The organism is Methanoculleus sediminis, from assembly GCF_001017125.1.
Lineage (GTDB): Archaea > Halobacteriota > Methanomicrobia > Methanomicrobiales > Methanoculleaceae > Methanoculleus > Methanoculleus sediminis.
The window spans coordinates 1-56,416 of sequence record NZ_JXOJ01000001.1 but is presented as its reverse complement, the minus strand read 5'-3'; the positions used below and the strand labels follow the sequence as shown (position 1 = coordinate 56,416).

The 56,416-nt window shown below is 59.3% G+C and carries 58 protein-coding genes and 1 tRNA gene (1 of these 59 cut by a window edge); 34 read left to right on the top strand and 25 right to left on the bottom strand.

All coding sequences use genetic code 11. The features are described 5' to 3' along the window. Positions 1-312, bottom strand: partial view of an ATP-binding protein gene (locus SZ63_RS00280; protein ID WP_241481200.1) — the 5' end (the start) only. It extends 1,386 nt beyond the left edge of the window; the window shows 312 of its 1,698 coding nt (coding positions 1-312); the start codon lies at positions 310-312; the stop codon falls past the left edge of the window. Positions 313-318: 6 nt separating this feature from the next. Further along, the gene (locus SZ63_RS00275; RefSeq protein WP_048179348.1) at positions 319-1,695 is read right to left on the bottom strand and encodes an MFS transporter; all 1,377 of its coding nucleotides are present in this window, start codon (positions 1,693-1,695) and stop codon (positions 319-321) included. Positions 1,696-1,828: 133 nt separating this feature from the next. Between SZ63_RS00275 and SZ63_RS00270 the strand changes: the two genes are divergently transcribed. After that, entirely contained in the window at positions 1,829-3,043 is a 1,215-nt protein-coding gene (locus SZ63_RS00270) for an MFS transporter (protein WP_048179345.1), read from the top strand. Here SZ63_RS00270 and SZ63_RS00265 read toward each other — a convergent pair. The 5 genes from SZ63_RS00265 to SZ63_RS12860 all read right to left on the bottom strand — a co-directional run bounded on the left by SZ63_RS00265 (position 3,033) and on the right by SZ63_RS12860 (position 6,283). Continuing rightward, on the bottom strand, positions 3,033-3,407 hold the full coding sequence (locus tag SZ63_RS00265; protein ID WP_156168315.1) for a DUF5518 domain-containing protein: 375 nt from the start codon (positions 3,405-3,407) through the stop codon (positions 3,033-3,035). The two genes, SZ63_RS00270 and SZ63_RS00265, sit on opposite strands and share 11 nt — an antisense overlap. Before the next feature lie 57 nt (positions 3,408-3,464). Then, the gene (locus SZ63_RS00260) at positions 3,465-3,803 is read right to left on the bottom strand and encodes a DUF5518 domain-containing protein (protein ID WP_048179336.1); all 339 of its coding nucleotides are present in this window, start codon (positions 3,801-3,803) and stop codon (positions 3,465-3,467) included. 62 nt (positions 3,804-3,865) lie between these two features. Beyond that, positions 3,866-4,810 carry a carbamate kinase gene (gene arcC, locus SZ63_RS00255; protein ID WP_048179332.1) on the bottom strand — a complete coding sequence of 315 codons (945 nt, stop codon included), beginning with the start codon at positions 4,808-4,810 and terminating at the stop codon, positions 3,866-3,868. A 4-nt stretch (positions 4,811-4,814) separates the two neighbouring features. Continuing rightward, the gene (locus tag SZ63_RS00250; RefSeq protein WP_241481199.1) at positions 4,815-6,122 is read right to left on the bottom strand and encodes an arginine deiminase family protein; all 1,308 of its coding nucleotides are present in this window, start codon (positions 6,120-6,122) and stop codon (positions 4,815-4,817) included. Then, entirely contained in the window at positions 6,119-6,283 is a 165-nt protein-coding gene (locus SZ63_RS12860; RefSeq protein ID WP_156168314.1) for a hypothetical protein, read from the bottom strand. The genes SZ63_RS00250 and SZ63_RS12860 overlap by 4 nt, the downstream gene beginning before the upstream one ends. A 195-nt stretch (positions 6,284-6,478) precedes the next feature. Here SZ63_RS12860 and SZ63_RS12855 point away from each other — a divergent pair, with 195 nt between their 5' ends. Next, positions 6,479-6,679, top strand: coding sequence for a hypothetical protein (locus SZ63_RS12855; RefSeq protein ID WP_156168313.1), 201 nt, complete (start codon positions 6,479-6,481; stop codon positions 6,677-6,679). A gap of 37 nt (positions 6,680-6,716) precedes the next feature. On the opposite strand, the gene SZ63_RS00245 is transcribed toward SZ63_RS12855, so the two are convergent. After that, entirely contained in the window at positions 6,717-7,211 is a 495-nt protein-coding gene (locus tag SZ63_RS00245) for a hypothetical protein (protein ID WP_048179326.1), read from the bottom strand. Next, positions 7,208-7,372: a hypothetical protein gene (locus SZ63_RS00240; RefSeq protein WP_162199188.1), complete on the bottom strand. Its 165-nt coding sequence runs from the start codon at positions 7,370-7,372 to the stop codon at positions 7,208-7,210. Before SZ63_RS00240 ends, SZ63_RS00245 begins: the two co-directional genes overlap by 4 nt. Positions 7,373-7,557: 185 nt before the next feature. Here SZ63_RS00240 and SZ63_RS00235 point away from each other — a divergent pair, with 185 nt between their 5' ends. The 9 genes from SZ63_RS00235 to SZ63_RS00195 all read left to right on the top strand — a co-directional run bounded on the left by SZ63_RS00235 (position 7,558) and on the right by SZ63_RS00195 (position 19,564). Further along, entirely contained in the window at positions 7,558-8,508 is a 951-nt protein-coding gene (locus SZ63_RS00235; RefSeq protein WP_048179316.1) for an ATP-binding cassette domain-containing protein, read from the top strand. 4 nt (positions 8,509-8,512) lie between these two features. Then, positions 8,513-9,349: an ABC transporter permease gene (locus tag SZ63_RS00230; protein ID WP_048179310.1), complete on the top strand. Its 837-nt coding sequence runs from the start codon at positions 8,513-8,515 to the stop codon at positions 9,347-9,349. A 237-nt stretch (positions 9,350-9,586) separates the two neighbouring features. Next, complete coding sequence (locus SZ63_RS00225) at positions 9,587-10,447, top strand: DUF4097 family beta strand repeat-containing protein (RefSeq protein ID WP_048180683.1); 861 nt, start codon at positions 9,587-9,589, stop codon at positions 10,445-10,447. 64 nt (positions 10,448-10,511) lie between these two features. Next, entirely contained in the window at positions 10,512-11,483 is a 972-nt protein-coding gene (locus SZ63_RS00220) for a chemotaxis protein CheW (protein ID WP_052959011.1), read from the top strand. A gap of 150 nt (positions 11,484-11,633) precedes the next feature. Next, a complete protein-coding gene (locus SZ63_RS00215; protein ID WP_241481198.1) occupies positions 11,634-13,994 on the top strand; it encodes a methyl-accepting chemotaxis protein in 2,361 nt (786 codons plus the stop codon). An 11-nt stretch (positions 13,995-14,005) separates the two neighbouring features. After that, positions 14,006-16,315, top strand: coding sequence for a hybrid sensor histidine kinase/response regulator (locus SZ63_RS00210; RefSeq protein ID WP_048179304.1), 2,310 nt, complete (start codon positions 14,006-14,008; stop codon positions 16,313-16,315). 1 nt (position 16,316) lies between these two features. Next, positions 16,317-17,639 carry a response regulator gene (locus SZ63_RS00205; protein ID WP_048179301.1) on the top strand — a complete coding sequence of 441 codons (1,323 nt, stop codon included), beginning with the start codon at positions 16,317-16,319 and terminating at the stop codon, positions 17,637-17,639. Between the two features lie 28 nt (positions 17,640-17,667). Further along, positions 17,668-19,074, top strand: a complete 1,407-nt coding sequence (locus SZ63_RS00200) for a PAS domain S-box protein (protein ID WP_048179299.1) — start codon at positions 17,668-17,670, stop codon at positions 19,072-19,074. A 10-nt stretch (positions 19,075-19,084) separates the two neighbouring features. Continuing rightward, a complete protein-coding gene (locus tag SZ63_RS00195) occupies positions 19,085-19,564 on the top strand; it encodes a GNAT family N-acetyltransferase (RefSeq protein ID WP_048180677.1) in 480 nt (159 codons plus the stop codon). Positions 19,565-20,055: 491 nt separating this feature from the next. Here SZ63_RS00195 and SZ63_RS00190 read toward each other — a convergent pair whose 3' ends face one another. The 4 genes from SZ63_RS00190 to SZ63_RS00175 all read right to left on the bottom strand — a co-directional run bounded on the left by SZ63_RS00190 (position 20,056) and on the right by SZ63_RS00175 (position 21,824). Next, entirely contained in the window at positions 20,056-20,292 is a 237-nt protein-coding gene (locus SZ63_RS00190) for a hypothetical protein (protein ID WP_048179296.1), read from the bottom strand. Between the two features lie 79 nt (positions 20,293-20,371). Then, entirely contained in the window at positions 20,372-20,899 is a 528-nt protein-coding gene (locus SZ63_RS00185) for a ZPR1 zinc finger domain-containing protein (RefSeq protein ID WP_048179294.1), read from the bottom strand. Next, complete coding sequence (locus SZ63_RS00180) at positions 20,899-21,276, bottom strand: cell division protein SepF (RefSeq protein WP_048179293.1); 378 nt, start codon at positions 21,274-21,276, stop codon at positions 20,899-20,901. The genes SZ63_RS00185 and SZ63_RS00180 overlap by 1 nt, the downstream gene beginning before the upstream one ends. A gap of 50 nt (positions 21,277-21,326) precedes the next feature. Beyond that, the gene (locus SZ63_RS00175) at positions 21,327-21,824 is read right to left on the bottom strand and encodes an RNA-binding protein (RefSeq protein ID WP_048179291.1); all 498 of its coding nucleotides are present in this window, start codon (positions 21,822-21,824) and stop codon (positions 21,327-21,329) included. Between the two features lie 109 nt (positions 21,825-21,933). On the opposite strand from SZ63_RS00175, the gene SZ63_RS00170 reads away from it, so the two are divergent. The 3 genes from SZ63_RS00170 to purF are packed head-to-tail and all read left to right on the top strand — an operon-like array spanning position 21,934 to position 23,806. Beyond that, on the top strand, positions 21,934-22,161 hold the full coding sequence (locus tag SZ63_RS00170) for an LSM domain-containing protein (RefSeq protein WP_011843085.1): 228 nt from the start codon (positions 21,934-21,936) through the stop codon (positions 22,159-22,161). Positions 22,162-22,177: 16 nt separating this feature from the next. Then, the gene (locus SZ63_RS12550) at positions 22,178-22,360 is read left to right on the top strand and encodes a 50S ribosomal protein L37e (protein ID WP_082122590.1); all 183 of its coding nucleotides are present in this window, start codon (positions 22,178-22,180) and stop codon (positions 22,358-22,360) included. 9 nt (positions 22,361-22,369) lie between these two features. Beyond that, positions 22,370-23,806, top strand: a complete 1,437-nt coding sequence (purF, locus tag SZ63_RS00165) for an amidophosphoribosyltransferase (protein ID WP_048179282.1) — start codon at positions 22,370-22,372, stop codon at positions 23,804-23,806. Between the two features lie 217 nt (positions 23,807-24,023). On the opposite strand, the gene SZ63_RS00160 is transcribed toward purF, so the two are convergent. Further along, positions 24,024-24,098: transfer RNA gene (locus tag SZ63_RS00160), tRNA-Met, on the bottom strand. Positions 24,099-24,234: 136 nt separating this feature from the next. Here SZ63_RS00160 and trxA point away from each other — a divergent pair. Continuing rightward, positions 24,235-24,651 carry a thioredoxin gene (gene trxA / locus SZ63_RS00155; RefSeq protein ID WP_048179279.1) on the top strand — a complete coding sequence of 139 codons (417 nt, stop codon included), beginning with the start codon at positions 24,235-24,237 and terminating at the stop codon, positions 24,649-24,651. Here the strand turns inward: trxA and SZ63_RS00150 are convergent. From SZ63_RS00150 to SZ63_RS00130, 5 genes are all read right to left on the bottom strand, one after another. Beyond that, complete coding sequence (locus SZ63_RS00150) at positions 24,648-24,995, bottom strand: 4a-hydroxytetrahydrobiopterin dehydratase (RefSeq protein ID WP_048179276.1); 348 nt, start codon at positions 24,993-24,995, stop codon at positions 24,648-24,650. The genes trxA and SZ63_RS00150 overlap by 4 nt on opposite strands. Before the next feature lie 334 nt (positions 24,996-25,329). Next, the gene (locus tag SZ63_RS00145; protein WP_048179271.1) at positions 25,330-25,899 is read right to left on the bottom strand and encodes a flavodoxin family protein; all 570 of its coding nucleotides are present in this window, start codon (positions 25,897-25,899) and stop codon (positions 25,330-25,332) included. A 1-nt stretch (position 25,900) separates the two neighbouring features. Then, positions 25,901-27,004, bottom strand: coding sequence for a DUF362 domain-containing protein (locus SZ63_RS00140; RefSeq protein ID WP_048179265.1), 1,104 nt, complete (start codon positions 27,002-27,004; stop codon positions 25,901-25,903). Positions 27,005-27,109: 105 nt separating this feature from the next. Next, complete coding sequence (purM, locus tag SZ63_RS00135; protein WP_082122589.1) at positions 27,110-28,108, bottom strand: phosphoribosylformylglycinamidine cyclo-ligase; 999 nt, start codon at positions 28,106-28,108, stop codon at positions 27,110-27,112. After that, complete coding sequence (locus SZ63_RS00130; RefSeq protein WP_048179254.1) at positions 28,098-29,489, bottom strand: aspartate kinase; 1,392 nt, start codon at positions 29,487-29,489, stop codon at positions 28,098-28,100. Before SZ63_RS00130 ends, purM begins: the two co-directional genes overlap by 11 nt. A gap of 72 nt (positions 29,490-29,561) precedes the next feature. On the opposite strand from SZ63_RS00130, the gene tfrA reads away from it, so the two are divergent. From tfrA to SZ63_RS00110, 4 genes are all read left to right on the top strand, one after another. Next, complete coding sequence (gene tfrA / locus SZ63_RS00125) at positions 29,562-31,193, top strand: fumarate reductase (CoM/CoB) subunit TfrA (RefSeq protein WP_048179249.1); 1,632 nt, start codon at positions 29,562-29,564, stop codon at positions 31,191-31,193. Continuing rightward, positions 31,190-32,653, top strand: a complete 1,464-nt coding sequence (gene tfrB, locus SZ63_RS00120) for a fumarate reductase (CoM/CoB) subunit TfrB (RefSeq protein ID WP_048179242.1) — start codon at positions 31,190-31,192, stop codon at positions 32,651-32,653. The genes tfrA and tfrB overlap by 4 nt, the downstream gene beginning before the upstream one ends. 269 nt (positions 32,654-32,922) lie before the next feature. Next, the gene (locus SZ63_RS00115) at positions 32,923-33,525 is read left to right on the top strand and encodes a hypothetical protein (RefSeq protein WP_048179239.1); all 603 of its coding nucleotides are present in this window, start codon (positions 32,923-32,925) and stop codon (positions 33,523-33,525) included. After that, positions 33,509-33,739, top strand: a complete 231-nt coding sequence (locus SZ63_RS00110) for a hypothetical protein (RefSeq protein ID WP_048179236.1) — start codon at positions 33,509-33,511, stop codon at positions 33,737-33,739. The genes SZ63_RS00115 and SZ63_RS00110 overlap by 17 nt, the downstream gene beginning before the upstream one ends. 282 nt (positions 33,740-34,021) lie before the next feature. On the opposite strand, the gene ablB is transcribed toward SZ63_RS00110, so the two are convergent. The 3 genes from ablB to SZ63_RS00095 all read right to left on the bottom strand — a co-directional run bounded on the left by ablB (position 34,022) and on the right by SZ63_RS00095 (position 37,434). Then, positions 34,022-34,861 carry a putative beta-lysine N-acetyltransferase gene (gene ablB / locus SZ63_RS00105; RefSeq protein WP_048179233.1) on the bottom strand — a complete coding sequence of 280 codons (840 nt, stop codon included), beginning with the start codon at positions 34,859-34,861 and terminating at the stop codon, positions 34,022-34,024. Continuing rightward, on the bottom strand, positions 34,851-36,164 hold the full coding sequence (gene kamA, locus SZ63_RS00100) for a lysine 2,3-aminomutase (protein WP_048179229.1): 1,314 nt from the start codon (positions 36,162-36,164) through the stop codon (positions 34,851-34,853). Before kamA ends, ablB begins: the two co-directional genes overlap by 11 nt. A 133-nt stretch (positions 36,165-36,297) precedes the next feature. Continuing rightward, positions 36,298-37,434: a glycosyltransferase family 2 protein gene (locus SZ63_RS00095; protein ID WP_048179226.1), complete on the bottom strand. Its 1,137-nt coding sequence runs from the start codon at positions 37,432-37,434 to the stop codon at positions 36,298-36,300. A gap of 275 nt (positions 37,435-37,709) precedes the next feature. On the opposite strand from SZ63_RS00095, the gene SZ63_RS00090 reads away from it, so the two are divergent. After that, positions 37,710-37,919: a hypothetical protein gene (locus SZ63_RS00090; RefSeq protein ID WP_082122588.1), complete on the top strand. Its 210-nt coding sequence runs from the start codon at positions 37,710-37,712 to the stop codon at positions 37,917-37,919. Between the two features lie 717 nt (positions 37,920-38,636). On the opposite strand, the gene hepT is transcribed toward SZ63_RS00090, so the two are convergent. Genes hepT through SZ63_RS00075 form a run of 3 tightly spaced genes read right to left on the bottom strand, consistent with a single transcriptional unit; the run spans position 38,637 to position 39,798 of the window. Next, the gene (gene hepT / locus SZ63_RS00085) at positions 38,637-39,065 is read right to left on the bottom strand and encodes a type VII toxin-antitoxin system HepT family RNase toxin (protein WP_241481196.1); all 429 of its coding nucleotides are present in this window, start codon (positions 39,063-39,065) and stop codon (positions 38,637-38,639) included. An 8-nt stretch (positions 39,066-39,073) separates the two neighbouring features. After that, positions 39,074-39,502 carry a nucleotidyltransferase domain-containing protein gene (locus SZ63_RS00080; RefSeq protein ID WP_011843064.1) on the bottom strand — a complete coding sequence of 143 codons (429 nt, stop codon included), beginning with the start codon at positions 39,500-39,502 and terminating at the stop codon, positions 39,074-39,076. Then, complete coding sequence (locus SZ63_RS00075) at positions 39,499-39,798, bottom strand: nucleotidyltransferase family protein (RefSeq protein ID WP_206539405.1); 300 nt, start codon at positions 39,796-39,798, stop codon at positions 39,499-39,501. The genes SZ63_RS00080 and SZ63_RS00075 overlap by 4 nt, the downstream gene beginning before the upstream one ends. A 215-nt stretch (positions 39,799-40,013) precedes the next feature. Between SZ63_RS00075 and SZ63_RS00070 the strand changes: the two genes are divergently transcribed. From SZ63_RS00070 to SZ63_RS00005, 14 genes are all read left to right on the top strand, one after another. Then, positions 40,014-41,279, top strand: a complete 1,266-nt coding sequence (locus SZ63_RS00070) for a UDP-glucose dehydrogenase family protein (protein ID WP_048179221.1) — start codon at positions 40,014-40,016, stop codon at positions 41,277-41,279. Between the two features lie 316 nt (positions 41,280-41,595). After that, positions 41,596-42,156, top strand: coding sequence for an acylphosphatase (locus tag SZ63_RS00065; protein ID WP_048179218.1), 561 nt, complete (start codon positions 41,596-41,598; stop codon positions 42,154-42,156). Between the two features lie 460 nt (positions 42,157-42,616). Beyond that, complete coding sequence (locus tag SZ63_RS12850) at positions 42,617-42,766, top strand: hypothetical protein (RefSeq protein ID WP_156168312.1); 150 nt, start codon at positions 42,617-42,619, stop codon at positions 42,764-42,766. A 4-nt stretch (positions 42,767-42,770) separates the two neighbouring features. After that, entirely contained in the window at positions 42,771-43,646 is an 876-nt protein-coding gene (gene galU, locus SZ63_RS00060; RefSeq protein WP_048179215.1) for a UTP--glucose-1-phosphate uridylyltransferase GalU, read from the top strand. Next, positions 43,646-44,668: a UDP-glucuronic acid decarboxylase family protein gene (locus tag SZ63_RS00055; RefSeq protein WP_174435770.1), complete on the top strand. Its 1,023-nt coding sequence runs from the start codon at positions 43,646-43,648 to the stop codon at positions 44,666-44,668. The genes galU and SZ63_RS00055 overlap by 1 nt, the downstream gene beginning before the upstream one ends. Positions 44,669-44,918: 250 nt before the next feature. Then, positions 44,919-46,028: an NAD-dependent epimerase/dehydratase family protein gene (locus SZ63_RS00050; protein ID WP_048179213.1), complete on the top strand. Its 1,110-nt coding sequence runs from the start codon at positions 44,919-44,921 to the stop codon at positions 46,026-46,028. Continuing rightward, positions 46,025-47,083 carry an NAD-dependent epimerase/dehydratase family protein gene (locus tag SZ63_RS00045; RefSeq protein WP_048179210.1) on the top strand — a complete coding sequence of 353 codons (1,059 nt, stop codon included), beginning with the start codon at positions 46,025-46,027 and terminating at the stop codon, positions 47,081-47,083. Before SZ63_RS00050 ends, SZ63_RS00045 begins: the two co-directional genes overlap by 4 nt. An 11-nt stretch (positions 47,084-47,094) precedes the next feature. Beyond that, positions 47,095-48,846, top strand: coding sequence for a flippase-like domain-containing protein (locus tag SZ63_RS00040; protein ID WP_048179207.1), 1,752 nt, complete (start codon positions 47,095-47,097; stop codon positions 48,844-48,846). After that, a complete protein-coding gene (locus SZ63_RS00035; RefSeq protein ID WP_048179204.1) occupies positions 48,846-49,514 on the top strand; it encodes a class I SAM-dependent methyltransferase in 669 nt (222 codons plus the stop codon). The genes SZ63_RS00040 and SZ63_RS00035 overlap by 1 nt, the downstream gene beginning before the upstream one ends. A gap of 12 nt (positions 49,515-49,526) precedes the next feature. Next, positions 49,527-51,974: a hypothetical protein gene (locus SZ63_RS00030; protein ID WP_156168311.1), complete on the top strand. Its 2,448-nt coding sequence runs from the start codon at positions 49,527-49,529 to the stop codon at positions 51,972-51,974. Between the two features lie 536 nt (positions 51,975-52,510). Then, positions 52,511-53,767 (top strand): class I SAM-dependent methyltransferase, encoded by a 1,257-nt coding sequence (locus SZ63_RS00020; protein ID WP_206539401.1) that lies wholly within the window; start codon positions 52,511-52,513, stop codon positions 53,765-53,767. A 52-nt stretch (positions 53,768-53,819) separates the two neighbouring features. Further along, positions 53,820-55,322: an alkaline phosphatase family protein gene (locus SZ63_RS00015; RefSeq protein ID WP_048179188.1), complete on the top strand. Its 1,503-nt coding sequence runs from the start codon at positions 53,820-53,822 to the stop codon at positions 55,320-55,322. 1 nt (position 55,323) lies between these two features. After that, positions 55,324-55,866 (top strand): hypothetical protein, encoded by a 543-nt coding sequence (locus SZ63_RS00010; RefSeq protein WP_048179184.1) that lies wholly within the window; start codon positions 55,324-55,326, stop codon positions 55,864-55,866. Between the two features lie 91 nt (positions 55,867-55,957). Then, positions 55,958-56,317: an IS5/IS1182 family transposase gene (locus tag SZ63_RS00005; RefSeq protein ID WP_048179178.1), complete on the top strand. Its 360-nt coding sequence runs from the start codon at positions 55,958-55,960 to the stop codon at positions 56,315-56,317. Positions 56,318-56,416: the final 99 nt, after the last annotated feature.

Here is a 56,416-nt window from a genome sequence, read left to right as displayed (position 1 = left end):
ACTGGAACCGATCCAGAGGAGGGGGAACCGGTCCCTGAGCGAGAAGTATTCCCCCTCCGTATCGATGAGGCAGAACCCCACCCGTGCCTGCAGGAGCTGCTCGCAGAGAACCGCGATACCCCAGCTCTTCCCGGCACCCGACTGCGCGATGACGCAGGTCCTTCCCGTCACGAGTTCCTGGGCGTCAATGGCAACGTCGCGGTCGCCGTCCTTTCCGATAACCAGTTCCATCCGTTCAAAGAGATAACAGGATGCCGGGAGTTTTAACGCTTCCTCTTCGTTCCAGGGGGATTTGTTCCGGAAGCCTGTCATTCTTCATCAGCATTTATTCCTGCGGAGCGAGAGGATGACCCCGAAGGCCGAGAGAACCGCAAATGCGAGGAAGATCAGCCGCAGGCTCGCGAGGAACTCCGGGAATATCGCCGGGGTAACGGTCGTCGATCCCATGATGACCGCAAAGACCACAAGAACCGCCCCCATGCTCAGCATCATTCCGAGCGACCGCATCATCGCCACCATCGCCGACGCGCTCCCGTAGTAGCGTTTCTCCACGCAGCCCATGATGGCGGTGGTGTTCGGGGACGAGAAGATCCCGAGCCCCACGCCCAGCAGCACCAGGAGGGCGAGGATCGCGGCGATCGGCGTCGTCTCGCCGAGCAGGGAGAAGCCGAAGAGGCCCACGGCCGTAACCCCCATCCCCACCGAAGCGACGAGCCCGGGCTGCAGCCGGTCGGCCAGGCGGCCCGCCGCCGGGGCGACGAAGACCTGGACGACCGGCTGGAGGAGGAGCAGGGTGCCCGCGGCGACGGGTTCGTAGCCCCGGATGTACTGGAGGTAGAGGGAGAGGAGGAACCCGACCGCGAACGTTGCGCTGTAGTTGATCAGGGCGGCGGCGTTCGAGGCGGCAAAGACCCGGTTCTTCTCAAGCAGCGTCACCGGGAGGAGCGGGTTCTGGCGGCCGCGCTCCACCCGGAAGAAGACCGCCCCGAGCACCACGGCTACCGCGAGGAGCGTTGCGCCCGCGGGGGTGGTCACCCAGGCCAGGCCCAGGAAGAGGCAGAGGATCAGGGCGGAGGAGAGAATCAGGCCCGCGACGTCGAACTGCTCCCGCTGCCGCTCGTTTAAGAACGCCGGGAACTTCCCGGCGTAGAAGAGGACGGGGACGGCGAGGAGCGCGGTCACGATGAAGATGCTCCGCCAGCCGAGGAACTGGGTCAGGGCGCCCCCGAGGAACGGCCCGAGCGAGAGCCCGGCGTAGACCGCCGTCGTATTCAGCCCGATCGCGTAGCCCCGCTCGCCGGGCGGGTAGAGGTGGGTGATCAGGGCCACGCTGTTTGCGTATATCATGGCGCCGCCCATCCCCTGGATGAACCGGAAGACCAGGAGGAGATCCATCGTGGGCGTGAAGATGGTGAGGAGGGAGCCGGCGGTGTAGACCACGATCCCGGCTAAAAAGACCCTGACCTTTCCCTGCGAGTCCCCAAGCCTCCCCGCCGGGAGGAGGAAGATGACCGACGCGAGGAGATAGGCGCTCGTGACCCAGGCAAGCGTGGCGGCGTCGGCGGAGAACTCCCCGCCGATGGCGGGGAGGGCGAGGTTGATCGCGGAGCCCGTGAAGGGGTTTAAGAATGTGGCGACGGTGACCAGTATGAGGATGAACCTTCGCGAATACGGCTTGTTGTCTTCCTGCTCCACGGATACCCCTCGTGCCCCCGGAGCATCCTGATCCCGCTCCGGGTATGCGTGATAAGAATATTCGCGGCGAGCGCAGATAAGAGCACTGCCGCCGCCCGCGAATTACTTTAATGAGAACGGCACCGGAGAGGATATGCCCGATCATCCCCCGGAGACCCGGCAGGATCTCCGCGACCTCTCTATCCGGCTCATTCTGCTCCTCGGCGCGGCAAGCCTCTGCGGGAGCCTGGTCTCGAACGGTGCCAGGAGCGTCACCGGCCCCTATATCCTCCTCCTCGGGGGGAGCGCGGCAATCGTCGGGCTGGTCGCCGGGTCCGGCGAGTTCATCGGGTACGCACTGCGGTCGGCCACCGGCATCTACGTCGGCAAAAACCACCGTTACTGGAGGGCGGCGACGGCCGGCTACGGCCTGCTCGCTGCCATCCCGCTCCTCGCCGTCGCCGGACGGTGGGAGACTGCCGCCGTCCTCATCATCGCCGAGCGGATAGGAAAGGCCGTCCGGACACCGGCCCGGGATACGATCCTTTCCTACGCGACGACGGCCGTCGGGCGGGGATGGGGGTTCGGTGTCCACAAGGCGCTCGACCAGATCGGTGCGGTCGCCGGGCCGCTGGTCATGGCCGCCGCCCTGGCCGTCACCGGCGGCTACGGCATGGGATTCCTCCTGCTCGGGATACCGCTCGCCGGTGTTGCGGTCGCTCTCTTCCTCGCGCAATCGGAGGTGCCGAGACCGGGACGCCTGGAGAGAGAGGAGGAGGGGGACAGGGACAATCTGCCCGGGATCGTGCCGTATGCCGCGTTCATATTCCTCGGGATGGCCGGATTCGTCAGCTTTCCACTCATCTCCTTTCACCTGAAAGCCCAATCGATCGTCCCCGACGCCGCCATTCCCCTCTTCTACGCCGGCGCGATGACGGTCTCGGTCGCCGTGGCGCTGCTTGTCGGGCGGGCCTTCGACCGCATCGGCACCCATATCCTCCTCGCCATCCCGGCTCTCAGCATCGCGACGGTCGCGCTCGCCTTCTCGACCGAACCGGGCGCAGCCGTCGCGGGATCGCTCGTCTGGGGGGCCGGGATCGGCATCTTCGAGCCTGTCCTCCGGGCGTCGATCGCGGAGTCCACGGCACTCGACCGGAGGGGGAGGGTCTACGGGAGCGTGAGCGCGATCTTCGGGACGGCGTGGTTCGTGGGAAGCGCCGTGATGGGCGTCCTCTACGACGTATCGATCGGGCATATCGTCGCGTACGTCGTCACTGTCGAGGCTGCGGCGGTCGCTGCCTACCTCTGGATGTACCGTTCCCGGATCGTGGTGAGGCTCCAGGAGGGGCTCGGGGAGATCATCCCGTAACCCTGCGGCGCGATACCATCCATGCTTTCAGCGCCCCGCCGATCGCACCGCCGACGGCGCCGAGAATACCGAAGTAGAGGGCGAGGGCAAAGAGGAGGACGGCGATCCCGAGGCCGATGAGGGTCCCGACAGGGCCGAGGAACGCCGTCCCGCCGACGACGGCGACGACCGAGAAGATCGCGGCGACGATGAGCCCGCCTAAGAGTCCGCCGAGCGCACCCCTGACCGCTCCCGGGGACCCGAGGTAACCGCCGATGATCCCTCCGACGATCGGGCCCCCTACCGGAAAGAACGGGCTGATGAAGAGCATGAATACGAGGCCTACAAGCGTGGAGAGCCAGAAGGGACCACTAGTTTCCGCCAATCGCACCTCCGAAACGAGAAGAGCCGGGGAGAAGACCCCCCGGCGTTCGACCTCTAATTACCGCCGGATCGCCCCGGCGATGACGCCGCCGATCAGGGAGAGAAGACCCTGGTAGACGAACGCCATCACGATGATGACGAGCGACGTCCCGAGGCCCGCGATGAACCCGAACGCCCCGAGGAGAACCGTGCCGCCGACGAGGAGCAGTACCGCGATGACGATGGCACCGAGGATGCCGGCAAACAGCCCGGCCTTTGCACCGTTCCCTATCCCGCCCCTGACCATCCAGCCGGCGACGAACCCGCCGATCAGCGGTCCGATGACCGGCAGCAGGAAGCCGAGAATAAGCCCCACGAGCCACCCGACGATGACTCCAGTCCAGAAGTTATCCGCCATAACCTTTCATCACCGCCGGGAATTCGGGAACGTGGTATATAAGTGTTGGGGCGGGTGACCGGTTACGGGCGGATCCGGGTTCCGGCCCGTCCGGCAAGCGCCGTCGATGCCTCTTCAAGCGATGCGATGATCGCCCGCTCCCCTCCGGCCTCGAGGAACCCGACGGCCGCCTCGATCTTCGGCCCCATCGTCCCGGGAGGGAACTGCCCCGCCGCGAGGTGGCTCCGTGCTTCGCGGACCGTCATCTCGCCGATCTCCTGCCGGTCCGGCCGCCCGTAGTTCAGGGCAACACGCTCGACGTCGGTCAGGATCAGGAGGTCTTCTGCACCGACGAGCCGGGCGAGGATCGCCGCGGTGTAGTCCTTGTCCACGACCGCCTCGACGCCCCGGAGGGCGCCTCGACCGTCCGAGACCACCGGGACGCCGCCCCCGCCCGCGGCGATCACGATAGCCCCGGCGGAGACGAGCCGGACTATCGCCCGCTCCTCCACGAGGGCGATCGGGCGCGGCGAGGGGACGACACGCCGGTAGCCCTGCCCCGGGATCCGGACCATCCGCCAGCCCTTCTCCTCCTGCAGCTTCTTCGCCTGCATCGGCGTGTAGAACGGGCCGATGGGTTTTTCCGGGCTTTCAAAAGCAGGATCGTCGCCGTCAACCAGGGTCTGGGTGAGCACCGTAGCGACCGGACGGTCGAGCCCGGCCTCCCGGAGCGCCTCCTGCAGCGACTGCTGGAGCATGTAGCCGATCATCCCCTGGCTCTCCGCCCCGCAGACGTCGAGCGGCATCGGCGGGAGGATCTCCTTCGCGAGCTCGTTCCGGAGGAGGATGTCTCCCACCTGGGGCCCGTTCCCGTGGGTGACGGCGACGGCGTAGCCTTCGGCTGCGATCTCTGCGATGTGGCGCGACGCCTTCCGGACGTTTTCGAACTGATCCTCGGCCGTGCCCGTCTCCCGGTGCTGCAGGATGGCGTTGCCGCCGAGCGCGATCACCACAATGTTCCCCGGCACCCCGTCACCCCCGCTCCAGCGTGCAGGTCATGCAGTGGGGGCCACCGTAGCCCCCCGTCAGGTTCTCGAGGTGCAGCGGGCAGACCTCGATGCCGTGCCGGGAGAATTCCGGCTTGTGCGGAAAGACGTGCCCCCCGTTCTTTATCCGGCGATAGTCTTCCTCGGCGTGGCGTAAAAGCCGCCCGTAGCGCCGCGGGTCGCGGGCTGCCTTCCGCTCCAGGTTCGAGAGCACCGTCCGCATCACCCGTTCCCCTTCCACCGCGAGGATGCTCCCGTCCCGGACGCAGAGGACGTTTGCGGCATAAGAGAGTTGCTCCAGGATCGAGAGATCGATCACGGAGAACCCCTTCGACCGGATGTAGTCGTAGAGGGTCGTCGTCTCGCCGGACGGCTCGTAGCCACCGTCCGACCGGTGCCGGACCTCGACCTGCGCCCTCCGGAGGAGGAGCTCCGAGGCGAGCACCACCCCGCTTCCCGCGACGTTGAAGTAGGTGTCGAGGTGCATGTCGATCATCGGGTCGGGCCGGTCGCCCGGGATGAGCGGGTGGCCCGGCTGGTGAACGATGCCGATCTCGTCGAACCCCGGGGCGAAATTGAGAAACTGGAAGACGCCGTCACGGTTCGTCCGATCCCCGGTGCCGACGAGGGCGAACTCCCCCATCGGCATGAAATCGCCGCCCTCGAACGTCCCCGGCGCCTGCACCGTCCCGGCAATCGGGATGCCGAGGATCTCCCAGAGGAACCGGGTGATCTCGGGCTCCCGGGCCCGCTGCCGCTTTGCCGGCCGGCCGACGACGAGACCGCGGGCGGTCGCCGCCTGCTGGTCGCGCATGAAATAGAGGTTTGCAAGAGGCGTCTGCTCGAGGATATGGACGTCCACCCCGCCGCCGGAACCCCCCCTGCCCACGTCGATGACCGGATTCAGGAGCAGGAGAGTGAAGAAGTGCAGCGAGTCCAGGGCATCGGCGTTCTGCTCCATGCTCCGCCGGGCCTCTGCCACCTCCCTCCTGCCCCCCCGGACGGCGACGGTCTCGTGCGCCCAGTCGACGAGCCGCCGACGCACCGCCGGGTCGCGATCGGCTGCATCGAGAACCGTCTCTTTGAGCCGGAGCACCCGAACCCCGAACTCGTCCCGGAGCGTGCGCTGGAGAGTGTCGTGCTCGCGCCGCGCCTCGTAGCGGCTGAACGCCCGTTCGTAGAGCGCTGCATACGGCTCAAGCAGCCCGAAGAACATCTCGATCCCCGGCCGGTGAACGACCACCGTCCGGAGCCGCTCCCACTCCGCCCGCACTCCCGTCGCCATCCGGCTCATTTCTCCCCCCGGAGAGCGGCGAAGAAGTAAGCGATCATCACCCCGACCGCCGTCGCCGCCGCGAGCGCCCAGTTCACCCGGCCGCCGAGGGTGAAACTGATGCCGGCGAAGACGGCGAACGCGAGCATGCCGTAGAGAAGGAGTTTTGCATACCGATGCATCGGAAGAGTCTCCTCTCCCGGAGAACGGATAAACCTGTCGCGGGCCGGGTCCCGGATCCGGAAACCGGAGCAAAAAACCCGGTGTTTGGGTTTCGCAAGCGGCCATACCCGGCCGGCCGGGAAACAAAACCACAAAAATTATCTTTGGGGGAAACAACCAACACTCAACCCTATCCGGCACAGGGAGGTGTTCATGTGAGGATCAGACGGTATAAACCCCCTATCTCGACGACCGCGAAACCGTTCAGAGTGGTGCGGAGACTGCAACGCAACCCTACCTACACCCCGATCAGGATCGGTCCGGTGATGAACGCCGCCGTGCTCGCGGCCCTCTCGGCGACGTCCTCAATGTCGGGACTGACCATCGGGGCCTGTATGCGCCTCGCAGGCTTCTAAAAGAGACAAATTCATTAAAACCGTTTTTTGGAGGGTGTCACAGCCCGAGGATGTCCATCACCCGAAACCCGAAGAGCACCATCCCCGTCCGCAACACCCCGAGGAGGTTGTTTCCTTCGACCGTAGCCGTGCCGTTCCGCATCGCCGCCCTGAAGGTGTCGAACGGCCGGTCGGAGACCATGACCTCCTCCACCGTCGCAACGTCGGTGGTCACCGTGGCGATCGGATCCGGGAAGCCCTTTGCGTCGAACTGGATGACTTTTTTGTCGTGAAACGTGATACCGATGACCAGCACGCCGTCGGGAGACGTGACGTAGAGGTTGACCTTCTCGTCCGCAAACGGCCCGGTCACCCACCCCGGCAGCCGGTCGGCATACTCGTTGTAGGTCAGGGTATACTCCCGCATCGCGAAGAGGAGCTTCACTTCCGCGGGGGTCAGGTCGGCGTTCTCGACCACGAGTCCCCCCGCCGGGGCGGTGAGAGCCAGCGCCGCGAGGAGAAGGACGAAGATCGTCCGGAGGCGCGGGGTCACCGTCCTCCTCCCGCCCGCTCTTCGCGCTCCGGTGCGCCGGCCCGGGGAGCAGTGCTGTACGCGGAACGGGCCCGCTCGTCGCCTTTATAGGTCAGCAAATTGCTGCCGCACATGCCGTCTCCGAGGATGGATGGCTGGTTCTGGTATTTCAGGATATCCATCCGGTCCGGCTGCCGGAGGGGTCCGGGATGCATTTGCCGCCCCGGGCAGTATCCCGGAGACACGGCGGGGAGAGGTGAGGATGATTTGCGCGAGTCCACGGGCGGGCTCACGCATCCCGGAAGGGAAAAGGAGATATGGCGGCACCGTGCATGGAGTGTCAAGGCGCGGGAGCGGATGGCGATCGATGGGTGGGGACGATATCATCGAGGTACGCGACCTCGAACATGCGTTCGGCAACTTCACCGCGGTTCGCGGCATCAGTTTCACCGTCAAAAAGGGCGAAATCTTCTCTTTTCTCGGCCCGAACGGCGCCGGCAAGAGCACCACCATCAACATCCTGACGACCCTCCTCCCCCTCCAGAAGGGCACGGTGCGGGTGGCCGGTTACGACGTCGCACGGGAGCCCGGGAAGGTCCGGGAGGCGATCGGGATCGTTTTCCAGGAGGACGTGCTCGATCGCGACCTCACTGTTGGGGAGACGATGGAGTTCCACGGCCGGCTCTACGGCATCCCCCGGGAAGAACGGCGGCGGCGTATCGACGACCTGCTCCGGATCGTCGAGCTTGACTCCAAACGGGACGAACGGACGAAGAACCTCTCCGGGGGTATGAAACGACGGCTCCAGATCGCACGCGGCCTGATGACCCAGCCGGAGGTGCTCTTCCTGGACGAGCCGACGCAGGGACTCGACCCCCAGACACGGATGCGGATCTGGGACTATATCCGGCAGGTGAACGGGGCCGGGACGACGATATTTTTAACGACGCACTACATGGAGGAGGCCGATATGCTCTCCGACCGGATCAGCATCATCGACCACGGCAGGCTCGTCGTCTCCGGAACCCCGGCCGGACTGAAGAACGCCCTCGGCGAGGACGTCGTCTACCTGGAGACCGAAGACGACGGGAAGGCCAGGGACGCCCTTTCTGGGATCGAAGAGATCCGGTCGGTCACGGAGTCGCCCCGCGGCCTCTCGGTCACGATCTCGGCCGACGGGAGCCACTGCCTCCCGCGAATCATAGAGCGGGTGCGCGGCGCCGGGATCGGGATCTCGAACGTGAACCTGAAAAAGCCGACGATGGACGACGTCTTCGTCCACTACACGGGGAGAGAACTGCGCGATACGGGGGCGTGAACGGATGGCATGGGGGTTCCTTACCGTCTACTGGCGGGAGATGATCAGGTACGTCAGGTTCAGGACGCAGCTCTTCTCGTCGCTTCTGCAGCCGGCGCTCTGGATGGCCTTCTTCGGCATCGCGATGTCCTCGAACTTCGACCGGTTCACGTCGTCGATCCCGGCCCCTGCGGGAGTCATCCCCCTCGACTACCTCACCTTCATGGCCGCCGGGGTGATCGCGATGACGACCCTCTTTACGAGTCTTTTTGGAGGGATGAGCCTCCTCTTCGATAAGAACTGGGGGCTGATGCGGGAGATGCTTGCAAGCCCCATGCCCCGGACGCACATCATGCTCGGGGTCAGCCTCTCGGGGATGACGAAGTCGTTCATCCAGGCGTCCATCATCATGGGCTTCGGCCTCCTCCTCGGGGTGCAGTTCTTCCCGGGGTATTCCGCCGCCCGGATCGCTCTCTCGATCCTCGGGATATTCGCGTTCGTCGGCGCCTTCTCGCTCGGGTTCCTCCTCTTCTCCTCCACCATCTCGATGCGCCTCGAAAGCCCAGAAGGGCTGCAGGGAATCATCACGCTCCTCACCCTGCCGCTCTTCTTCGTCTCGAACGCCCTCTACCCGATCCAGGCGTTCCCGGCGTTTTTGCAGACGCTCTCGATCTTCAATCCGCTGACCCACCTGGTCAACGGAATCCGCTACTTCGCTCTCGGAGGGGATTTCTTCGCCGTCGGCGCCCGCTACACCACCTCCACGGTCGACGTCCTCGGATCGTTCGCGTACCTGGCCGTCTTTGCGGCGGTGATGTACCTCCTTGCCCGGCGGACGTTTGAGAGGGCGGTCGTGACGTAAGGGCCCTGTCGAAATGCTTTCCACAACCTCCGGATAACACTCGGTTGCCGATAGAGGCGGGTGATGTGGGTCTCACGCGAAGGCGCGAAGGCGCGAAGGGAGACTGTCAATACCCATCCAGACTTCGCGTTCTTCGCGTGCGTCGGCATGGATTATCCGGAGATGATTCGTCCTCCGGGAGAGGGTTTCAGCAAAGCCGACATAAGGGTAATCTCCTATGAAGCCGAGAGGATGAGCATGCGGGGAACCGTATACGCGGTGCTGGCCCTCGCCGTCCTCACCACCGCTCTCGCCGGATGCACCGGGGTGCCGGGCGTCGAGCAGACGGAGCAGTTCGACCGGACGGTCGCGGTGGAGCCGGAGAGCGATCTCGTCGTGATCAATCACAACGGGAACGTCGCCGTGAACGTCCGCGAGGGAGAGGACGTCGGCATCACGGCGGTCAAGCGATCCGCCTACGGCCGGGGCGAACTCAACAGGGTCGGAATCGAGGTGACGGAGGGCGATCCCCTCAGGGTAGAGACGGTGCACACCGGGTTCAACCCGCAGGTGAGTGTCGACTACACGATATCTCTGCCCCCGACCGTCGTCCTGCAGCGGGTCGAGAGTTCGAACGGCAGGATCGAACTCTCGGGAGTGCGGGTGGACGAGACGGTGATCCGGACTTCAAACGGCCGGGTGATCGTCGACGGCGCGCCCGGCGGCGATCTCACGGCAACCTCCTCGAACGGCCGGATCGAGATCCGCGGGGCCGAAGGATACGTCACCGCGACGACCAGCAACGCCGGCATCACCGTAGAGGACTGCGGGGGCATTGCAGGTCTCGCGACCTCGAACGGAGCAATATCCGCCGAAATTTCAGCCATCCGGGGAGACGTGACGGTATCGTCGAGCAACGCCGGCATCACGATCCGGTTCGCAGAAGATCTGGACGCCCGGGTGGTCGCCACCACCTCGAACGGCAGGATAGCGGTTCACGATCTTCTGCTCCAGCTCGGAGAGTCGACGGGAACCTCGGTCTCGGGAACGCTCGGCAGCGGAGGGCCGACCGTCACCGTCAAAACCTCGAACGCCGGCATCGACCTCTTCGGGCCCTGACCGGCGCACCCCCCGTAACCTTTTATTTGCCCGGGACAAATCTTCGAACATCCGATGATCCGCCATGACACATCTTCTGTCCTTTACCGTTGAGGGGATAACCTGCGCTCTCCCTCTTGCCGAGACCCGGCAGGTTATCGGCATGGTGGAACTCCGGCCGGAGACCGGGAGCCGCCGCGGGGGAGCGGGGACCATGAACCTGCACGGCAGAACCGTCCCGGTCTACTCGCTCCGGAGACTTCTCGGGCTCGCCGACCGCCCTCCTCTCCCCACCGACGTCCTCATCATCGCGTACCCCTCCCGGGAATGCGTGGCGCTCTGGGCGGACCGGGTGCGCGGGGTGCAGGAGAGCCCGGCCGAACTACCGCCCGAAACCGACGGCACCTCTCCTCCCGGCATGCTGCTGACCGAAGACGGGGAGATCATCATCTACGATCTCGACGCGTTCCTTGCAGCGGAAGAGGCCGCGCAGTACCCTCTGCCGGCCGGAACCGGGGAGTTGACGCCGCCTTACGACGCCGGAAAGGCCGGTGAGATCCTCGCAGAACGGGCGCGGGCGTTCGCGCGGCCGGAAGAGGAGACAGGCGGCGAGACCCCGTTCACGGAACTCCTCACGTTCAGGCTCGCGGACCAGGAGTACGCCATCAAAACGCAGTACATCCGCGAAGTCTTCATCATGCACGAGATCACCCCGGTTCCCGGAGTGCCCGGCTTCATCGCCGGGATCTGTGCCGTCAGGGGAGAGATCATCTCCGTCGTCGATCTCCGCGCGCTCTTCTCGATCCCGAAGCGCGGCCTGACCGACCTCAACCGGGTCATCGTTCTCTCCGACGGGACGGTAACCTTCGGAATTCTTGCGGACTACATCACGGACATCTACATCAGGCCGACCGATCAGTTCTCCCCCGTAGAGCCTGAAACGACCCCCATCGAACAGCGGTACCTTCTGGGCGTCACGGACGGATCGGTGCTCGTCCTCGATGCGGCGGCGATCCTCGCCGACCCCGCACTGGTGATAGACCAGACCAGAAAATAAGCGGTTTTATCCGCCCATTATGGGTAACGAGAGCCCTGGGACGTTATTCATAGGACAGATCATTATTTAACCCCGGGTGTGCATCAATCTATTAAGTCGTCGTAAAAGAGCGAGTGGAACGGAAGTAACATGTTCACATTTTTTTCAGACATGAAAGTCGGGACGAAGATCCTCGTCATCTGCCTATTTCTGGCGATCATCCCGACGCTTATGCTCGGCATAGTGGCGTATACCAGCTCGAGCGGTGTGATCAACGAGCAGATCGAGACGCTGCTCGAGACGCAGGTACACGACGCGCGGGGGTGGACCAACGACGTCTACAAACTCACGCGCAATAAGGTGAACAGCGACCTCAACGTGCTCCACGAGAACTTTTACGCCCGGGGCACTCCGGAGATCATCGACGGCAAACTGGCCCTGGTGGACGGCACCGGCAACCCGTATATCATCAACGACAACTTCGAGATCGTCGACCAGGTCCAGTCGCTGGTCGGCGGCGCGGCGACGGTCTTCCAGGTCTACGACGACAATGCCGTCAGGATCTCCACAAACGTCATCGGGACCGACGGGACGAGGGCGGTCGGGACGGAGCTGACCCAGAACGTCTACGACGTCGTGGTGAACCAGGGGGAGACCTACTACGGAAGCAGGGACCTCTTCGGCAAGCGCTACGTCACCGCGTACGAGCCGATAAAAGACAGCCGGGGAAACATCGTCGGCGTTCTCTTCGTCGGAACGGAGGAGCAGGAGACGCTCGACGTCGTCAAGTCGAGCCTTAAAGAGACGGTCATCGGCAGACACGGCTACATGTTCGTTGTCGACAGCAACGGCCAGCTGCTCGTGCACCCCTCCCGGGAAGGGGAGAACACGGCCGACGAGGAGTATATTCAGGAGATGATCGAGAATAAGGTCGGCATCATCCGCCACCAGGTCGACGGGACGGATATCATCGATGCCTACACCTACTACGAACCGCTCGACTGGCACATCGTCTCGCGTGCCGAACTCTCCGACTTCACCGGGCCGATAGACACCATCAGGAACACGATCGTCGTCGTCGTCCTCGCATCCATCGCCATCGGCGTCGCGATCGCCATCCTCTTCGGCCGCTCGATCTCCGATCCCCTGCAGCAGGTCGTGCTGATGCTCAAAGAGCTCCGCAGCGGGCACCTCTCCGCCCGGCTCAACATCAGGCGGCAGGACGAGATCGGCGTCATGGCCAAAACGATGGACGAGTTCGCCGGCGATCTCCAGACGAACGTCGTCGGGAACCTCAAAAAGATCGCTCTCGGCGAGTACGTCCAGGAGTTCCCGGTCGCCGACGAGGGCGACGAGATCCGGCCCGCGCTCGCGATGATGGTCCAGTCGCTCGACCACCTCCACAAGGAGACGCTCAAACTCACCGACGCCGCCCGTGCAGGCGATCTCTCCATCCGCGGGGATGAGAAGGCGTTCCGCGGCGGCTACCGGATGATCATCGCCGGGTTCAACAAGACCCTCGAGTCGATCACCGAGCCGGTGAACGAAGCGATGCGGCTTGCGCGATTCTACGCTTCCGGCGACTTCACCGCCCGGTTCGACGAGAAGATCCCGGTCGCCGGGGAGTTCGTCGCCTACCGCGACGCCCTCAACACCATCGGAATCGAACTCTCGCGGCTGATGAAACTGATCAGCGAGGAACTCTACGAGGGCGTCTCGGTTCTCTCGCTCGCTTCAAACGAGATCCTGGCGGTCACGAGCCAGCTCGCCGCAGCCAGTTCCCAGACGGCCGCGACGGTGAACGAGACCTCGGACTCGGTCGAGAGCGTCAGGAAGAAGACCGAACTCGTGAACCTGAAGACGAAAGGTGTCTCGGAGAAGGCCATGCGGGCGCTGGAGGTCTCGAAGGGCGGCCAGAAGTCCGTGCGCGAGACCCTCGAAGGTATGAACCAGATCCAGCGGCAGATGGATATCGTCCGGATGAGCGTCATCCGGCTCTCCGAGCAGAGCCAGGCCGTCGGCGAGATCATCGCGACCGTGAACGACATCTCCGAGCAGTCCAACCTGCTTGCGGTAAACGCTTCCATCGAAGCCGCGAAGGTCGGGGAGTTCGGGAAAGGGTTCGCCGTCGTCGCAAACGAGATCCACAACCTTGCCGAACAGTCGAAGAAAGCGACCTCGAACATCCGGGCGATCCTCACCGACATCCAGCAGGGGGTCTCCTCGACCGCGGCCTCGACCGAACAGGGGATACGATCCGTCGCGGATGCGGCCCAGCTGACGAGCAACGCACAGGAGGTTATCGAGGTGCTCGCCCAGTCGATAGCGGACACCTCGCAGGAGGTCATCGAGATCGCCACCTCGATCCAGACGCAGGCCTCAGGAATAGACCAGATCTCGCGCGCGATGGAGAATATCCGGGACGCGGCGCAGAAGAACCTCGAAACCACTCATAAGGCGGAGAAGACCGCCGAGGACCTGCACGAGCTCGGTGCCCGCTTGAAGAGGATCACCCAGCAGTACCGGGTCTAGCACGACCTTCCATGACCGGACCGGACGACGTATTTCGTGCCCGTCTCCTCGAGACGTTCCGCGAGGAGGCGGACGAGTACCTTGAAGCAATCACCGAGGGGCTGATCACGCTCGAGAAGGCCGGGCCGACGCCCGACCTGGTCGAGCGGGTTTACCGGACGGTCCACAGCCTGAAAGGAGCGTCGCGCGCGGTCAACCTCCGGGAGATCGAGTCGATCTGCCAGAACCTCGAGACTGTCTTCTCCCTCGTGAAGCGGGGCGAGTACGTTCCGGGAGTGGACGACTTCGACCTCTTCCACCGGACGATTGCGGTAATCAGGAGCCTTCTCCGGAGAGAGAGGCCCGACGCCTCGCCGGCGGAGATCAACGGGGCGCTCCGGGCCATCCCCGGCTGGAAGGAGACGGCCGGGATCGGTTCTCCGGGAGTGCCCCGGGCCGAACCGGGTCCGGCCTCCCGGGAGAACCACGCTTACGATGCGCCAGGAGGTTATAGCAGCAGCGAGCAGGGAGCTGACCGGGGCACGGTCCGGATTGCCGCCCACAAACTCGACAAACTCACCGCCGGAGCCGACAGTCTCCTCACGACCCGGCTCTTCATCACGCAGCGGATACGCGAGCTCGAGGAGATGATGACCCGTTTCTCTCTCTGGCAGTGGAACCACTCCCAGGCGTTCAACGACCTGCAGATGATCCACAGGAGGGCCTTCGGGGAAGAGAAGGCAGCGATTCCTCCCGATCTCGTTCTGCCGCTCCAGCGGGCGGTCGGATTCCAGGAGTACAACCGCGAGTTCGTGACCAACCTGCAACACGATCTCGCCACCCACCTGCGTTCCATGGAGTTCGACCGGTCGGCGCTCGAGACGAGCACCTCCGAGATATCCGACCTTATTCACGACGCCGCACTGCTCCCGGCTTCGACCATACTTATCCCGTTCTCCGCGTTCGTAAGAGAGTTCTCCCGCACCTCGGGGAAATCGGTCGACCTCACGATCGAGGGCGGGGAGATCGAAGTCGACCGCCGTATCCTCGATGCGTTGAAAGACCCCATCATGCACCTCATCAGGAACAGCATCGATCACGGCATCGAGAGCCCGGAGGCCAGGAGAGCCCGGCAAAAATCTCCCACGGGCTCCGTGCGGATCCGGGTCTTCCCCCGGTCGGGGAGCAGGGTCGGCATCGAGGTGGCCGACGACGGCGCCGGCATCGACAGCAGCGCGATCCGGAGAACCGCCGTCGAAAACGGGGTGATCACGGCCGAAGAGGACGCAACCCTCACCGACAGCGAGGCGATCTGGCTCATCTTCCGGTCGGGGATGACCACGAGCCGGATCGTCACCGACCTCTCGGGGAGAGGGCTCGGGCTTGCAATCGTGGAAGACACCGTCTCCCGTCTCGGGGGGGAGGTGACGGTCTCCTCGGCCGTCGGCAGGGGGACGGCGGTCACCCTGACCGTCCCGGTGAGTATGGCCACCCTCCGCGGGCTGCTCGTCCGCTCCGAGCGGCAGGTCTACGTCCTCCCGATGCAGCAGGTGAAGCAGGTTCTCCGGGTTCGCCCGGACTCCCTGGCCGTCTCCAGGGGCCGGCCGACGATCCTTCTATCGGGAGAGGCGATCGAGGTCATCCGGCTCACCGACGCCCTGGGCATCCACCCGTCCAGTCCCCACACGGAGGAGGAGCGACCGAAACCCCTCGTCATCATCGCATACGGGGCCGGGCAGATCGCGTGTCTGGTCGACGAAGTGATCCGGGTGCAGGAGATCGTCGTCCGGCCGCTCGGCAGCCAGCTCACCTCCGTGCGACGGATCGACGGGGCCGTGATCCTCGGGGACGGACGCCTGGCACTCGTGCTCGATCCCCTCGAACTGATCCAGGACGCGATGCAGACGGAGCGGTCGGTATCGGCATCCACACTCCCACAGGAGGCGGATCGGCGGGTCATGGTCGTTGAGGACTCGGTTACGTCGCGTGCCCTGCTGCAGGCGGTTCTCGAGGGGGCCGGATATCAGGTGGAGACCGCTGCCAACGGGATCGACGCATTCGCAAGGCTTAAGCAGCATGAGTTTGATATGGTCGTTTCAGATGTTGATATGCCTCGGATGAACGGTTTTACGCTCACTGAGAAGATACGGGCCGAAGGTGGGCAGCTTGCCGGGATCCGGGTGGTGCTGGTCACTTCGCTCGATTCGCCCGAAGACCGGGAACGGGGAAAGGCGGTCGGGGCGGATGCATATATCGTCAAGAAGAGCTTCGAGGCAGAAGAATTTCTCAGGATAATCCGGCGCCTGATGCGTCGCCGCGACGGAGAGATCCAGGAGCGATGATATGGAAGGAAAGCACGAAGGAGGAACGAAACTGAGCGTTCTGGTGGTAGAGGATAGCAGGACGCAGGCCGAATTCATCCGCCACGTTCTTGAGACGGAGGGATACGACGTCACCCTGGCCGCCGACGGCACCGAGGCGATACGGCGGATGGAGGCCGGTATGCCCGATATCGTCCTGACCGACATCATGATGCCCGGGATGGACGGGTACGATCTCTGTCGCCGGGTCAAGCGGGATTTCCCGGATATGCCCGTTATTCTGGTCACCAACCTCTTCGATCCCGCCGACGTGCTGAAAGGACTTGCATCGGGCGCGGACAGTTTCATCGTCAAACCCGTCGACCCGGAACATGTCCGTTCCCAGATCGAGGCCGTCATGCGGACGCGGGAGATGCCCGAACCCAAAGATTCTCCCGCCCAACTGGAGATCCCCTTCGCCGGCAGCACCTATACCATCGCCGCAGGCCGGCTCAAGATTTTAAACACCCTGCTTTCGACGTATACCGTCGCGGTGACGAAGAACACCGAACTCCAGGAGGCGCAGGAGCAGCTGCACTCCTTGAACGAACAACTCCAGGAAGCCGTCGCGGATCTCTCGCGCAGCAACGAGAGCCTTGCCGCCGAAAACCAGGAACGGCGACGCGTGGAGAAAGCGCTTGCGGAAGCCAACAGGAAACTCCAGCTCATGGCAAGCATCACCCGCCATGACCTCTTGAACCAGCTCGCGGCGCTCTGGGGGTATCTCGACCTGGCCCAGGTAATGCGCGAGCGGGAACCGGCAAACGCATGGCGCCACGTCGAGAGCGCTGCCGAGATGGTCAACCGGATCAACAACACCGTCCGGTTCACGGCCGAATACCAGAAGGTGGGGGCAACGGCTCCAACCTGGCAGGAGATCAGGTCGCTCGTGGGGCGGTCGGAGAAATACGTCTCGACAGGCAAGGTAACCCTTGAGAACGCCATTCCGGCGGGGGTGGAGATATTCGCCGATCCGCTCATCGAGAAGGTGTTCTCGAACCTCATCGAGAACGCGCTGCGTTACGGGGAGACGGTCACCACCATCACCTTCAGCCTCAGGCAGGATGGAGAGACCTACACCATCCTCTGTGAGGACGACGGCGTGGGAGTTCCAGCCGGCGATAAGGAGAAGATATTCACCTACGCGCACGGCATGAATACCGGACTCGGCCTCTTCCTCGCTCGGGAGATCCTGGCCATCACCGGGATCACCATCCAGGAAACGGGAATCCCCGGGAGCGGAGCCCGATTCGAACTTCTCTGCCCGGCAAAAGTGATCCGTGCTCCCGACCGGCAGACCGGATGAACCGAGATCATAACCGCAGGCTCCCCTCATGAACGTCACCGACATTCAGACCACGTTCGTATCCGATACGCGAAACCGCATCGCCATCATCGCCGGGCTAGCCGTGCTGACCCTCGGCGGGAACCTGCTTGCCATGGTCCTCGGCGCACCGGAAGGGCTTCTCCCCCTTCCTTCCCTCCCGCTCACCATCCCGATCATCCTCGCGAGTTACTGGTACCCGCGGCGGGGCATCCTCTTCTCCGTCTGCTTCGCATCCATCTACGCCGTCACGACCTACTTCCTCTCCCCGCCGGCCCCCCTGCTGGCTTACGCCATCCTTCCCCGTGCGATCCTCCTCGTCCTCATCGGCGGCGTGGTTGCGTTCCTCGCAACGAAACTCCGTGAGTCCGAGCAGCAGATGAACCAGATCATCGAGTTCCTGCCCGACGCGACCTTCGCCATCGACCGCGAGGGGAAGGTCATCGCCTGGAACCGCGCGATCGAGGAGATGACCGGGGTGAAGAAAGAGGCCATGCTCGGCCGGGGGGACTACGAGTACGCCGTGCCCTTCTACGGCGAGGCGCGGCCGCTGCTTGCGGACCGGATCCTCCAGGGCGATCCCGAGGCAGGGTATCCGTCGGTCAGGAGGAGCGGCGACGTCCTTGTCGCGGAGATCCACACCCCTCTGCTCAGGGGCGGACGGGGAGCGCACATCAGGTTCGCGGCGACCGCGCTTCTCGACCGGAGCGGACGTGTCACCGGGGCGATCGAGTCCATCCGGGACGTCAGCGACGAGGTCATGACGGAGGCCGCGCTGCAGAACGCCGGCCGCCAGCTCAACACCCTTACGGGGATCCTGCGCACCGACCTCGCGAACCGGCTTGCGGTCCTGTACGGGCATCTCTCGGTGGGCGTGATGAAGTTCGACGATCCCGAGATCCTCTCCTTCATCGACGACCTGAACGATGCCGCAAACGGGATCCGGCGACAGATCGAGATCTCCCGCGAGTTCCGGGATCTCGGGACGTCGCCGCCGGCATGGATCCCCGTGCAGCAGGCCATCGGGAAGGCAGCCGCCACCCTCTCCTTCGGGGACGTCTCCCTCGATCCGTGGACGGAGCGGCTTGAGATCTTCGCTGACCCCCATCTCGCGACGGTCTTCACGCACCTCTTCGAGAACTCGCTCGCTCCGGGGGCGAAAGCGAGCAGGATCGTCGTCACCTACCAGTTGCGCCCGGAGGGGTGTGCAATCATCGTCGAGGACGACGGGACCGGCATCCCCGACGCGGAGAAAGAAGATCTCTTTGCGCAGAAGGCGGAAAGCTACGGGCACGGGCTCTTCCTCGCCCACGAAATACTTGCCATCACCGGGATCGCGATCCGCGAGACCGGGACGTTCGGGACGGGGGCGAAATTCGAGATCCTGGTGCCGTCCGAGGGTTACAGGATCGTCTGAGGTGAAGGGAATGATAACCGCTGTTCTTCCGGAACTGGACACGAAATCGACCGGAATCCGAACGGAGGTCCGTGAACTGACAAGCGCGGAGTTCTCCGCCGCGGACGAGGTCTGGCGCGAGTACCACGGCACGGCCGGCGATCCCGGACGGGATCGGATCTTCGCGACCTTCCTTGCAGGGCAGATCGTCTCTCTCGCCCGGTGCAGGAGGCATCCCGGCGGCCTGGAGGTCGACGGCGTCTTCACCCCCGAGGGCTGCCGCAACAAGGGGTATGCCCGCACGACGATGGCCGCTCTGGTCACCGCCTGCCACAACGACGACCTCCATATGTACGCGGTCGAGAGCCTCGCCGGGTTTTACTCGGAGTTCGGGTTCATCTCGATACCGGAACGCAACCTCCCTCCCCGAATCCGGGAGCGTTACACCTGGGCCGCGGGGAACATGGAGGGCGCCGAAGTCCGGCCGATGTTCAGGAGAGCCGGGCTGTAACCCGGCACCTCGTGAACTTCCACCGCACTCGCACCTCCGGTGCTCAAGCTCCGTTCCCTTCGAGAAAAGGGAAGTCGACTGGTTGACCTTTTGAGAACGACCTCAGCCATTTCAGCGAAGTACTGAGACTGTATCGTTATCCCCGGCAAGTAATTCACGCGAAGAACGACATTCATCGCACCTAACGGTGCTCAAACTCCGTTCCTGACGAAACGTCGTAAGTCACACCTCCGGGGCCCAGGCTCCGGCCCTCTGGCCCGTCGCATTCGAAGATGCTTCGCATCTTCTCGAACTCCTGCCGTTCCGGCAGTCGCATCCTGCGGACAGTCGCCATTCGAAGATGCTTCGCATCTTCCTGCGGACAGTCGCCATTCGAAGATGCTTCGCATCTTCTCGAACTCCTGCCGTTCCGGAAGTCGCATCCTGCGGACAGTCGCCATTCGAAGATGCTTCGCATCTTCTCGAACTCCTGCCGTTCCGGAAGTCGCCACTCACGCCCCGCCGCCTTCCTCCTCGAAGTAGTGCAGCGCCTCGGGAACCTGTTCGCGAACCCGCCGCAGGAAGTGGTTCGCAAGGTCAGGGTCGGCCACCCAGAACGAGTGCTGCATCGCCCGCTCCGTCTCCTTGGAAAGCCCGCCTGCCCGGCCCATCTCCGCTCTTATGTCGTGGACGGCGTTCTCGACCTCCTCTTCGCTCTCCCATTTCAGCACCGATATCGTTCGTGCCATCGCTCTTCACCTCACGGCGCTGCCGTATGGGGGGAGGTTCTATTTCAGGTTAACCCCCCGGGAGGGTTGAAAAAAGTGGTCAGGCTTCTTCCTGATCGAGGAGCATCTTTTCGGCTTTCTCACTGGCGAGGGCGCTGTTCCCGGCAGGGTCCTCGAGGATGACCGTGAACGGGAAGGCCACCTCCCGTGCGGCGGCTATCGTCTCCATCATCCTGATTGCGGCCGCCCGCTCGTCTTCGCTCTCGGGGTTCGCGAGGATCGTCTCCACCGCCTGCTCGAAGCGGTAGAGAATTCCCTCGATATTGGTGACGAAACCCTCGCAGGCGGTGCCGGGTTCGACCGCGAGGCCGAGTTCCGGGATCTCGATCTTCCCCGTCGTGCTCCGCGCCACCCGGATGGCGAGGTCGCCGGGCTCCTCCACCCGCACCGTCCACCGGACCGGGTCGCCCTCCCCGAGGATGATGGTGTCGGTGTGCCGGTAGCCGCAGGCTTCGCAGGCGATGGAGACGAGCAGGAGGTCGGGAAAGTGGGGGATGTCAAGGCGGTGATGGACGATCCGGATCTCGCCCCCGCAGGCGGGACAGGTTCCCGGATGGGACTCCCGCACTAGAGGCCCCCGCCGATCTTCTCGCGGGAGACCTTGACGGACATCGGGGTGATGAGGACGTACTTCTGCTCCCCAAGGCCGACGATGTCGCCGTTCACGTCCTTTGCGACGTCGCGGAGGTCCTTCAAGACCCGCTCGAACGTCACCTTGTCCATCTTCAGCCGCCCGATATCGACGATGACGATATTGCCGTTATAGACCTCGTCTTTGACGCGCGGGGTATCTTTGAGGTCGGCGATGGTGGCGATCTTGATGTACATGGATGCCGGTTCTTCGTCGCTCGATCCCTCGTAGGAGGCGAGATCGAGTTCCATGTAGTCCTCTTCGTTTCTTGCCGGACTTTTGCCGAGGATGCTGTCAAAGAGTTTTTTAACCATAGAAAAATTGAGGAATGAATTTTATTTAATAGTATCCATTATTTTCTCCGTCAGACCTCCAGATTCCAGAGATCGTCCCCGACATAGTGGATGCTTTTAACGGACTTGCCCTTCTCCTGCCGCTCCATATCGGCTGCATCGAAGAGCGCAATCCCCACGGCAAGCGGTTTTCCGTGCCGCTCCTCGACGACCTGCACCGGGTGCCCCGCACGGATGTCCGCCGAGATCGATACGATCCCGGGGCGCATGGCATCCGCGCCGTTTGCGACGAACCTGACCGCGCCGGAATCGACCACCACCCGCCGCTCGGGGATCGGGTGCTCGACGAGCCCCCGCAGGGTCGGGAACGCCCAGTCTTCGGCCCCCATCAGGAGGGGCTTTTTATCGATGAGATAGATCCCGACGGGAGCATCCGTCTCCACCCGCTCGATCCTGTCCGACCGGAAGAGGTCGGCCGATGCCCCGATCTCGTCCGTGAGTCGCTCGAGAAGTTCGCTTATCTGTGATTTCCGGATGACGTGGCGCTTCTTTACGGTAATCTTTGGCATGTGTCGAAACCTCGAGGTGGCGCTGACTCTCGCGCAGCAACGCGGTTATATTTAAGTAGCTTCCTCACTCAAATATATTACTCCAGAATGGACGGCAAAGGGTAATCATATGACGCCAAGACCGTTGGATATTTTAGATCAGGTACTGAATCGTCAGCCCGTCATCATCAGCCTGAAAGGTGGGAGAGAGATCCGGGGGATCCTCCAGGGATACGACGTTCACATGAATCTGGTACTGGACAAGGCAGAAGAAGAAGTGGACGGCGCGGCGCAGAAACTCGGCACGTTGATCGTCCGCGGTGACAATGTGATTTACATTACCCCTTCAGTCGAATAACATTAGGTGAGAGAGAATGTCAAAAGGCACACCATCGATGGGCAAGCGGCAGAAACGCACTCACATCGCCTGCAGGCGATGCGGCAAGATCTCGTTCCACGCACAGCACAAAGTCTGTGCGGCCTGTGGGTTCGGCAGAAGCCGGAGGATCCGCAGTTACCGCTGGACGGAGAAGAAGGCAAAGGTACCGACGCATTAGAGTTGCATCATGTGTGGTATCGTTGGCATCGTCGATGCTGGCGGTGTCTCGTTTCCGCTGTACTACGCCCTGTATGCTCTCCAGCACCGGGGGCAGGAGAGCGCAGGGATCTCTACTTTTGAAGGCACGACCCTGTACACCCACAAAGCCCAGGGGCTCGTTGCCGAGGTCTTCAACAGCCAGACCCTGCAGGATCTGCGGGGCAACGCCGGAATCGGACACGTCCGCTACCCGACAACCGGGTCGAAGGTCCCGGAAAACGTTCAGCCGTTCAATTTCCGGTACCGGGGGCTCGATCTCTCGATCGCCCATAACGGCAATCTGGTCAATACGGTCGAACTCCGTGAGGAATACGAGCGCCGGGGGCAGATCTTCTGCACCACGACCGATACCGAGATCATCGGCAACATCATCGCCGATGCGCTCCGGACCTCCAAAAGTATGGAGGATGCCGTCCTGCTCTGCATGCGGCGGCTGCGGGGCTCCTACGCCACCGTAGCGCTCCTGAACAATACCGTCTACGCCTTCCGGGACCCGCTCGGCATCAAGCCGCTCTGCATCGGAAAACTCGACAACGGTTACATCGTCGCGTCGGAGAGCGTGGCGATCGATGCGCTGGACGGCACGTTCGTCCGGGACGTGCGTCCCGGCGAACTCGTCCGGATCGATGAGTCCGGGCTCACCTCCGTTCAGGTCGCGACCGCGAACCGGAGGGCCTACTGCATCTTCGAGTACATCTACTTCGCCCGCGCCGACTCGGTGATGGACGGGACGCTGGTCTACGATGTGCGGCGCCGGATTGGGCAGAAACTCTACGATGCCAGGCCCATTGAGGCGGACGCGGTCTGTCCGGTCCCCGACTCCGGGATCGCGTACGCCGCGGGCTACGCCAAGCAGTCCGGGATCCCGTTCCTCGAGGGGCTGATGAAGAACCGTTACATGGGCCGGACGTTCATCATGCCGACCCAGCAGCAACGGGAGCGGGCGGTCCGGATCAAACTCAACACCGTCCGGGGAAACCTGAAGGACAAACGGGTGGTGCTCATCGACGACAGCATCGTCCGGGGGACGACCTCCCGCCGGATCGTGAACATGATCCGCGACGCGGGGGCCGAAGAGATCCACCTCCGGGTCGGCTCCCCGCCGATCATCGCCCCCTGCTACCTCGGGGTGGACATGCCCACCCGCACGGAGCTGATCGCAAGCGGCAAGGAGGTCGAGGCGGTCCGTAGGAGCGTCGGCGCGACGTCGCTCACCTACATTCCACTTGAGGATCTGGTGGAGGCGATCGGGTGCGGCGAGCGGAACCTCTGCACCGGGTGCCTGACGGGGTGCTACCCGGTGGAGATCAACGGGGAGAAGAGCTGCCACTGTGTCGTGGACTACGTGGCCGGCACCCACCAGTCCGATCTCTCGACCTTCAGGGCCGGGAAGGAAGAGACGTAAGCCACTGTTCCGGATCACCGTCCTCTTATTTTTCCGGCATGCGGGGATAATATGTATCCTGCTGGTTCAAAAGAGCCCGTACACGTTTTGCGCGGTTTACAGCCCCTATTCCGGGCGGATCGGGTGTAAATGTGCGTCCCGGCCCGGAAAAAGAACCCTTATGGTGCAGGAGACGGATAACGAAGAAAAAGATGCAAAAACGCGAGAGAGTCTCTCATAGCGAGGGATGGATTTGAACCATCGATCTACGGGTTATGAGCCCGCCGGGATTTCCTGACTACCCCACCTCGCTTCCGACCTGTGAGGTATATACATTGTTTTTCGGGAGATATATATCTTTGTGCGGGCCGGACCGGTGCGAGTTCCGGGCGGCGGTGCCCGGCGGGAGGCTAATTATTTAATATGAGCGAACGGCATACCTCCGTCATATGGAAGGAGAGAGGCCGCTTGACGACGAACTGCAGCGTCTCCGGGAAGAACGGCTCCGGAAACTCGAAGAACGGCTCACGGGAACGCCGGGCGGCGTCATCGAGGTCGCCGATGGTACGTTCCAGACGATCCTGCAGGAACACCGCGCCCTGGTCGTCGACGTCTGGGCGGAATGGTGCGGCCCCTGCCGGATGGTGGCCCCGGTCGTCGAAGACCTTGCGCGTGACTTCGCCGGCAGGGTTACCTTCGGCAAGTGCAACGTCGACGAAAATCCCAGAATCGCGTCGAGTTTCAGCATAACGGCGATACCCACGCTCCTGTTCTTCGCGAACGGGATGCTGGTCGACCGGGTGGTCGGCGCGCTCCCGAGAGAGGCCGTCAAAGCACGGGTCATGCGGGCGTTCGGCACCGGCTAAAGGAGCGCGCCCTGCCGGCACCGGAGCCACTCGGAGAGCCGTGCGGCCATGATGAAGTCGTTGCGGGAGAGTCCGCCGATGGCGTAGGTATACCAGGCGACGTCCACGTACCTTGCAGCGTGGATGCCGAGATCCGGGAGATGGTTCTCTCGCGCGGCAAACCCGGCGACCTCGTTGAGGAACGTCACCGCTTCATCGAACCCTTTGCAGGCGAACCGGGCGGTAAGCCGCCCGTCTTCGAGCGACCAGTCCGGGACTTCCGGCAGGAGGTCGGCGATCTCCCGCCGGGTCAACGGTGCCGTATCCGCGACATCCGGGACGATCGCTTCAGACGAAAGATCCATACTGATCCCTCATCGGAGAGGACGAAAAAGGTTATTCTCCGGAGCACCGGTGCTTGAAGACTTTCAGGTTGCTTGAGCACCGATAGGTGCGAAGAACGCGAAGGCTGCGCGTCCTTCGCGCAAGACCGTATCGTCATCTACACTAATAACTCACGCGAAGCCGCGAAGAGCGCGAAGACCCGGTTGGTTGAGAGTTACACTCCTTCACACCTAACGGTGCTCATGCTCCTGCCATTCTGGCAGTCGCACTTCGCGGCTTCGCGCTCTTCGCGTGAGACCATGGTTGCCGTCCCGGTACATGCAAGAAATTTCTATAATAAGATGACACGGTGCACTAGCGCAACTTCCTGATCAGGAACGCAACGTTCTCGGCGAACCGCCGGACCGTTCTCATCCCTTCTTCGTCGCCCAGGGCTTCCCCCGGCGTTCTCCCGAAGACCATGTTCCAGTAGGTCGAGCCCGGCACGATCATGTCGTTGATGAGGTAAAACATCAGCAGTTCCTGGAGCGTGGCGGTATGCCCGCCTCGCCGGGCCACAGCGATCGGGCCGCCCACCTTCCGCGAGAGGAAGGAGTCGGACGCCATCGAGACCATCCCGATCCGCTGCAGGGCCGCCGTGACGTCGCCGCGGGCGGTGCCGAAGTAGACCGGGGTTCCCACGATGAACCCGTCGGCCTCCCGGATCTTCTCGATGATCTCGTTCAAGCCGTCGTCGAGGGCGCACTCCCCCTCGGTGCAGAGCCCGCAGGCGGTGCAGGAGAGGATATGCTTCTCCCCGAGCAGGATGGTCTCGGTCTCGATACCCTCGCGCTCGAGGACCTTTGCGCACTCCCCGAGCACCTGTGCGGTGTTCCCCCCGGGCCGGGGGCTTCCGCAGAGCAGCACAACGCTTCCGGTCGACATCTCACACCTCGATCAGCCGGTAATCGGCATCCCCGAGCCCAATGGCAGCCGCATACTCGAACTGGTACCTGCCGTCCGTGTAGTCCCAGATCCCCTTAAACTTGTCTTCCCCGGGAGCGAAGTTCCCCGCAAGCTGCGTCCGGGAGAACCCCTGCTCGCTGTTGACCAGATCGAAACTCGCGTGGTCGATCGCGACCGGGTCGGTGGAGGCGAGGATCCCGATATCGGGGACGACGGCCGCGTCGCTCCAGGAGACGCAGTCGCAGTCCGGGGTGATGTTGAGGAGGAAGTTGACGTAGCCGACCCTTCCGGATTTGCCGCGAACGGCGCCGAGGGCGTACTCGCAGAGCCGCTCGATGAACGGCCGGATCTCCGTCGTCCAGTCGAACTCGATCGCGCCCGTCGGGCAGGCACGCATGCAGTCGCCGCACCCGACGCAGTGCTCCGGGTTGAGCACCGCCCGCCCGTCGGCGAGGGTCATCGCCGCCTGCGGGCAGACCGTGGTGCACTTCCCGCACCCGCCGCACCGCTCGATCTCCACGAACGGCCGGCCCGCATGCTGCTCCGCCTTCCCCGACGGCGGGGCGCAGCCCATCGCCAGGTTCTTGATCGCGCCGCCGAACCCGGCGAGGTCGTGGCCCTTGACGTGCGAGAGAACGATCATGCTGTCGGCGTCGAGGATGCTCCCGGCGATCCGGACGCGTTCGAAGTGCTTCCCCCCGACGGCGACCTCCCTCCAGTAACCGCCGGAAAGGCCGTCGGCGATGATGACCGGGGCGCCGGAAACCGCGTAGGCGAACCCGTGCTCGATTGCGGTGACGGTGTGCCGGACGGCGTCGGCCCGGCTCCCGGCATAGAGGGTGGCGGTATCGGTGATGAACGGGTGCGCTCCGCGCTCTTTTATCTTATCGACCACCTGCCGGGCGAAGAGCGGGTGGACGTAGGTGTCGCACCCGCGCTCGCCGACGTGCAGTTTGACGGCCGCAAGGTCCCCCGGCCGGATAGCCGCGTCAAACCCGGCCGCATCAAAGAGGCGGCGAATCTTCGCGGCTTTGCTCTCGTGGTGACCCCGTGCCCTGATACCGGCAAAATAGACGTCTGCCATCGATCCATGCTCCCTTACGGGTACTCTCCGGCTGCCGGGGGATAAGAATTGCGCCGGGTTTCGGTGCTTCGATAAAAGTTCAAAGGGTGGAGAGGAAAGAACCTCTCACACCATCTCCATACCCTTCAGCCGCACGCCGGGTTCCTTCGTCACCTCGCCGACAACCCGGGCTCCGGGGAGGATTGCGCGGATTGCGGCGACGCTTTTCTCCGGAACAACGAAGGCGTAGCCCATGCCCATGTTGAAGGTGCGGTACATCTCCGTATCGCTGATCCCGCCGGCCTCCTGCAGCCAGGAGAAGATCTCCGGGACATCGAGAGGGTCGGTGAAGGAGAACCCGTACTCCGAGAGCCTCTTGAAGTTCAGGAGGCCGCCGCCGGTGACGTGGCACATCCCGTGAACCTCGCAGGCCTCCGTCACCCGGAGCACCTCGGCGTAGATCCGGGTCGGCGTCAGGAGTTCTTCACCGAGGGTCTTGTTGTTCGAGAGACGGGTCTCGTAGGATCCGCAGTCCTCGACGACCTTGCGGGCGAGGGTCAGGCCGTTGCTGTGGATGCCGCTCGAGGGAACCCCGACGATCAGGTCGCCGGGGACGATCCCCTCGCCGGTGACGACCTTCTCCTTCTTCTGAACCCCAAGACACGTCCCCGCAAGATCGAGACCGTTCACGAGCCCCCTGAGAGTTGCGGTCTCGCCGCCGACGATGTTCATGTTCGAAAGCCTCGCTCCCTCGTTCAGTCCTTCGCCGATCTGGGCCATCTTCTCCGGCGAGAGCGCGTCGGTCGCGATGTAGTCGACGAACGCCACGGGCTCGAGGTTCATCACGTAGAGGTCGTTGACGTTCATCGCGATGCAGTCGATCCCGACGGTGTGCCAGTCCTGGAGGGCGTCCGCGACGAGCATCTTGGTGCCGACGCCGTCGACCGCGAGCGCGAGGACGTACTGCCCGAAGTCGATCAGTCCGGCGAAGTGCCCGACCTTCCCGAGCATCGAAAAGTCGCCGGATCTCCGGTAGGTGAGGGAATCGATCAGCGCCCGGACCGCCCGGGCCTCGAGGTCGATATCGACCCCGGCTTCGCGGTAGGTATGTTCTTCAGCAGTCATCCGAGTTCTCCGATAAGCGGAATTCATCGTGCAGCACCTGCAGGGCGCGCTTCCCGTCCCCGCCCTTCACGACGAAGGAGACGTTCACCTCGCTTGAACCCTGCGAGATCATCATCATGTTGATGCCGGCCCGGCCGATCGCCGAGAAGATCCGGCCCCCGGTTCCGGGCGTGCCGGCCATCCCCGCACCGACGACCGCGACCGCGGCGACGTCCCGGTCGTAGGTGACCTCCCGCACGATGCCCTGCTTCGCTATAGGGTTGAGGGCGGCGATCGCGGCGTCCAGGTGCGACTCGTCGATGATGAGGGAGATGTTCGCCTCGCTCGAGCCCTGTGAGATCATCATGACGTTCACCTCCCGCTCGGCAAGCGCGGAGAAGATCGTCTTCGCCACGCCGGGGCGGCCGACCATCTGGGCGCCGTTGATGTTGACCAGCGCCACCTTCTCGATCAGGGCGATGGCCTTGACCACCCGCAACTCCCGGTGCTCGTCGCGGAGGACGAGGGTGCCGGGGACTTCGGGCTTAAACGAGTTCTTGACCCGGATCGGGATGTCCTTCTGCATCGCGGGCTCGATAGAACGCGGGTGGAGGACTTTCGCGCCGAAGAAGGAGAGTTCCATCACCTCGAGATACGAGATGTCGTCGAGCACCCGGGCCTCCTTGATGATCCGGGGATCGGAGGTCATCACCCCGTCGACGTCGGTCCAGATCCAGATCTCGTCGGCATCGATCCCGGCACCGACGACGGCAGCGGAGTAGTCGGAACCGCTCCGCCCGAGGGTGGTGATGACGCCCTGCTCGGTCGCCCCCATGAAGCCCATGATCACCGGGACGGAACCGGCGAGCAGCGGGGCGACCCGGGCACGAATGTTCCCTTCGCTGACCGGGAGGGCGCGGGCGTCCCCGTGATTCCCCGTCGTGACGATCCCGGCCTCGGCACCGTCGAGAACCACCGAAGCGATCCCGCGCTGCCGCAGGGCGGCGCAGACGATCGGGGCGGAGAGCCGTTCCCCGAAGGAGATGATGTAGTCCCGGGACCGGGGAGTCAGTTCCTTTAAGGTGTGCACCGCGGTGAGGATGTTCTGCAGCCGGGTGAGCCGGTCGTCGATGACAGCCGTCACCTCGCGGGCATGATCGGGAGCCACCTCGTCAAGGAGCCGGGTGTGCCGCTCCCGCATCGCCGCTAGAAGCGTCCCGATCCGGGGCGGCTCCTTGCTCGACACGACCTCATCGGCCACCGCGATGATCCGGTCGGTGATCCCGGAGCATGCCGATACGACTACCGCGACCTCGTCGCCTGCGCTACGATGCGATTCCACGATATCTGCGACCCTTCTGATACAGTCCGCCTCTCCGACGGAAGTGCCGCCAAATTTCATTAAAAGCCTCATTCTGGCTCACTAGTCCCCTGCAATTACTTTATGGTATTATACAACGCACCGACTAATAAGATGCATGTAGACGAGATTGTGGACGCGCACGTGCTGGTTGTCGGAAGCGGCGGCGCCGGGGTGCGGGCCGCCATCGAGGCCTCCCGGTACGGCGACGTGGTCATGGTCTCCAAGACCATCGCCGGCAAAGGCGGGTGCACGACGATGGCGGAAGGCGGCTACAACGCCGTGCTGCGCGACCGGGACTCGGTCGACGTCCACCGCGAGGATACGCTGAAAGGCGGGGCGTACTTAAACGACCCGGCACTCGCGGACGCGCTGGTCCGCGAGGCGCCGGAACGGATGGCCGACCTCGTCCGGTGGGGCGCCGTCTTCGACGTCACGGAGGACCGGCAGGTCGCGCAGCGGCCGTTCGGCGGGCAGCGGTTCCCCCGGACCTGCTACGCCGGGGACAGGACCGGTCACGAGATGATCATGACCCTCCTCGACCGGCTCGACGCGACCGATACGCACCTCTACCAGGAGGTCTCGGTCGTCGACTTCATCAAAGACGAGAACGGGGCGGTCGCCGGCGCGATTGCTCTCGACCGGGACGGGGACGTCGTGTTCTTCCGCTCCGACGCGACGGTGCTCGCGACCGGCGGAGGGACGCAGGTCTACGATATATCCACGAACTCCGCCGCCGGGACCGGGGACGGCTTCGCCATGGCCTACCGGGCGGGGGCTGAACTGATCGATATGGAGATGGTCCAGTTCCACCCGACGGGTGCCGTCTACCCCTACGACGCCCGCGGCCGCCTGGTGACGGAGGCGGTCCGGGGCGAGGGAGGGCTTCTCCTGAACGCGCGGCGGGAGCGGTTCATGAAGCGCTACGATCCCGAGCGGATGGAACTCTCCACCCGGGACGTGGTTGCGCGGGCGATCGCGACCGAAGTGCTGGAGGGCCGGGGGACGAGCCGCGGCGGGGTCTACCTGGACGTGACCCACCTCCCGGCGGAGACGATCGAAGCCCGGCTCCCGGTGATGCTCGAGCAGTTCCTCGCGTACGGCGTGGATATCCGGCGGGAGCCGATGGAGGTCGCTCCGACCGCCCACCACATCATGGGAGGGCTCCGGATCACCCCGGAGTGCCGGACGACCATCCCCGGCCTCTTCGCCTGCGGGGAGGTAGCCGGCGGAGTGCACGGCGCAAACCGCCTCGGCGGGAACGCGCTCGCGGACACGCAGGTCTTCGGGAAGCGGGCCGGGGAGTTCGCCGGGAAGGCGCCCGCACGGAGCGGCCGGATCGATCCCGCCCGGATCGATGAGGTGACCCGGATGCTCGACGGTTTCTTCGAGGGTGCGATAAGTCCCGTAGACGTCAGGAAAGACCTGAAACTCACGATGTGGAACCAGGCCGGCATCTTCAGGAACGCCCCCGACCTCCGGACGGCGCTCGGGCACGTTCGCCGGCTGGCGGACAAGCGGCTCTGCGCCGCCTCGACCGCGAACCTGCTCGAATGCTGCACCGTCCGGAACATGTGCACCACGGCGTCCCTGATCGTCCGGTGCGCCCTGCTGCGGCCGGAGAACCGGGGAGCCCACGTCCGGCTGGACGCCGACGTGGCGACCGATCCGGCGACGTCGCCGTTCTCCCACACCTACGTCTCGCTCACCCGGGAGGGGATCGAGCGGCGGGAGGTGGCGGCATGAAGACGATCACCCTCCGGGTCTCCCGTTTCGACCCCGCCGTGGACGCGGAGCCGCACTTCGAGGAGTACACCGTCAGGGTCAACGAGGGCGCCCGGGTGCTCCACGCCCTCCACGCCGTCCGCGACGAGCACGACCCGACGCTCGCCTACCGCTACTGCTGCGGGTCCGGGCAGTGCGGGAGCTGCGCCGTCCGGGTGGACGGGAAACCCGTCCTCGCCTGCATGGAGGAGGCCCGCGACGGGATGACGGTCGAGCCGCTGGCCCTCCCGGTCTTGAAAGACCTGATGGTCGACCTGGAGCCGGTGATAGCAAAGATCGCCCGGATCTGCCCGGCTCCGGACGCAGCCCTCCCGGCACGTGAAGAGATCGAGGCGATCAAGCCGCTCCGGGACTGCATCGAGTGCCTCTGCTGCGTATCGGCCTGCCCGGCGCTCCAGGTGACGGATTTCGCGGGGCCGACAGTGCTCCGGCAGGAGATGCGCCTCGCCCTCGATCCCCGCGACTCGGGGGACAGGATCACCGATGCCATCGAGAAGGGGCTCTTCTACTGCACGACCTGCAAGCGCTGCACGGAGGTCTGCCCGAAAGATATCGAGATCCCGGGCAAGGCGATCGAGAAACTCCGGGAGATCGCGAACCGCCGCGGGCTGACCCTCCCCCGCCACCAGGAGGTGGCGCGGCTGGTGCAGGAGACCGGCCGGAGCGTCGAGCGGACGCAGCCGACCTTCCTCGAAGAGGTGCCGGAGGTGATCGAGCCCGACGGCCCCGTCCGCGGCGAGGTGGGGTTCTTCGTCGGGTGCATGTTCAACGGCCGGGTGCCGCAGACGGCGCTCGACGCGATGGAAGTGATGAAGCGCAACGGCATCCGGGTGATCGTCCCCCACGACCAGGTCTGCTGCGGCTCGCCGCTGATCCGGACGGGGCAGACGTCGTTCCTTGACGACCTGAAGAAGAAGAACATCGAGGCCTTCGCCCGCCGCGGGATCAAGACCGTGATGACGATCTGCGCCGGGTGCGGGGCGACGCTGAAGAACGATTACGAGACGCCGTTTACGGTGAAAGACGTCACGGAGATCCTCACCGAGTACGGGATCGAGCCCCCGGCGAAGCTCGATATCAGGGCGACCTACCACGACCCCTGCCACCTCCTCCGCGGCCAGGGGATCAGCGAGCAGCCGCGGACGCTCCTCCGCGAAGCCGTCAGGGAGTTCGTGGAGATGCCGACGCAGTGCTGCGGCGCCGGCGGCGGCGTCCGGTCGGGGGTGCCGGAGGAGGCAAAGGCCCTCGGGGCGAAGCGCGACGAGTGCGTGAAGGCGACCGGCGCGGACGTGGTGGTGACGGTCTGCCCGTTCTGCGAGTTCCATATCGCGGACTGCACGGACGTGCCCGTCAAAAACCTGACGACGATCCTGCTCGAGGGGTACCGGAAGAAGGACGCGGAGCGGGAAGGATCTTCATAATACTCTCTTTTTGGTGTAACCCCGGACAGCCGCCGGCGAGATGGTCTCCGGCGATCCGGGGAGGGTGAACAGGGACAGAAGAGACATAAACATCCCCCGTAACCGGTACAGAACACGAGATGAGATCGTGCCGGGGTTTCCTGGAGGCTTCGGTCACCGGGAACGGCTGTTGAAAGAAGACAAACATCTACGGGACAATTGATATACTGAGGGACCGGGGTGCATGCAATTAATGCTGTGCCCGGTAAGACTCTACCAGAGGAAGGGAAATGCAGATCGCGAATGCTCCCGACGGCACCATCCGCATCGACGGAAAGGTTGTGACCTCACTCGATCGTTTTGTGGCCTCGGTGACGAGCATCATCGAGTGGTATACCCGCTACGTGATCGTCAGCGGGTACGTTGCAATCCTTTTTGGAAGAGCCAGAGGTACGGAAGATATTGATATTTTCATCGATTACATGGATTACGATACGTTCCGGCCATTTTCAGAAGACCTTCTGGCGCAAGGGTTTTACTTCCTGAATTCCGACGATATCGAGGAGATCTACTCGATGCTCTGCGACAGGCTTGCCGTGCGGATTGCCGGAGCCGGAAGGATCATCCCGAATATCGAGATGAAGTTCAAGAAAGACGACTTCGATCGTTATGCGATGTCCAGGGCGAAGACGGTAGAGTTCGACGACATCCGGTTCTTCGTATCGCCCATCGAGCTGCAGATTCCCTACAAACTCTATCTTGGGAGCGACAAGGATATCGAGGATGCGGTCTATCTCTGGGTGTTGTTCCGGGAGATGCTGGACAGCGAACTCCTGCGATCGTTCATGGAGCGCCTGCAGGTCCGGGGGGAACAGTATGGAATTGAAGTTTGACCGCGAGAAGAACAGGCAGGAGCGGCTGGCCTTTGTCCGGAGACATGCCCTCCGGGTCAGGGAGGTCCCAAACGAGGTGTGGAGCCGCGAGCAGGCCGACCTGATCGACGCGTTCTTTGAGAATGCCGAAAACTTCGCTCTTTCCCGGTCCGAATACCTCCGGATGCACCAGGCTGCCCGGCACCGCCCCGAACCGGTGCACGGCGACGGGTAACTTCAGGCTGGGGGAACAGGTCCGTTTCCAGGTATTGGTTCAAATGTGTTCCATGTGGAACAAAATGCGTCCATCCAGATCGCTGCTCTCCTGACCCGGGTCACCTGCACCTCCGAAAACCTGCCGGGGATTCGGACATTTCATGTGACGCACTCGCGACGGATGAACCGGCGTAAACCGATGCTCCCTTTTGTTGTTTGCTTCCCATATATGCCAGCGGGTGAACGTGCGCCCCAAAAGCCGGCACGACGCCCGTCCTTACACCGGCGGCGGACCTTCTCCTCACCTCTCCAGCGGCCGAGACCAGACGTTCATGCTCTCGAACCCGCCGCAGATGTTGGTGTTATTGACGAGGGTGCCCCCCCACGCGTACCCCGCCCGGGCAAACACGGCGTTGATCGGGTAGGAGAGAGCCCGGGCGATGGTGAAGGCGGTCTTCATCCCGGCCGCCCGCATCTCCTCCTCCATCCGCAAAAGGAGGAAGCCCGAGAGGCTTTTGCCCCGGAAATCCGGGTGCACGGCGAAGTCGGTCATCTCGACGTTCTCGTCCTCGCGGTAGATCTCCGCCGAGGAGGCCGCGGCAAGCCGGCCGTCTTCGGTGCGGACGAGGAAGTAGCGGTAGTCCCCGGCCATCGTCTCCCGCAGGTAGCCGGGATCACCGATGGGGAACGGGTAGGTCGCAAAGACCTCGCCGTAGAGCGCGGCAAGGTCGTCGGCGTCGTCTTCCGCCGCAGGGGCGCACGTCCAGCCGGGCGGAAGGGCGGCCGGATGGGCATCGCCAGCCTTCTCCCGGACGGCCGCGAGGACCGCGGCGACGTCACCCGACTCCCGCCGGCGTTCCGCATCAAAGAACTTCGCCGCGAAATACCCGTCCTCCCTGCCCCGGAAGAATCCCGGAACCCGTGCCTCGACGACGTAGCCCCGGGAGATGAAGAGCGGGAGGGCGGAGGCGGGCACCTTTGCAAATATCTTCGAGTAACCCTCCTTCTGTGAGAGCGCATCCAGATCGTCGAGGATTTCTGGGAGGTCGGCGGGCGAGAGGTGCATCACGTAGATGCGGTCGCTCAACCGCCCGTGCTGGACGAGAGTGCCGCCGATCGTCGTGACGGTGTCAGGACTCATTTCTCCGCTCGAACCGCTCGGTGTTCTCCGGGACGAGCGCAGTCGTCGGGTCCTCGTCGGAGAGGAGTTTGACGATCCCGACCGCCTTGGACTCGTCCGCGCCCTCGAGTTTGAGGTACTGCCCGCAGGTCGCGCACTTGCGGTCGCACCAGACCGGTTCGTAGGAGTCGGGCTCGCGGTAAGTGGTGATCACCCCCTCGAAGTTCCGGAGCACCACCCGGTTCGTTGCCCAGGAGATGAGGTACTGGGGCATCACCGGGATCTTCCCGCCGCCGCCGGGAGCGTCGATGACGTAGGTCGGGACGGCAAACCCGCTGGTATGCCCGATAAGGCTCTCGACGATCTCGATCCCCTTCGAGACCGGGGTGCGGAAGTGGGTGAGCCCCTCGGAGAGGTCGCACTGGTAGAGATAGTAGGGGCGGACCCGGTTCCGGACGAGTTTCTGCACCAGGGTCTTCATGATCCGGGGGCAGTCGTTCACCCCCGCCAGGAGGACGGTCTGGTTGCCGAGCGGTATGCCGGCATCGGCAAGCCGGGCGAGCGCTTTCTGTGAGGACGTGGTGATCTCCGCCGGGTGGTTGAAGTGGGTGTTCACCCAGAGCGGGTGGTGACGGGCGAGCATCCTGGCGAGGTCGTCCGTGACCCGGTAGGGGAGGACGACCGGAACCCGGCTGCCGATCCGGACCACCTCGACGTGCTCGATGTCGTCGAGTTCGGTCAGGATCCAGTCGAGGCGGTCGTCGGGGAGCATGAACGGGTCGCCCCCGGAGAGGAGGACGTCCCGGATACCGGGGTTCTCCCGGATGTAGTCGAGGCTCTCGAGGATCTCGGTTTCCGAGGGGACGGAGTCGACGTCCCCGACCTTCCGCTTCCGGGTGCAGTGCCGGCAGTACATGGCGCAGACGTTGCTGACCAGGAACAGCACCCGGTCGGGGTAGCGGTGGGTGATGCAGGGGGCCGGGTGATCGGCGTCCTCGGCAAGCGGGTCTTCCATGTCGTCGGGCTCGACCTGCAGCTCCGCCGGTGACGGAAAGCACTGCATGAAGATCGGGTCGTTCCAGAGATCCTTTGGATCGATGAGCGAGAGGTAGTACGGGGTTATCCTCAGGGGGAACCTGCTCGCGGTCTCTTCCAGCTCCCGCCGCTCGTCCTGCCCGAACGATACGCCGAGCAGCCGCTCGAACGTGGAGATATCGGTGATCGCGTGCCGGACATGCCACCTCCAGTCCCGCCAGACTTCCGCGGCGGCACCTGCATCGATCCTTTCTGCTATCTCCTGCTGGTTGGTTGATAAAATGGCCATTCGCAGTTCCTCCGGGTCACACTGTACCGCCAATCATATATAACAGGATCGATCTCCCCGTAAAATGCGCAGAAATCAAAAATGTGCCCTAAAAATCAGGATCAATGGGCGGAGCAGCGTGGACCGGAGGAGGTCAGTCCTGTTCTTCGCCGCGATTCAAGAGCATCATGCTCGTGAAGACCCCGGAGAAGACGACCTGCATTCCGGCAAGGAAGAGTGCCAGCGCCCAGACGGCGTTTGCGATCTGGAAGAGCGGGCCGAACCCGGAGGCGGCCCAGTCCCGGAGGATGGCGAGCCCGACGAGACCGCCGCCGGCCATCAGCAGGATCCCGGCGAGGAGCTCCCGCTCGAGGTTGTGGTAGTTCATGAGCCGGGAGAGGAACGGCCCCGCCTCGCCGTAGCCCTGGACGGCCGAGTAGACGGCGATGTTTATCCCGGCAAAGAGCGCCTGGAGCCCGCCGACGAAGAAGAGGGCGGCGAGGATGAAGGAGTGGATGAACGAGGTCTCGACCTCTCCCCGGAAGGCGAAGATGACCATCAAAAAGAAGCCGAAGATCGTGAAGAGCAGCCCCGGAACGGTGACGAAGGGGATCGGCCGGTAGAGGAGCATGAACCGGACGTGCCGCCAGCCGTCGGAGAAGCTCTGCAGTTTCGAGGGAGCGACCCGGGCGGAGTAGGTGATCGGGACTTCGTCGATGCGGAGATTGGCCTTCGCCGCCTCGATGATCATCTCGCTTGCAAACTCCATCCCCCCGGTCTTCACATTCATCCGTTCGAGCGCCTCCCGCCGGAACGCCCGAAACCCGGTGTGTGCATCCGATATCCGGATGGAAAAGACCCGGTTGAGGAGCCAGGTGAGGAAGGGGTTGCCCACGTACCGGTGGAGGGCGGGCATCGCCCCCGGCCGGATCTCCCCCCTGAGCCGGGAGCCGAGGGCCATGTCGGCGCCGGCATCGAGCAGGGCGAGGAGCTTCGGGATCTCGAGGAAGTCGTAGGTGTTGTCCGCGTCCCCGATGACGATGTACCTCCCCCGGGCGCACGCGAGCCCCGCGAGGTAGGCGTTGCCGTAGCCCCGCTTCTCCGGCCGGACGACCCTGGCCCCGAGGTCCCGGGCGATCGCCGCCGTCCGGTCGTCGGAGGAGTCGGCGATGATGATCTCGCCGTCGATCTCGAGATCGGCAAAGACCGTCCGGATCTTAGTGATGCACTCGCCGATGGTGGCCTCTTCGTTGAGGGCCGGGAGGACGACGGAGAGGGCGGGGGTATCCATTTTCTGGAATAGTATCGGGCTTTCGCCGTATAGAGTGTATCGATTGGGGTGTGGGGTTTGGGGGGTCGGCGTCCTTCGCCATCCGGGCGCTTTCGACCGATACTGCTGATCCTTCACACGTCGAAGGACTGTCCGGACCGGGCACGGTCGAGACATGAGCCGACACTGTCATCCCGTCGGACCGAGGAACATTTGCTCCCTTTACCGTTCCAGCCATCGCAGCCTGAGCGCAACCGGACGGCTCCATGCTTCCGGTGATGAAAAGAGTTTTATGTATGATCAGCACCTATCAGGATTCAATGTCTGCTACGGAGAACATACCCGTATCGGAAGAGACCTATCATCAGATCCTGGATCTCAGGCGCCCGGACGAGACGCTCAACGATACGCTCGCGAGATTGGTGGAGAGCGTTAAAAAACAACGACTCACTGATGATATCGAAGAAGCCATGGCTCGCAATGAGTTCGTGGAGTTAGACCTGTGACATTCCGCCTCATGGTGGATAAGCGTGCGCTTGATTTTTTAAATTCTCTCGACGCCAGAGATCGACGGGTTATCAAAGCCAAACCGAGAATCTTACGGGAGAATCCCTATCCCGGTTCGGATGGGGACAAAGAGAAACTCCACACCAATAAAAAGCATGAATCGTACCGACTCCATATCGCACGTACGTTCACCGTAATCTACAATATCAATTCGGACGAAAAACTCGTTTATATCACCCACATCATGCCCATTGAAAAGGCACATCGAAGATACGGGCGCATTTAAACTCCCCGGCGGCAACCGGGACACGAGGTAGAACAGCCCGAGTGTTGTGTTGAATAAGTCCGGTCACCCGACCACAAACGTAAAGATGACGGATGCCCAGACCGGACCACCGGCGCTTACCGACGGCCTCAAGTGGGTCGTTGACTAGAAAGTAGTATACTTATGGGTCAACGTTCCTTTGTGAACCGGGAACGTGAACTGCAGTTCCCATCCAATTATAGCGCGGAGACCCCGTCTTCAACCGGGGAGAGGCAGCCCCGTCAGAGAGGAGTTACCGGGTAGGTTCGCTATCGAGCATCTCCTCGACCACCCCCGGGCGACATTCATCGAGGGAAGCATCACCGACCTCGATCTGCTCGTGGAGACGTGGTGGCCCGGGAGGCCGGAGCGATGGGAGGATCTCCTCCCGGTTCACTCCAGCGCTCAGTCGTCACTCCGGGAGGAGGCGGTCCCGGAGTATCATCCGAACCAGATCCCGGTACCGGTTTACGATCGGAAGGTCGTCCTGAAGCACCCCGTAGACTTCGTCCAGGTTCAGCCGGCAGTAGAGGTGGACCAGAACATTCCGAAAGCCCGCGAGGTCTGAGAGCCGGACCGCGAGGTCTTCCGGGATCAGCCCCTCGTCACATAAAATCGCGAAACTCTCCCGGTAGGTCTCGGGCCGCCTGGAGCTGGAGGCCGCGACCAGGTGGTTGGCGATATCGATCGATGCCTGGATGCTGACGAGGAGTGCGTGCAGCACCATGTTTCGTTTGTCCCGGTCGATCCTGAGGTCTTCGAGGGTGATGGACCGGTAGCGTTCCCAGTCCAGAGCTGCCTCGTCCAATTCCCGGAGGTGACCGAGAACCCCTTCGTCCATGATCATTCTCAGGCCCTCGTGAGCAGAACCCGGTCGAACCAGTCGAGCGTCTCCGCATAGTCGAGATACCGGGAGAGCACGCCTGCCTCGTACCGGACCCTACGCTCTCTGTCGCGGGAGAGCACGAGTCTGCCGCTCTTGATGACCTCGTACTGGAAAGAGACCGGGGCGGTGTTGAGAACCTTCACGTCAGCCTCAAAGCGGTAACAAAACCCCCGTTCGAGCTCCCGCTCGACCCGCCGCGCGAACCGCATCGCCTGGTAGGGGGCGGGCTCACCGGTGACAAGGATTGCCACGTCCACGTCGCCGAAATCCCCTCTGCAAAACGTTCCGAAGACATACCCCACCTCTATCTCGTCAAACCCGGCGAGGATCATGCGGATGGTGCGGAGAACCTCTTCTTTCTCTCCGGCTTTTAGCAGGTGGCGGCGTCTCATAGCATTGTATCTCTTCCCGCATCGCATATCATTCTTTCCTGCTTATTTGCCGGGGCATACCGGACACTCCGGAGGATGTACGGCGCGAGAGCCGGCTTGACGGTATCGCGGTCAACTCTCCTCCTGAAGAGATCTTCGAGGAAGAACTTGAGGTCCATATACGCATCAAACGAGCGCCCCCTTTCCTTGAACTCGATGAGAATATCGATATCACTCTCTTCGCGCTCTGTTCGAAACCCATCGGGTTGCTCAAACTCCGCTCCGCGAAGCGTCGTTCCTACCGGACCATCGCGCATACCCGATCATATTTCTGTTACCCGCCGATCAGGATAACGCTTTTCCCCGGGTTTGCCGGTCGCGATGAGGGAAGGGCACAAACGCTACACCGGGACGGGAGACGCCCGGCAACGATCCACCTGATAGGCACACTGCTCCCGACCGGCGACAATGAGTCATCTTTAACCATCCCAGAGCCCAATTCTGACGTAACGAACCGGAGGATTACAGGAAGATGCGGATAACTGTCGTCGGCGGGGGCTACGTCGGCCTGGTCACGGGGGCCTGCTTTGCCGAACTCGGGCATACCGTCGATATCGTCGAGATCGATGCGAGGAAGGCGGTGGCGATCAACGCCGGGCGTGCCCCGATCCACGAGCGGGGGCTCGATGCGGTTCTTGAAAAGCATGCCGGCGAGCGGCTCCGTGCGGGGACGGACTATGGTCCGGTGACGGAGGCAGACCTCTCGTTTGTCTGCGTCGGCACCCCGCCGGCGGCCGACGGGAGCGCCGACCTCTCGATGGTCGCCGCCGCGAGCCGGTCGATCGGGGAGGCGCTCCGCGGCGGGAAGGGCTCGCACACCGTCGTGGTGAAGAGCACCGTGCCGCCGGGGACGACCGAGAGCGTCGTCGTTCCCGAGGTACTCGAACACTCCGGCCGGGACGAGATCGGGTTTGCGATGAATCCGGAGTTCCTCAGGGAAGGGCGTGCGATGGAGGACTTCCTCCACCCGGACCGGATCGTGATCGGGAGCCGGGACGACCGTTCCGGTGATATGGTCGCCGCCGTCTACCGTGGGCTTTCTGCCCCGGTGGTGCGGTGCGGCCTCACCGCCGCGGAGATGATCAAGTACGCCTCGAACGCTCTCCTCGCGACGAAGATCTCGTTTTCAAACGAGGTGGGAAATGTCTGCAAGCGCCTCGGGATCGACGTCTACGAGGTGATGGAGGGCGTCGGGATGGATCACCGGGTCTCTCCGCACTTTTTATCCGCCGGCGCCGGGTTCGGGGGGAGCTGCTTCCCCAAAGATGTCTCGGCCCTTGTCAGCCTCGCGGAGTCGCTCGGCGAAGAGCCCGCGCTCCTCCGGTCGGTGCTCGACGTCAACGACCGCCAGCCGCTCCGTCTGGTGGGGCTCCTTGAGGAGAGGATCGGCAACCTCGCGGGGAAACGGGTCGCCGTCCTCGGCCTCGCCTTCAAGGACAACACCGACGATATCCGGGAGTCCCGGGCGATCCCGGTCATCGCCGAACTCCTCCGGCGGGGGTCGGCGGTCGCGGCGTACGACCCGCTTGCTGTATCTTCAATGCGGCGGGTCTTCCCCGGCATCGACTACGCCGCCTCGGCGGCAGGCGCCCTCCGTGGGGCCGACGCCTGCCTGGTGATGACGGAGTGGCCGGAGTTCTCCGATCTTAACGGGGAGTTCGACCTGATGAAGTCCCGGATCGTCATCGAGGGGCGCCGGATCCTCTCCTGCGACGGGAAGGAGGGGATCTGCTGGTGAGCGGGAAGATGTACCGCAAATCGTCCCAAAAGTGCCTCGCAATTAAAGATCTACGTTGCTTAGAACAGTCATATGCGTACTTTCGATAAACCGAGCGCTGTTCTGCGCCATACTCCTGATGCGGCTTCCCACCGGGAGCCGCACCCTCGTGCCTAACGGTGCGGAAGGGTATTCCGAAAGCGCACTCCCGGGATGACCGTCATGCATACTTTTCTGCCACCCCTTCCTGGTGCAGGTGGGGATCCGGAGATAACTTCGCCGGATGATGCGCCAGTCCGGCGAAACTATTTATGTTCACCATACAGAGTGAAATTGAATGAAACGATTTGTGGCCGTCGCGCAAGGGCGTGTCCAGCGAGTCGGGTATCGAGAGCACGTATACAACGAGACGTTCGAACGGAATATCTCGGGATACGTGAAGAATCTCGATACCGGAGAGGTCGAGATCGTTGCAGAGGGGAGCGAAAGCGATCTCCGGGACCTCATCAACGAGATCAATATCATACGTAGACCCATTGCAGTCAAATCGTTCGCCGTCAGATGGGAAGAAGCAACGGGAGAGTATGCCGATTTTGAGATCATCCGGGGGGACATCCAGGAGGAAACATTCGAGCGGATGGATTACGCCGGAAATGCACTGCACAGCATGGATACAAAGTTAGACCGGATGCTGGATAAGCAAGACCAGATGCTGGGCAAGCAAGACCAGATGCTGGACAAACAAGATCAGACTCTCCAGATCGCGAGAGAGACGAAGGAAGAGATTGTCGGCCTCCGGAGTGACACCAGAAAACACCTTGATGATGAGTTTGGGGAGATCAGAAAGGAACTCGTCTCTATCAAGGATGCGCTTGCCCGGGCGGGCATCCAGGTCTAAGGTACTCTCTCCATCCCGCACCGCTTGCCCCCGGGCCATGAGCGTTGTTGCGCCCGGCTCCCCGATCCCCCCCTCTCCTCCATCGAGAAAAGAAGTTTGTTACAAACCGCGCCCGAAAACGCGGGGTAGTTGACTCACCGTAATCTACAACATCGATCCTGACGGCGATCAGGTTCATAACCCATCACGTCTATCGAAAAAGCATATCGAAGGCATGGACGCATTTGAACTGCCCGGGGCAAATCCCTGTGCCATATCGGCCGTAACCTGGTACCGGGTGCTGCTCCGGGACCGCCTCTTCCCGGAGTGACGGCCGGGGCATACTCCCGGCGTCCCTTCGGCTGCGCGTTATCCCCCCGTCCCTTTCTCTCGCGGAATATCGCCGGAATCGTTTGATTACCCCCACGGCCGAAAGAGAACCGTTAATAGTGCCCGAAGTCAAAATTCTTGGTGAGTAACCATGATCACGTCCCTGCCCGCCGACCGGATCCTCTCCCTCTCCGGGGCGGCTCGTGCCGGTGAGGCAGGGGCTGATCCTCAGGACGAGGAAATTATCGACAAAAATGGAAGGGGATGGCAATTGTTCCTCGAATTAATAATTACGGCGTGATCGCGTGAATCAGGAGGAAATACGAAAGGTTGTAATCCCTGCAGCAGGATTAGGTACACGCTTTTTGCCAATAACCAAAGCGCAACCAAAAGAGATGCTGCCTGTCGTTGATAAGCCCGTTATACAGTATGTGGTGGAAGAAGCCCTCTCTTCGGGAATTGATGACATTTTAATTGTAACAGGACGGAGCAAGCGGGCTATCGAGGATCACTTTGATAATTCTCTTGAGCTAGAGAGGGTCCTTCTGAAGAAAGGAGATACAGATCTCATACAATCGATCGATGAGATATCCAATGTTCCGGACATCCACTATATTCGCCAGAAGGAGCAGCGAGGTCTGGGGGATGCAATACTTCATGCGCAGAAACACTGTGACGGTGAGCCTTTTGCTGTGTTACTTGGCGATACCATCACCATCCCCCATGCAGGGAAAGAACCCTGTACTGCTCAGATGTGTAAGGTGTTCCAGAAATATCAGAAGGGTGTTATCGCCGTGGAAAAAGTCCCGAGAGAGAAGATCCACAGTTACGGCATAATTGAGGGCACCCCTCTCGAAGAAGATCTCTATTCGATCCGGGACATCATAGAAAAACCACAGCCAGAACAGGCGCCCTCAGACCTTGGAGCAATCGGCAGATATGTACTGACCCCAGATATTTTTGACCTCTTAAAAGAGGTCAGACCAGGTTATGGGGATGAGATCCAGCTTACCGATGCGCTGCGGCTTCTTAATGAGCCAATAGGCATGATCACCACTTGCAGGCGGTACGATATCGGCGATAAGATCGGTTGGATGAAATCAAGCATAGAGTTAGCATTAGAGCGAAAAGAATTCAACCAGAGTCTAAAAGAGTTCCTGAAAACCCTTCTCGAGGAGTGATGCCGGTGCTGTGGAATGCTGAAAGCGAAGTCGATGGAATATTGGAGCGCCTGGGAGATCGATCCCTTGAGGACAGAACCATTCTCATTACAGGGGGAGCGGGATTCATCGGATCCTGGCTCTGCGACACCCTGATCAAACAGAACGCCCGGGTTATCTGCCTTGACAACCTCTCAAGCGGCCTCAAAGAAAACACCAAGCATCTCCTTGGGAAGGAGAACTTCTGTTTTATAAATCATGATGTTTCAGAACCGCTCAGGATTGAAACAAAAGTCGACTATGTCATGCATCTCGCCTCTCGTGCGTCTCCCCTGGAATTTGAGAAGTACCCCCTGGAAATTCTAAAATCAAACACCCTTGGGCTGATGAACGCGCTTGAAATTGCACGCCGCGACGAGGCCCGGCTGCTTTTCACCTCGACGAGCGAGATCTACGGAGAGGCAACGGTTTTTCCCACCCCGGAAACATACCGTGGATATGTCAATACCCTGGGGATACGCGGGTGTTATGACGAGGCAAAGAGGGCAGGGGAGGCACTCTGTATGGCCTATCTCCGGCAGTACGATCTGGATATCCGGATCGTAAGAATATTCAACACCTACGGCCCGAGGATGCGGGCAGACGGGGTATATGGCCGGGTCATTCCACGGTTTATATCGCAGGCGCTGAATAACGAACCGATAACGATATTTGGAGATGGTTCGCAGACAAGAAGTTTCTGTTATATCACCGATCAGGTAGAGGGGCTGCTGAGATATCTCACCGCAGACAGCCTGAAGGGGGAGGTGATCAACATCGGCAATCCCCATGAGTATTCAGTGCTGGATCTGGCAAACCTGATCATAACAATGACCGGTTCCAATTCTCAGATCGAGTATCATCCTCTGCCACAGGACGATCCGACACGGAGATTCCCCGACATCTCAAAAGCACAGGCCCTCTTACAATGGCACCCACGCGTCAGTCTGGAAGACGGCCTGCATTCGGTATATACCTACTACAGGGGATGCTGTGTTGTATAACATGCACTTACCATCCGGGGAAAATTGCGGCGCCCAGTTGTTCACCACGGCACGGAAAAGCGCTTACAACACACACTAATGTCGTAGTGAATATATCAAGAGCAGTTGCTAATAGAGGGAATCGGTTTAAAGCAAAACATGCGACGCAGCACATTTTCCATAAAAATATATGGTCACAGCACAATTATTTCTAATAACTTTATACATATGTTAGATGTTTCGATACAGTAATTCGTGGTGAAGGGGTACTATGAAAAATGTGATAATTACCGGCTCCAGTGGATTGATTGGTAGTGCTTGTGTCGAAAAATTCCTCAAGGAAGGGTGGAGTGTAATCGGGATCGACAACTTTGCCCGGGAAAAACTATTTGGGACAGATGCCGACACTCACGGTAATTTAGACCACCTGAGAGATGAAAAAAACTTTACACTCGTTGAAGCGGATATAAGGAACAACGAAGTTGTCATTCCCCTGATCAAGGATGCAGATGCCATTGTGCATCTGGCAGCGCAACCTTCACATCCACGCTCTCTGGAAATCCCGATGGAAGACTTTCAGATAAATGCATTCGGCACCTTGAACCTCCTTGAATTAACCCGTAAATACAATCAGGAAATCCCCTTTGCATATATGTCTTCAAACAAGGTCTACGGAGACTATCCCAATTACTATAACTACATTAAGATTGAAAATGACGCCTATAAACGATACGAGAACACTGCACTAGATTCATTCGATGAATATCTCCCAATTGACGGTTGTGGCCACACGCCGTTCGGGGTGTCAAAAGCTGCTGCAGATCTGTACTGCCAGGAATACGCAATAAATTACGGGATGACTACGGCAACATTCCGCGGAGGATGCCTTATCGGACCTCATCAGAAGGCAGTTGAGATGCATGGATTCCTGGGATTTTTCACGAAACAGATCCTGCTCCAAAATAAGTTGTTCGTCTACGGTGGGGGATACCGGGTCCGGGACAATATACATTCCAGCGATGTCGCGGATGTCCTCTATCATTGGGTAACCAGACCAGAACCATCGCAGACCGGAAAATTCGGGAAAACTTATAACCTCGGCGGGATGCGTGAGAACTCTGTGTCTATTTACGAAACCATTGCGGCAATAGAGGCGAAGTCCGGACTTAAAGCCGATTTCGAAGAAGCTCCCGAACGGGAGAGCGATCATCTCTGGTGGATCAGTAATATGTCGCGATTCAAAAACGACTACCCCGAATGGAGTGGACCCAAAAAGAATCTAGACGATATATTTAATGAACTCCTCCAGAATTGGATCGACCTACTTCATCTTGATATAAAACTTCAGAATCCCGATTATTTCAGGGAGCTCCGTAAATGAGAGTTCTGATAACCGGAGGGGCAGGGTTCGTCGGTTCGAATCTCGCAATTGCCTTGAAAAAAAACTCCCCCTCGTCGACGGTTATTTGCTTTGACAATCTAAAGCGGAGAGGCTCCGAATTGAACCTTTCCCGACTAAAAGAGGCCGGGATAGAGTTTATCCACGGGGACGTGAGGAATGCCGAGGACTTTCAGGCTATTCCGTCCTTCGACCTGATGATTGAATGCTCAGCAGAGCCCTCCGTTCTCGCCGGCATCAACTCGTCTCCTTCGTACGTTCTGAACACTAATTTAATGGGCACAATCAATTGTCTTGAAGAAGTCAGAAAGAGTCATGCGTCCATGATATTCCTCTCCACCAGCAGAGTGTACCCCTATCAGCGGATTAATAGTCTCACATATATCGAAGAGGACACCCGTTTTCGTATCGCGGAAAATACGCACTTTGATGGAGTTAGCACTTCCGGAATTAGCGAAGACTTCCCCCTCCAGGGGCCCCGCTCAATATACGGGGCAACAAAATTGTGTTCAGAGTATCTCATCCAGGAGTACATCGATTCATACGGAATCAAGGCGATTATCAATCGATGCGGACTGATTGCCGGGCCCTGGCAGATGGGGAAAGTCGATCAGGGCGTAGTGATGCTCTGGGTTGCCTGCCATCTTTTCGGGAAAGATCTCTCATATATCGGGTATGAGGGTAAGGGAAAACAGGTTCGGGATGTACTGCACATCGATGATCTCTGTGATCTGATCCTACTCCAGAGTAAGCATCTGGAAGAATTTAACGGGGAGATCTTCAACGTTGGGGGCGGTCTGGATAACAGCGTCTCACTCCAGGAGATGACCGGATTATGCAGGGAGATAACTGGTGAAACCATCCCTCTCGGATCGGATCCACAAACGCGCCCGAACGACCTGATCTGGTATGTCACAGACAACTCGAAAGTCTCCAGATTCTTCAACTGGATGCCGAAGAGAACTGTGAGAGAGACGATGAGAGATACGAAGGAATGGATCTGTTCCAACAGAGAACTGTTGCACAATATCGTTTAAGTGGGTTTTGAATGAGCGATCAATACTTCGTATCATGCGTCGTTCCTGCAAGGAATGAAGAGGGGAACATAGCGGGGGTAATTGATGCACTGTCTACGGTACTGAGTAGTGCACATAATATTGCCGATTATGAGATCGTTGTCGTCGATGACAACAGTACCGACACTACCGGCATGCTGATTGATGCTTTCGCACAAAAAGACAGACATATTCGCCCTGTTCACCGGACGAGCGCTCCCGGGTTTGGCAACGCAATTAAAGCGGGCATGGCAGCAGCAAGAGGCGATATCGTAATCCCGTTTATGGGGGACCTCTCGGATGACCCTCATGATATCCCACGCCTCGTTGAACGCATTCACGAGGGATACGACATCGCCTACGGTTCGCGTTTCGTTGAGGGGGGAGAACTCAGGGGTTACCCTCAGGCAAAGATGATTGCCAATCGAGCCTTTAACAACCTGGTTCGATTCTCCTTTGGAATACCCTACCGTGACATAACAAATGCATTCAAGGCGTACCGGAAAGAAGTGCTGGATGCAATCGGTATCGAGAACCTCGAATCCAGTGGTTTTGACATCACAGTCGAAACCCCGATCAAGGCACATATTCTCGGCTTTCAGAGCTCCGAGGTCCCGGTGTCCTGGTCCGATCGGACAGCCGGAGAAGCAAAGCTAAAATTGTCCCGGAACGGCACGGTTTACGGCAAGCGGTTCCTGAAGTTATTCTTCTATGGGAACCTGGTAACCCTAAAGGACATTTTACATTACTTTGTGAAGGGATCATGGATCGGAATCTTTCTCGCCGTCATACTCGGTATCTTTCTCCTCGCATTCCTCTTTACGCTGACGGGATTTTCCGAGATATTCCATCTCCTGATCAATACATCCGGGCCCTGGATCCTTCTCTGCTGCAGTGCGATCCTTGTATCCTTCTTTGTGCGAACCTGGCGCTGGAGTGTCCTCCTCCGAAGTGCAGGGTATGTTTATCCCCGGGATACCCTGTTCAAATGCCTTATGTTCAGCTGGTTCCTCAACTATATCGTTCCAGCGCGTCTAGGTGACGTTGCCAGAGGTGTTGCCCTGAAAATGACAGCCAAAGCGCCCCTAGGAATGACGCTGTCCACTATCGTTATCGAGCGGATCCTTGATCTGGTAACCCTCGCGCTGTTCCTCCTGATTGCCTCAGGATTATTCTACAATGAATCTTTTGTGTATATCGAAGCGGGAGTTATTGTGATTGTCGCAACACTTCTTTGCCTCCTGCTCGTCATCTACAAATACGACCAGAAGATTGTTGCACTATTTGAACACCGAATTCCCTCGATTCGGCAATCGGTCGCCCTGCTGAAAGACGGGTTGGACAACATCTCCAGAAACCCGCAGGCAATGGTGCTCTGCTTCGCTCTTTCAATTCCAGTGTGGTTCCTTGAAATTGTGAGCATTTTCTTTGCTGCAAAGAGTGTCGGTTTCGAACTGCCTTTCGCATCAGCTGCGATAGCAGGTGTAGTGGCATTCACAGCCCAGGCACTGCCTGTGACACCCGCAGGTCTTGGGATCCATGAGGCATCGATCGTAGGTATTCTCTTACTTTTCTCGGTCCCAAATGCAATAGGCCTCTCTATCGCCCTCATCGATCACTTCGCCCGGGGGGCGGTCATCATCATCTTCGGATTGATTGCGACGGTGCATATCGGATTTGCATCGCGATGGTTCTTCAAAGAAAAACAGGACGTTCAAGAGAGAACGACATTTGAGGGTGAATAATGAACTCTTGTCACGACATCAATAAGACAATCTACCGCAGGCGGTTTGAAGAGGATGTACAATTCAGAATAGAGATGTACAACGTGTTATGCAAACACTTTTTCCAGAAATATATTCCACACGATGCAACAATCCTTGAGATAGGTGCAGGTTACTGCGAATTCATCAATGCAATACAAGCGAACCGCAAGATTGCCATCGATGTTAATCCAGACACCCGTACATACGCTGATGATTCGGTAGAGGTCGTCATAACTCAATCTACCCAATTAGATTTCATAGGTTCCGAGAGCGTCGACAGGGTATTTGTGAATAACTTTTTTGAACACATCACAAAACCGGATATCGTTAAAACACTTCAAGAGGTACACCGAATACTGAAATCGGGGGGGGAGATCTTGGTTTTGCAGCCTAATATCAGGTATTGTGCCGGTGACTACTGGATGTTTTTCGATCATATAACTCCTCTTGACGATCGGAGTATGTTGGAAGCACTTGAAATTGCAGGCTTTTCAGTAGTGGAATGCATTCCGCGCTTTCTTCCCTATTCAACCAAATCCAGACTGCCGAAATCGCTGCTCGGGCTGAAGTTTTATCTCAACGTTCCGTGTTTATGGAGGTTGATAGGGAAACAGGCGTTTATACGAGCAGAAAAACAGGATATTTAGGGTGAAGTCCGAATGAAGACAAGCGTCGTCGAGATATATTCTAAGATCAAGCCAGCGCTAATTGAGCATAAATATTTTTTTTTGTACTTGATGTTAGGGGTCTGGACATTTCAACTATCCTCGTATTTACCAAATTCCGGATTAGATCCGTCATGGCTCATTGGCAACAACTGGGCACATGTAAATAATTTTCAATTTGGAACAGACATTGTTTTTACATATGGTATACTTGGATTTCTGGCGCATCCATTAATATTGGAGTATAATCTATGGAAAGTAAGTATGATCTTCTCAGTATTAGCAAATTTTTTATTGATTTTTTCATCCTATTTATTGCTAAGAGAATTTAGCGCAAGGTGGTACCATTATGTTTTCTTCATCCCAATTTTACTCATCATCTTACAGGTTACTGCACCACAATGGAAGATGCTAATATCGCTATCTTTGTTCCTCTATTTGATCCTCGCTCAAAAAAGCACACCAAGAATTCACTTACTGTATCTTAGCGCCATAGGGTTCGGTCTGGCCGTACACTCGCTTATCAAGTTTGATATGTTATGGAACTCGCTGTACCTTATTGTAGCATTTTGCAGCATAGATTTTATTGCAAAGCGCAACATAAAACAAGGAGCAATCCTCACAGTTTCCTTTATACTTTCATTTTTTGCCATCTGGCTCACAATGCAGCAACATCCTGAAAATATATTGCCTTATCTGATAGGAGGTTTTGAACTTACAAGAGGATATTCGGAGGCGATGGCAACAGCAGGTTCTTTGTGGAACGTGATCGCTGGATGCATATCCATCCTATTCATAATAATGGTAGGCATATACTTCTTTGTTCACAAAAGAACAGATCTCATAATATTTTTCATCATGATAGGGTTCATATTATTTTCAGTATTCAAATCCGGATTTGTGCGCCATGACCACCATGTTCTCATATTTCTTGCGGTTTATGCATTGATTTTAGGATTTATTTTAGTTTTACTTACGAGAGAGCTGAAAGCGTCGAAAATAAAACCATTCATGACTTTTGGTGTAATTCTTTGTCTGGCAATGATCGGGAGCTTCGTGGCCTCCATTTGTATTATTGCCCCCTGGGCACCCCAAGCGAATGTTATTTCAAATGCGCCGTCAACTGAACTATCGCTCCGTTTAATGAGCGATGAAACGCTTTTTGACAATCTGGTGGCATCTCGAAAAGAAAGCATTAGGGATGTTTATCCCTTAGAAACCATATTGGTCGATCGAATCAATAACCAATCTGTCGATATTTTTCCATGGGATGTCGCATTGTGCTGGGCATATGATCTCAACTGGTCCCCAAGGCCGGTGTTCCAATCATACACTGCATACACCCCATACCTCGACGCGATTAATAGTCAGCATTTTGTTGATGATGAAGGATCGCCAGAGAATATCCTCTACTTCTATAGTTCAATCGATGGAAGATATCCCCTCTTTGAGGAACCAAAAACATTCCGAACAATACTCAACAATTACTCATACGTAGACCAATCTAACGGGTTTATCTTACTGAACCGCTCACCGAGACCCGTGGACGATGCAGAGGACATAGATTTAAAAACGGTCAAGATGGGAGAACCCATTGACATCCCAGAATATAATGGCAAAGTATTTGGGCATATCGACGTCCAATATACTCTTTTTGGGAGTCTTATGAAAACAGTATATAAGCCAGAACCGGTTTATGTTCAGTTCCACTTAAAGGACGGAACAACATCACAGTGGTACCGGTTTATTCCAGATAATGCAGTCAATGGACTCTTCCTATCCCAGTATGTGGGCGACGCAGATACTCTAGCATGGATTTTCCAGGGCCATCTGATAAACGACATTCATACTATTACAATCAGAACCGATCATCCCGAATACTACGAAGATACAATTCAGGTTCACTTTGTCGGGTTACCTATACAATCCGATCAGGGCGACTTTATGGATCCAAACTCTAAATCAGTCAGTTTTTATGGACTCACTCCAGATATGAAATCCGCAAGCGGAGGGAAAGCATTAGAGGCTTCTTATAATAGAAAGCATGTGAACATAAGACTTGGTTCAGAATCGATGCCGGCGATATTCGAACATCCCCAGGGCCCCACCGGGACGACCATAATCTACGAGAACATAGATATACGCGAAGGATCCTGCCTCGAGTTCAGCATAGGGATCGATGAGGGCGTTTGGGATAAGCCGGAGAGTGACGGGGTAACCTTCGAGATACATCTCCATGACCCCATAGCCAACACCACGCAGGAAGTTTTTTTCTATAGACTTGACCCGGTACATGTCACAGAGGATCGAGGATGGCACCACTTTGCGATACCGTTAGAAGAGTATCCTGCTGGGAATGTCAGCGTACTGTTCATAACTCGACCAAACGGAAATGCCGCTTATGATTGGGCGTGGTGGGGAGACCCAAAAATTGCATGGTAACTTCATCTACTCATATTATGTATCTGAAATTTTTACAGACACCCAGGAGGATTCCCAGAGCCGCGTGCCAAGTGGACGGAAAGTCACCAGGGGTACCACTCCCCTACACATAAGGGGAACTGCAACCGCAGACCTCTTTTTGAGGAAGAACAGCCGATTCGCAAGCGGTAAATACCATGGAACATCAACAATTTAACTAATTAATCATCAGGTGAGCATGTTGCAGTTACGGCACATTTTATTGATTCTCATTGCGCTGATCGTCATTCCCCAATCGGTTTCCGCGTACCTGGACCCCGGTGTCGGGAGTATGATCTGGCAGCTACTGGTCGCAGTCGGGTTGGGCGCAGCATTTACACTAAAGATGTACTGGCAGAAACTCAAAGACCGATTCAGACCCAGCCCCGCTAACCATGAAGACTAAATCCGGGGTTCTTCCCAGTTCCTTCAGAGATCCCGATGGCTTCCTCTTTCGACGCGAGGGCGTACTGTACCGGCAGATCAACGACTCCTGTCGAGAGGACTATGACTGCCTCATGCAGTCCGGCCTGTATGAGAGACTCGTCTCCAGGCAGGGCCTGATCCCCCACAAAGAGGTCGATATCTCCCCAGAACAGCCCGAAAACGCGTACATCGTCATCCAGCCCGAAGAGATACCCTTCGTCTCGTATCCCTACGAGTGGTCGTTTGGCCAGCTCAAAGAGGCTGCACTGGTCACCCTGGATGTCGAGCGGATCGCGCTGGAGCACGGGATGACCCTCAAGGACGCCAGCGCCTACAACATCCAGTTCCACAAGGGGAGAGCGCTCTTCATCGATACCCTCTCATTCGAGCGTTACCGGGAAGGAGACCCCTGGGTAGCATACCGGCAGTTCTGCCAGCACTTCCTTGCGCCGCTGGCGCTCATGGCCCACCGGGATATCCGACTCGGCCAGTTGCTGAGGGTCTACATCGACGGCGTCCCCCTGGATCTCGCGAGTTCTCTCCTGCCGGGGCGGACCCGGCTCAAGCCGGGCATCGCCATGCACATCCACATGCACGCAAAGAGCCAGGCAAAGCACGCGGATACCCACGAGACCATCGAGCGCCCGAAATTGGCCAGGAACGCCCTGCTGGGTCTGCTCGACAGTCTCTCCAACGCCGTCAAGGGTCTTTCCTGGAGGCCGGCCGGGACCGAATGGGCCGACTACTACACCGAGACAAATTACTCGGCGGCCGGGTTGGAGCACAAGAAGAAACTTGTCGGCGAGTTCCTGGATCTTGCCCAACCCCGGTCGGTCTGGGACCTCGGAGCAAACGTCGGGGTCTTCTCCCGCCTTGCAAGCGAGCGGGGCATCCCCACCATTGCGTTCGACATCGACCCGGCCTGCGTGGAGTTAAACACACTCGAGATCCGGAAAAACAACGAGCAGAATCTTCTCCCCCTCATGCTCGATCTCACGAACCCAAGCCCGGGGATCGGCTGGCAGAATGCAGAACGGGATTCGTTGATCGGACGCGGGCCCGTGGACATGGTCTTCGCGCTTGCCCTGATCCACCACCTCGCCATCTCCAACAACGTCCCGTTCGAGAGAATTGTCGGGTTCTTCGCGGAGATCACGGACCATCTCGTGATCGAGTTCGTGCCGAAGGAGGATTCGCAGGTCAGGAAGCTGCTCGCGAACCGCGAGGATGTGTTTGGCGATTACTCACAGGACGTGTTCGAGGAGAGGTTTGGGGAACTGTTCACTATCATCAGGAAAGAGCCTATCGAGGACTCGTCGCGGGTCCTCTATCTCATGAAGATCAAATAATCCAGGGACTCAGAGATGCACAATTCCTTACTCCCTTTATGAGGCACATTCGATGACGATAAAAGAGAGATTTCAAGCCTTCGGACAATTATTGAGGGGGATCCCCATTGGATGGATACTCCCCGTTCTGGTCGCCAGTTACCCCATTGTCTATCTCTATTCGCAGAACGTTCAGATCGTATCCTGTTCGCAACTCGTTCTTCCGTTGAGCATCGCCTGGGCGGGCAGCCTTATACTCTGGGCAATATTTAGCCTGATCACAAAAGATACCAAAAAGGGAGGAGTAATCTCCGCTGTATTCGTTGTATTCTTCTTTGCATACGGACACATGTTCGATTGGGTGACAGCCGTCAGTGCTCTTGATCTACGACACAGACATTTTCTCCCGATCACTCTCTTTATCGCCGGATACATTGGCTATTTCATTGCAATAGCAAAGAAGCCAGAGCTCCTCAAGAACGTCTTCAAGGTGTCATGCGTAGCGGTTGCGTTTTTGTTGGTCGTGAACATTGTGCCCATTATCCCCGCGGAACTGCAGAAAAGTCAGATGAGTATACACCAGAGCAGTAACTCTACCGGATCAACTCCCGGGACGACAGGTTCAGTAGCAGATTACCCCGACATTTACTACATTGTACTGGACGAATATTCTAGTTTTGAAACTCTCGAAACGGTATGGGGATATGACAACAGTGAGTTTAAGGATTTCTTGGAGTCAAAAGGGTTTTTCGTAGCCGAAAACAGCAGGACACATTATACAAGTACAATCGTCGTTGTCCCAAGTATATTGAATATGAAACCTATTACTAATTTACATCATGTTAATGATCGTCTGGAATTGATCTCATTGATAAATGATAATCAGGCGATGAAATCTCTTTCGAAAGAAGGCTACACAACAGTTGCAATTGGAATGCATACTATTAGCCCAGATATTAATATACTCTCGGATTATAGGTTCGATTATCAAGACTGTTCAGATAATGAACTCTTTATCGATGGATTTCATTGGATATTAGTTGATATGACTACGATTAGACCATTTTCCTACATATTCGAACCTCAAATAGTTGATAGAATAGATAAATTAAGGATTTCAAGACTTTACGATTTAAAAAAATTAACTGAGTTATCTGAGGTCCCGTCACCAAAATTTGTGTATGCGCACATATTGCTTCCGCATGAGCCATTTATTTTTGACAACGAAGGGAATAAAATAGACTGGAACGATATCTCAAATTATCGAGATAAGAACATTTACCTAGAGCAACTGATTTTTACAACACGGAACATAGAAGTCATAATAGATTCGTTACTCAAACAGTACCCAGAAGATGACCCGCCGATAATAATTATCCAATCAGATCACGGGTTAAGACATCATGACGGAGTATCGGAGTACATGCCAGAAGATGAACCATATAAGGTTCTAAACGCATTTTTACTGTCGCACTATGACTATCAGGGTTTGGATGATAACATACCACCTATCGAAGTGTTACCGTTAGTTATTGAGCACTACATTAACAAGACAGTACAACAGTCAGGTGATTGAAGTGGATTTACAGGATCAGCGTTATCGAAGATATTTGATACATATTTTTGTAGTGCTTGTTTTCTTAGCCTATTTAGCGTCAGCTAATTATATCTTCAGCCATCTGCTCACTGTCGATGGAGAGGCAGAGGTACATAATATCAACATTCCAGAAGAAACCGGCAACATTAGATATTATATTGACCCCATTCAGATACGCCAAATTGAGTGGAAGGGCATCATAGCAATAAATGGGTGGGCCTTTATTGAGGGGGTTGACGCCTATAATTATAGCACATATATTTTGTTAAAAGCAGATACCAAAGAGTATGTATTTGATACCAGTATGGAAATGAGGCCTGACATTACTCAGCATTTTGCGAGCCTGCAATTAGATCTAGATAAATCTGGATTCCATTCAAACATTCCCCTTGAACGTATACAAGATGAAATGTACCAAATCGGGATCATAATCTCCCGGAATGATGCTGATAGCATATCCTACACTCTCACTAATACCTACATCATAAAAAAAGGGAGATACATTGAAATGGAAAAAAGATGACATGGAAATCAATATCAGCGGCGGTCATCTTCTAACCCTCCAGATGAGGTGATCCTAAAATTATAAGACTCCCCAGATAAAATCGGGAATCATGGTATTCCGGGAAATTGACGATGATCTCTGGGAGATTGTCCAGAAATACCTCCCCCCAACAAAGCCGCATATCGGCCGACCCCGATGTGACCCCCGCAGGCTGTTCAACGGTATCCTGTACGTTCTGACCACCGGATGTTCCTGGCTCGATGTCCCGACGAAATACGGTACGAAATCGACGGTTCACCGGTACCACCTCGAACTCTGTGAGAAAGGGGTGTATCAGGCGATCTTCCTCGACCTGCTCCGATCCGGGTACGAGATCAAGAAAATCGATCTCTCGCACTGTTCTACCGATACGAAGGATATCCCGGCAAAAAAGGGGGATCGACCGGCTATGATGGCTATAAAAAGGTAAACGGGAACAAGCTGAGCGCTCTGGTCGATCGAAATGGTCTCCCCCTTGTCTGCACCCTATCATCCGCAGTAAAAATCAGGTAACGTCTCAGATCTTCTG

What these genes read in the sequence shown, in the direction of transcription:
- SZ63_RS00270 (WP_048179345.1), top strand. Translation starts at nt 1,829, where the DNA reads ATGCCCGATCATCCCCCGGAGACCCGGCAGGATCTCCGCGACCTCTCT.
- SZ63_RS00260 (WP_048179336.1), bottom strand. Translation starts at nt 3,803, where the DNA reads ATGGCGGATAACTTCTGGACTGGAGTCATCGTCGGGTGGCTCGTGGGG.
- SZ63_RS00250 (WP_241481199.1), bottom strand. Translation starts at nt 6,122, where the DNA reads ATGAGCCGGATGGCGACGGGAGTGCGGGCGGAGTGGGAGCGGCTCCGG.
- SZ63_RS12860 (WP_156168314.1), bottom strand. Translation starts at nt 6,283, where the DNA reads ATGCATCGGTATGCAAAACTCCTTCTCTACGGCATGCTCGCGTTCGCC.
- SZ63_RS00240 (WP_162199188.1), bottom strand. Translation starts at nt 7,372, where the DNA reads ATGGATATCCTGAAATACCAGAACCAGCCATCCATCCTCGGAGACGGC.
- SZ63_RS00235 (WP_048179316.1), top strand. Translation starts at nt 7,558, where the DNA reads ATGGGTGGGGACGATATCATCGAGGTACGCGACCTCGAACATGCGTTC.
- SZ63_RS00230 (WP_048179310.1), top strand. Translation starts at nt 8,513, where the DNA reads ATGGCATGGGGGTTCCTTACCGTCTACTGGCGGGAGATGATCAGGTAC.
- SZ63_RS00225 (WP_048180683.1), top strand. Translation starts at nt 9,587, where the DNA reads ATGCGGGGAACCGTATACGCGGTGCTGGCCCTCGCCGTCCTCACCACC.
- SZ63_RS00220 (WP_052959011.1), top strand. Translation starts at nt 10,512, where the DNA reads ATGACACATCTTCTGTCCTTTACCGTTGAGGGGATAACCTGCGCTCTC.
- SZ63_RS00215 (WP_241481198.1), top strand. Translation starts at nt 11,634, where the DNA reads ATGAAAGTCGGGACGAAGATCCTCGTCATCTGCCTATTTCTGGCGATC.
- SZ63_RS00210 (WP_048179304.1), top strand. Translation starts at nt 14,006, where the DNA reads ATGACCGGACCGGACGACGTATTTCGTGCCCGTCTCCTCGAGACGTTC.
- SZ63_RS00205 (WP_048179301.1), top strand. Translation starts at nt 16,317, where the DNA reads ATGGAAGGAAAGCACGAAGGAGGAACGAAACTGAGCGTTCTGGTGGTA.
- SZ63_RS00200 (WP_048179299.1), top strand. Translation starts at nt 17,668, where the DNA reads ATGAACGTCACCGACATTCAGACCACGTTCGTATCCGATACGCGAAAC.
- SZ63_RS00195 (WP_048180677.1), top strand. Translation starts at nt 19,085, where the DNA reads ATGATAACCGCTGTTCTTCCGGAACTGGACACGAAATCGACCGGAATC.
- SZ63_RS00190 (WP_048179296.1), bottom strand. Translation starts at nt 20,292, where the DNA reads ATGGCACGAACGATATCGGTGCTGAAATGGGAGAGCGAAGAGGAGGTC.
- SZ63_RS00180 (WP_048179293.1), bottom strand. Translation starts at nt 21,276, where the DNA reads ATGGTTAAAAAACTCTTTGACAGCATCCTCGGCAAAAGTCCGGCAAGA.
- SZ63_RS00175 (WP_048179291.1), bottom strand. Translation starts at nt 21,824, where the DNA reads ATGCCAAAGATTACCGTAAAGAAGCGCCACGTCATCCGGAAATCACAG.
- SZ63_RS00170 (WP_011843085.1), top strand. Translation starts at nt 21,934, where the DNA reads ATGACGCCAAGACCGTTGGATATTTTAGATCAGGTACTGAATCGTCAG.
- SZ63_RS12550 (WP_082122590.1), top strand. Translation starts at nt 22,178, where the DNA reads ATGTCAAAAGGCACACCATCGATGGGCAAGCGGCAGAAACGCACTCAC.
- purF (WP_048179282.1), top strand. Translation starts at nt 22,370, where the DNA reads ATGTGTGGTATCGTTGGCATCGTCGATGCTGGCGGTGTCTCGTTTCCG.
- trxA (WP_048179279.1), top strand. Translation starts at nt 24,235, where the DNA reads ATGGAAGGAGAGAGGCCGCTTGACGACGAACTGCAGCGTCTCCGGGAA.
- SZ63_RS00150 (WP_048179276.1), bottom strand. Translation starts at nt 24,995, where the DNA reads ATGGATCTTTCGTCTGAAGCGATCGTCCCGGATGTCGCGGATACGGCA.
- SZ63_RS00145 (WP_048179271.1), bottom strand. Translation starts at nt 25,899, where the DNA reads ATGTCGACCGGAAGCGTTGTGCTGCTCTGCGGAAGCCCCCGGCCCGGG.
- SZ63_RS00140 (WP_048179265.1), bottom strand. Translation starts at nt 27,004, where the DNA reads ATGGCAGACGTCTATTTTGCCGGTATCAGGGCACGGGGTCACCACGAG.
- purM (WP_082122589.1), bottom strand. Translation starts at nt 28,108, where the DNA reads ATGACTGCTGAAGAACATACCTACCGCGAAGCCGGGGTCGATATCGAC.
- SZ63_RS00130 (WP_048179254.1), bottom strand. Translation starts at nt 29,489, where the DNA reads ATGAAATTTGGCGGCACTTCCGTCGGAGAGGCGGACTGTATCAGAAGG.
- tfrA (WP_048179249.1), top strand. Translation starts at nt 29,562, where the DNA reads ATGCATGTAGACGAGATTGTGGACGCGCACGTGCTGGTTGTCGGAAGC.
- tfrB (WP_048179242.1), top strand. Translation starts at nt 31,190, where the DNA reads ATGAAGACGATCACCCTCCGGGTCTCCCGTTTCGACCCCGCCGTGGAC.
- SZ63_RS00115 (WP_048179239.1), top strand. Translation starts at nt 32,923, where the DNA reads ATGCAGATCGCGAATGCTCCCGACGGCACCATCCGCATCGACGGAAAG.
- SZ63_RS00110 (WP_048179236.1), top strand. Translation starts at nt 33,509, where the DNA reads ATGGAATTGAAGTTTGACCGCGAGAAGAACAGGCAGGAGCGGCTGGCC.
- ablB (WP_048179233.1), bottom strand. Translation starts at nt 34,861, where the DNA reads ATGAGTCCTGACACCGTCACGACGATCGGCGGCACTCTCGTCCAGCAC.
- kamA (WP_048179229.1), bottom strand. Translation starts at nt 36,164, where the DNA reads ATGGCCATTTTATCAACCAACCAGCAGGAGATAGCAGAAAGGATCGAT.
- SZ63_RS00095 (WP_048179226.1), bottom strand. Translation starts at nt 37,434, where the DNA reads ATGGATACCCCCGCCCTCTCCGTCGTCCTCCCGGCCCTCAACGAAGAG.
- SZ63_RS00090 (WP_082122588.1), top strand. Translation starts at nt 37,710, where the DNA reads ATGATCAGCACCTATCAGGATTCAATGTCTGCTACGGAGAACATACCC.
- hepT (WP_241481196.1), bottom strand. Translation starts at nt 39,065, where the DNA reads ATGGACGAAGGGGTTCTCGGTCACCTCCGGGAATTGGACGAGGCAGCT.
- SZ63_RS00080 (WP_011843064.1), bottom strand. Translation starts at nt 39,502, where the DNA reads ATGAGACGCCGCCACCTGCTAAAAGCCGGAGAGAAAGAAGAGGTTCTC.
- SZ63_RS00075 (WP_206539405.1), bottom strand. Translation starts at nt 39,798, where the DNA reads ATGCGCGATGGTCCGGTAGGAACGACGCTTCGCGGAGCGGAGTTTGAG.
- SZ63_RS00070 (WP_048179221.1), top strand. Translation starts at nt 40,014, where the DNA reads ATGCGGATAACTGTCGTCGGCGGGGGCTACGTCGGCCTGGTCACGGGG.
- SZ63_RS00065 (WP_048179218.1), top strand. Translation starts at nt 41,596, where the DNA reads ATGAAACGATTTGTGGCCGTCGCGCAAGGGCGTGTCCAGCGAGTCGGG.
- SZ63_RS12850 (WP_156168312.1), top strand. Translation starts at nt 42,617, where the DNA reads ATGATCACGTCCCTGCCCGCCGACCGGATCCTCTCCCTCTCCGGGGCG.
- SZ63_RS00055 (WP_174435770.1), top strand. Translation starts at nt 43,646, where the DNA reads ATGCCGGTGCTGTGGAATGCTGAAAGCGAAGTCGATGGAATATTGGAG.
- SZ63_RS00050 (WP_048179213.1), top strand. Translation starts at nt 44,919, where the DNA reads ATGAAAAATGTGATAATTACCGGCTCCAGTGGATTGATTGGTAGTGCT.
- SZ63_RS00045 (WP_048179210.1), top strand. Translation starts at nt 46,025, where the DNA reads ATGAGAGTTCTGATAACCGGAGGGGCAGGGTTCGTCGGTTCGAATCTC.
- SZ63_RS00040 (WP_048179207.1), top strand. Translation starts at nt 47,095, where the DNA reads ATGAGCGATCAATACTTCGTATCATGCGTCGTTCCTGCAAGGAATGAA.
- SZ63_RS00035 (WP_048179204.1), top strand. Translation starts at nt 48,846, where the DNA reads ATGAACTCTTGTCACGACATCAATAAGACAATCTACCGCAGGCGGTTT.
- SZ63_RS00030 (WP_156168311.1), top strand. Translation starts at nt 49,527, where the DNA reads ATGAAGACAAGCGTCGTCGAGATATATTCTAAGATCAAGCCAGCGCTA.
- SZ63_RS00020 (WP_206539401.1), top strand. Translation starts at nt 52,511, where the DNA reads ATGCAGTCCGGCCTGTATGAGAGACTCGTCTCCAGGCAGGGCCTGATC.
- SZ63_RS00015 (WP_048179188.1), top strand. Translation starts at nt 53,820, where the DNA reads ATGACGATAAAAGAGAGATTTCAAGCCTTCGGACAATTATTGAGGGGG.
- SZ63_RS00005 (WP_048179178.1), top strand. Translation starts at nt 55,958, where the DNA reads ATGGTATTCCGGGAAATTGACGATGATCTCTGGGAGATTGTCCAGAAA.